General features: G+C 62.1%; 46 protein-coding genes, 1 tRNA gene and 2 rRNA genes (2 of these 49 only partly in view). 13 read left to right on the top strand and 36 right to left on the bottom strand.

Annotated elements, in window-relative coordinates:
* The 5 genes from AC0JZ4_RS08035 to AC0JZ4_RS08055 form a co-directional block, all read left to right on the top strand.
* Positions 1-2,173: ribosomal RNA gene (locus tag AC0JZ4_RS08035) — 23S ribosomal RNA — on the top strand (it extends 626 nt beyond the left edge of the window).
* A 111-nt stretch (positions 2,174-2,284) separates the two neighbouring features.
* Positions 2,285-2,399, top strand: a 5S ribosomal RNA gene (gene rrf / locus AC0JZ4_RS08040).
* 260 nt (positions 2,400-2,659) lie between these two features.
* Positions 2,660-2,736 (top strand) — tRNA-Met (locus AC0JZ4_RS08045).
* Positions 2,737-3,030: 294 nt separating this feature from the next.
* Positions 3,031-3,648 (top strand): RBBP9/YdeN family alpha/beta hydrolase, encoded by a 618-nt coding sequence (locus tag AC0JZ4_RS08050; protein ID WP_471885860.1) that lies wholly within the window; start codon positions 3,031-3,033, stop codon positions 3,646-3,648.
* A gap of 105 nt (positions 3,649-3,753) precedes the next feature.
* Positions 3,754-4,200 (top strand): RrF2 family transcriptional regulator, encoded by a 447-nt coding sequence (locus AC0JZ4_RS08055; RefSeq protein ID WP_471885861.1) that lies wholly within the window; start codon positions 3,754-3,756, stop codon positions 4,198-4,200.
* Here AC0JZ4_RS08055 and AC0JZ4_RS08060 read toward each other — a convergent pair whose 3' ends face one another.
* The 33 genes from AC0JZ4_RS08060 to AC0JZ4_RS08220 form a co-directional block, all read right to left on the bottom strand.
* On the bottom strand, positions 4,201-5,418 hold the full coding sequence (locus AC0JZ4_RS08060) for an SfnB family sulfur acquisition oxidoreductase (protein WP_471885862.1): 1,218 nt from the start codon (positions 5,416-5,418) through the stop codon (positions 4,201-4,203).
* A gap of 138 nt (positions 5,419-5,556) precedes the next feature.
* The gene (locus AC0JZ4_RS08065) at positions 5,557-6,648 is read right to left on the bottom strand and encodes an LLM class flavin-dependent oxidoreductase (protein ID WP_471885863.1); all 1,092 of its coding nucleotides are present in this window, start codon (positions 6,646-6,648) and stop codon (positions 5,557-5,559) included.
* Positions 6,645-7,655 (bottom strand): C-terminal binding protein, encoded by a 1,011-nt coding sequence (locus AC0JZ4_RS08070; protein WP_471885864.1) that lies wholly within the window; start codon positions 7,653-7,655, stop codon positions 6,645-6,647. The genes AC0JZ4_RS08065 and AC0JZ4_RS08070 overlap by 4 nt, the downstream gene beginning before the upstream one ends.
* A gap of 123 nt (positions 7,656-7,778) precedes the next feature.
* Positions 7,779-8,681 (bottom strand): ABC transporter permease, encoded by a 903-nt coding sequence (locus tag AC0JZ4_RS08075; protein ID WP_471885865.1) that lies wholly within the window; start codon positions 8,679-8,681, stop codon positions 7,779-7,781.
* Positions 8,674-9,504, bottom strand: a complete 831-nt coding sequence (locus AC0JZ4_RS08080) for an ABC transporter ATP-binding protein (protein WP_471885866.1) — start codon at positions 9,502-9,504, stop codon at positions 8,674-8,676. Before AC0JZ4_RS08080 ends, AC0JZ4_RS08075 begins: the two co-directional genes overlap by 8 nt.
* Positions 9,505-9,588: 84 nt before the next feature.
* On the bottom strand, positions 9,589-10,623 hold the full coding sequence (locus tag AC0JZ4_RS08085; RefSeq protein ID WP_471885867.1) for an ABC transporter substrate-binding protein: 1,035 nt from the start codon (positions 10,621-10,623) through the stop codon (positions 9,589-9,591).
* A 304-nt stretch (positions 10,624-10,927) separates the two neighbouring features.
* Positions 10,928-11,488: an NAD(P)H-dependent oxidoreductase gene (locus AC0JZ4_RS08090; protein ID WP_471885868.1), complete on the bottom strand. Its 561-nt coding sequence runs from the start codon at positions 11,486-11,488 to the stop codon at positions 10,928-10,930.
* A 65-nt stretch (positions 11,489-11,553) separates the two neighbouring features.
* Positions 11,554-12,735 carry an acyl-CoA dehydrogenase family protein gene (locus tag AC0JZ4_RS08095; protein ID WP_471885869.1) on the bottom strand — a complete coding sequence of 394 codons (1,182 nt, stop codon included), beginning with the start codon at positions 12,733-12,735 and terminating at the stop codon, positions 11,554-11,556.
* A gap of 81 nt (positions 12,736-12,816) precedes the next feature.
* Positions 12,817-13,920, bottom strand: a complete 1,104-nt coding sequence (locus AC0JZ4_RS08100; RefSeq protein ID WP_471885870.1) for an LLM class flavin-dependent oxidoreductase — start codon at positions 13,918-13,920, stop codon at positions 12,817-12,819.
* A 167-nt stretch (positions 13,921-14,087) separates the two neighbouring features.
* On the bottom strand, positions 14,088-15,176 hold the full coding sequence (locus tag AC0JZ4_RS08105; protein ID WP_471885871.1) for an LLM class flavin-dependent oxidoreductase: 1,089 nt from the start codon (positions 15,174-15,176) through the stop codon (positions 14,088-14,090).
* A complete protein-coding gene (locus tag AC0JZ4_RS08110) occupies positions 15,173-16,900 on the bottom strand; it encodes a dipeptide ABC transporter ATP-binding protein (RefSeq protein ID WP_471885872.1) in 1,728 nt (575 codons plus the stop codon). Before AC0JZ4_RS08110 ends, AC0JZ4_RS08105 begins: the two co-directional genes overlap by 4 nt.
* Positions 16,879-17,730 carry an ABC transporter permease gene (locus tag AC0JZ4_RS08115; protein ID WP_471885873.1) on the bottom strand — a complete coding sequence of 284 codons (852 nt, stop codon included), beginning with the start codon at positions 17,728-17,730 and terminating at the stop codon, positions 16,879-16,881. Before AC0JZ4_RS08115 ends, AC0JZ4_RS08110 begins: the two co-directional genes overlap by 22 nt.
* Positions 17,727-18,737: an ABC transporter permease gene (locus AC0JZ4_RS08120; RefSeq protein ID WP_471885874.1), complete on the bottom strand. Its 1,011-nt coding sequence runs from the start codon at positions 18,735-18,737 to the stop codon at positions 17,727-17,729. Before AC0JZ4_RS08120 ends, AC0JZ4_RS08115 begins: the two co-directional genes overlap by 4 nt.
* A gap of 38 nt (positions 18,738-18,775) precedes the next feature.
* A complete protein-coding gene (locus AC0JZ4_RS08125) occupies positions 18,776-20,428 on the bottom strand; it encodes an ABC transporter substrate-binding protein (protein ID WP_471885875.1) in 1,653 nt (550 codons plus the stop codon).
* A gap of 458 nt (positions 20,429-20,886) precedes the next feature.
* On the bottom strand, positions 20,887-23,175 hold the full coding sequence (locus tag AC0JZ4_RS08130) for a molybdopterin-dependent oxidoreductase (RefSeq protein ID WP_471885876.1): 2,289 nt from the start codon (positions 23,173-23,175) through the stop codon (positions 20,887-20,889).
* A 48-nt stretch (positions 23,176-23,223) separates the two neighbouring features.
* Positions 23,224-24,600 (bottom strand): FAD-binding oxidoreductase, encoded by a 1,377-nt coding sequence (locus tag AC0JZ4_RS08135; protein ID WP_471885877.1) that lies wholly within the window; start codon positions 24,598-24,600, stop codon positions 23,224-23,226.
* On the bottom strand, positions 24,597-25,475 hold the full coding sequence (gene sseA / locus AC0JZ4_RS08140; protein ID WP_471885878.1) for a 3-mercaptopyruvate sulfurtransferase: 879 nt from the start codon (positions 25,473-25,475) through the stop codon (positions 24,597-24,599). The genes AC0JZ4_RS08135 and sseA overlap by 4 nt, the downstream gene beginning before the upstream one ends.
* 65 nt (positions 25,476-25,540) lie before the next feature.
* Positions 25,541-26,143 (bottom strand): DsbA family protein, encoded by a 603-nt coding sequence (locus tag AC0JZ4_RS08145; RefSeq protein ID WP_471885879.1) that lies wholly within the window; start codon positions 26,141-26,143, stop codon positions 25,541-25,543.
* A gap of 13 nt (positions 26,144-26,156) precedes the next feature.
* Complete coding sequence (locus AC0JZ4_RS08150; RefSeq protein ID WP_471885880.1) at positions 26,157-26,726, bottom strand: TetR/AcrR family transcriptional regulator; 570 nt, start codon at positions 26,724-26,726, stop codon at positions 26,157-26,159.
* 49 nt (positions 26,727-26,775) lie between these two features.
* Positions 26,776-27,804: a ketopantoate reductase family protein gene (locus AC0JZ4_RS08155; protein WP_471885881.1), complete on the bottom strand. Its 1,029-nt coding sequence runs from the start codon at positions 27,802-27,804 to the stop codon at positions 26,776-26,778.
* 22 nt (positions 27,805-27,826) lie between these two features.
* On the bottom strand, positions 27,827-29,146 hold the full coding sequence (locus tag AC0JZ4_RS08160; RefSeq protein WP_471885882.1) for an NtaA/DmoA family FMN-dependent monooxygenase: 1,320 nt from the start codon (positions 29,144-29,146) through the stop codon (positions 27,827-27,829).
* Between the two features lie 21 nt (positions 29,147-29,167).
* Positions 29,168-30,025, bottom strand: coding sequence for an ABC transporter ATP-binding protein (locus tag AC0JZ4_RS08165; protein WP_471885883.1), 858 nt, complete (start codon positions 30,023-30,025; stop codon positions 29,168-29,170).
* Positions 30,022-31,119, bottom strand: coding sequence for a FecCD family ABC transporter permease (locus AC0JZ4_RS08170; RefSeq protein ID WP_471885884.1), 1,098 nt, complete (start codon positions 31,117-31,119; stop codon positions 30,022-30,024). Before AC0JZ4_RS08170 ends, AC0JZ4_RS08165 begins: the two co-directional genes overlap by 4 nt.
* A 44-nt stretch (positions 31,120-31,163) precedes the next feature.
* The gene (locus tag AC0JZ4_RS08175) at positions 31,164-32,297 is read right to left on the bottom strand and encodes an ABC transporter substrate-binding protein (protein WP_471885885.1); all 1,134 of its coding nucleotides are present in this window, start codon (positions 32,295-32,297) and stop codon (positions 31,164-31,166) included.
* Between the two features lie 464 nt (positions 32,298-32,761).
* On the bottom strand, positions 32,762-34,255 hold the full coding sequence (glpK, locus tag AC0JZ4_RS08180) for a glycerol kinase GlpK (RefSeq protein ID WP_471885886.1): 1,494 nt from the start codon (positions 34,253-34,255) through the stop codon (positions 32,762-32,764).
* A 185-nt stretch (positions 34,256-34,440) separates the two neighbouring features.
* A complete protein-coding gene (locus AC0JZ4_RS08185; protein ID WP_471885887.1) occupies positions 34,441-36,162 on the bottom strand; it encodes an ABC transporter substrate-binding protein in 1,722 nt (573 codons plus the stop codon).
* Between the two features lie 88 nt (positions 36,163-36,250).
* Complete coding sequence (locus AC0JZ4_RS08190) at positions 36,251-36,532, bottom strand: DUF2160 domain-containing protein (protein ID WP_471885888.1); 282 nt, start codon at positions 36,530-36,532, stop codon at positions 36,251-36,253.
* A gap of 13 nt (positions 36,533-36,545) precedes the next feature.
* A complete protein-coding gene (locus AC0JZ4_RS08195; protein ID WP_471885889.1) occupies positions 36,546-37,364 on the bottom strand; it encodes a carbohydrate ABC transporter permease in 819 nt (272 codons plus the stop codon).
* A 13-nt stretch (positions 37,365-37,377) separates the two neighbouring features.
* On the bottom strand, positions 37,378-38,247 hold the full coding sequence (locus AC0JZ4_RS08200) for a carbohydrate ABC transporter permease (protein WP_471885890.1): 870 nt from the start codon (positions 38,245-38,247) through the stop codon (positions 37,378-37,380).
* A 2-nt stretch (positions 38,248-38,249) separates the two neighbouring features.
* Entirely contained in the window at positions 38,250-39,335 is a 1,086-nt protein-coding gene (locus AC0JZ4_RS08205) for an ABC transporter ATP-binding protein (protein WP_471885891.1), read from the bottom strand.
* Positions 39,336-39,348: 13 nt separating this feature from the next.
* The gene (locus AC0JZ4_RS08210; protein ID WP_471885892.1) at positions 39,349-40,431 is read right to left on the bottom strand and encodes an ABC transporter ATP-binding protein; all 1,083 of its coding nucleotides are present in this window, start codon (positions 40,429-40,431) and stop codon (positions 39,349-39,351) included.
* Positions 40,432-40,483: 52 nt separating this feature from the next.
* Positions 40,484-41,995 (bottom strand): glycerol-3-phosphate dehydrogenase, encoded by a 1,512-nt coding sequence (glpD, locus tag AC0JZ4_RS08215; RefSeq protein ID WP_471885893.1) that lies wholly within the window; start codon positions 41,993-41,995, stop codon positions 40,484-40,486.
* Between the two features lie 142 nt (positions 41,996-42,137).
* Positions 42,138-42,899 carry a DeoR/GlpR family DNA-binding transcription regulator gene (locus AC0JZ4_RS08220; RefSeq protein ID WP_471885894.1) on the bottom strand — a complete coding sequence of 254 codons (762 nt, stop codon included), beginning with the start codon at positions 42,897-42,899 and terminating at the stop codon, positions 42,138-42,140.
* A gap of 202 nt (positions 42,900-43,101) precedes the next feature.
* Here AC0JZ4_RS08220 and AC0JZ4_RS08225 point away from each other — a divergent pair, with 202 nt between their 5' ends.
* The gene (locus tag AC0JZ4_RS08225) at positions 43,102-44,001 is read left to right on the top strand and encodes a LysR substrate-binding domain-containing protein (protein WP_471885895.1); all 900 of its coding nucleotides are present in this window, start codon (positions 43,102-43,104) and stop codon (positions 43,999-44,001) included.
* Here AC0JZ4_RS08225 and AC0JZ4_RS08230 read toward each other — a convergent pair.
* Positions 43,998-44,897, bottom strand: coding sequence for a LysR family transcriptional regulator (locus AC0JZ4_RS08230; protein WP_471885896.1), 900 nt, complete (start codon positions 44,895-44,897; stop codon positions 43,998-44,000). The genes AC0JZ4_RS08225 and AC0JZ4_RS08230 overlap by 4 nt on opposite strands.
* Positions 44,898-45,044: 147 nt before the next feature.
* On the opposite strand from AC0JZ4_RS08230, the gene AC0JZ4_RS08235 reads away from it, so the two are divergent.
* Positions 45,045-46,202, top strand: coding sequence for an L-talarate/galactarate dehydratase (locus tag AC0JZ4_RS08235; RefSeq protein WP_471887840.1), 1,158 nt, complete (start codon positions 45,045-45,047; stop codon positions 46,200-46,202).
* A gap of 49 nt (positions 46,203-46,251) precedes the next feature.
* On the opposite strand, the gene AC0JZ4_RS08240 is transcribed toward AC0JZ4_RS08235, so the two are convergent.
* Entirely contained in the window at positions 46,252-47,277 is a 1,026-nt protein-coding gene (locus AC0JZ4_RS08240) for a LacI family DNA-binding transcriptional regulator (RefSeq protein WP_471885897.1), read from the bottom strand.
* Positions 47,278-47,515: 238 nt separating this feature from the next.
* Here AC0JZ4_RS08240 and AC0JZ4_RS08245 point away from each other — a divergent pair, with 238 nt between their 5' ends.
* The 6 genes from AC0JZ4_RS08245 to AC0JZ4_RS08270 all read left to right on the top strand — a co-directional run bounded on the left by AC0JZ4_RS08245 (position 47,516) and on the right by AC0JZ4_RS08270 (position 54,014).
* The gene (locus AC0JZ4_RS08245; RefSeq protein WP_471885898.1) at positions 47,516-48,496 is read left to right on the top strand and encodes a Bug family tripartite tricarboxylate transporter substrate binding protein; all 981 of its coding nucleotides are present in this window, start codon (positions 47,516-47,518) and stop codon (positions 48,494-48,496) included.
* Positions 48,497-48,558: 62 nt separating this feature from the next.
* Positions 48,559-49,038: a tripartite tricarboxylate transporter TctB family protein gene (locus tag AC0JZ4_RS08250; RefSeq protein ID WP_471885899.1), complete on the top strand. Its 480-nt coding sequence runs from the start codon at positions 48,559-48,561 to the stop codon at positions 49,036-49,038.
* Between the two features lie 54 nt (positions 49,039-49,092).
* Positions 49,093-50,592 carry a tripartite tricarboxylate transporter permease gene (locus AC0JZ4_RS08255; protein ID WP_471885900.1) on the top strand — a complete coding sequence of 500 codons (1,500 nt, stop codon included), beginning with the start codon at positions 49,093-49,095 and terminating at the stop codon, positions 50,590-50,592.
* Positions 50,593-50,599: 7 nt separating this feature from the next.
* Entirely contained in the window at positions 50,600-51,502 is a 903-nt protein-coding gene (locus tag AC0JZ4_RS08260; protein ID WP_471885901.1) for a dihydrodipicolinate synthase family protein, read from the top strand.
* Positions 51,503-51,543: 41 nt separating this feature from the next.
* Positions 51,544-53,283 carry an L-arabinonate dehydratase gene (araD, locus tag AC0JZ4_RS08265; protein WP_471885902.1) on the top strand — a complete coding sequence of 580 codons (1,740 nt, stop codon included), beginning with the start codon at positions 51,544-51,546 and terminating at the stop codon, positions 53,281-53,283.
* Between the two features lie 20 nt (positions 53,284-53,303).
* Positions 53,304-54,014 (top strand): ribonuclease activity regulator RraA, encoded by a 711-nt coding sequence (locus AC0JZ4_RS08270; protein ID WP_471885903.1) that lies wholly within the window; start codon positions 53,304-53,306, stop codon positions 54,012-54,014.
* 180 nt (positions 54,015-54,194) lie between these two features.
* On the opposite strand, the gene AC0JZ4_RS08275 is transcribed toward AC0JZ4_RS08270, so the two are convergent.
* Positions 54,195-57,671 carry the 3' end of an Ig-like domain-containing protein gene (locus tag AC0JZ4_RS08275; protein WP_471885904.1) on the bottom strand. Its footprint extends 24,738 nt past the window's final position, so 3,477 of the gene's 28,215 nt are visible here — the last part of the coding sequence; its start codon lies off the right edge, out of view; the stop codon is at positions 54,195-54,197.

Below are 57,671 nucleotides of genomic sequence, written 5' to 3' on the forward strand. Positions count from 1 at the left end.
AGTGTAACTAGCAAGCTTAAGCCGGTAGGTGTAGGCGCAGCGAAAGCGAGTCTGAACAGGGCGTTCAGTTAGTTGCATTAGACCCGAAACCGAGTGATCTAGCCATGAGCAGGTTGAAGGTTGGGTAACACCAACTGGAGGACCGAACCCGCATCTGTTGCAATAGATTGGGATGACTTGTGGCTAGGGGTGAAAGGCCAATCAAACTCGGAGATAGCTGGTTCTCCGCGAAATCTATTTAGGTAGAGCGTCGATCGAATACCCCAGGGGGTAGAGCACTGGATGGGCTATGGGGACTCACCGTCTTACTGATCCTAACCAAACTCCGAATACCTGGGAGTACTAATCGGCAGACACACGGCGGGTGCTAACGTCCGTCGTGAAGAGGGCAACAACCCTGACCTCCAGCTAAGGTCCCCAAGTCATGGCTAAGTGGGAAAGGATGTGAGGATCCCAAAACAACCAGGATGTTGGCTTAGAAGCAGCCATCATTTAAAGAAAGCGTAACAGCTCACTGGTCTAAATAAGGGTCTTTGCGCCGAAAATGTAACGGGGCTAAAGCCATGCACCGAAGCTGAGGATACATCGTAAGATGTGTGGTAGCGGAGCGTTCCGTAAGTCTGTGAAGGGGGACCCGTGAGGGCCCCTGGAGATATCGGAAGTGCGAATGTTGACATGAGTAACGACAAAGGGGGTGAGAGACCCCCTCGCCGAAAGACCAAGGGTTCCTGCTTAAAGTTAATCTGAGCAGGGTTAGCCGGCCCCTAAGCTGAGGCAGAAATGCGTAGGTGATGGGAACCACGTTAATATTCGTGGGCCTGGTGGTAGTGACGGATTGCGTAACTTGTAAGGTCTTATTGGATTGATCTTGCAGGGAAGCGGTTCCAGGAAATAGCTCCACCGTATAGACCGTACCCGAAACCGACACAGGTGGTCAGGTAGAGTATACCAAGGCGCTTGAGAGAACTATGCTGAAGGAACTCGGCAAATTGCACGCGTAACTTCGGAAGAAGCGTGACCCTCTTTTACGCAAGTGGAAGAGGGTGGCACAGACCAGGGGGTAGCGACTGTTTATCAAAAACACAGGGCTCTGCGAAGTCGAAAGACGACGTATAGGGTCTGACGCCTGCCCGGTGCTGGAAGGTTAAAAGGAGAGGTGCAAGCTTTGAATTGAAGCCCCAGTAAACGGCGGCCGTAACTATAACGGTCCTAAGGTAGCGAAATTCCTTGTCGGGTAAGTTCCGACCTGCACGAATGGCGTAACGACTTCCCCGCTGTCTCCAGCATAGACTCAGTGAAATTGAATTCCCCGTGAAGATGCGGGGTTCCTGCGGTTAGACGGAAAGACCCCGTGCACCTTTACTATAGCTTTACACTGGCATTCGTGTCGGCATGTGTAGGATAGGTGGTAGGCTTTGAAGCGGGGACGCCAGTCTTCGTGGAGCCATCCTTGAAATACCACCCTTATCGTCATGGATGTCTAACCGCGGTCCGTCATCCGGATCCGGGACAGTGTATGGTGGGTAGTTTGACTGGGGCGGTCGCCTCCGAAAGAGTAACGGAGGCGCGCGATGGTGGGCTCAGACCGGTCGGAAATCGGTCGTCGAGTGCAATGGCATAAGCCCGCCTGACTGCGAGACTGACAAGTCGAGCAGAGACGAAAGTCGGTCATAGTGATCCGGTGGTCCCGCGTGGAAGGGCCATCGCTCAACGGATAAAAGGTACGCCGGGGATAACAGGCTGATGACCCCCAAGAGTCCATATCGACGGGGTTGTTTGGCACCTCGATGTCGGCTCATCGCATCCTGGGGCTGGAGCAGGTCCCAAGGGTTTGGCTGTTCGCCAATTAAAGCGGTACGTGAGCTGGGTTCAGAACGTCGTGAGACAGTTCGGTCCCTATCTGCCGTGGGTGTAGGAATATTGACAGGATCTGTCCCTAGTACGAGAGGACCGGGATGGACATATCTCTGGTGGACCTGTTGTCGTGCCAACGGCATAGCAGGGTAGCTATATATGGAATGGATAACCGCTGAAGGCATCTAAGCGGGAAACCAACCTGAAAACGAGTATTCCCTATCAGGGCCGTGGTAGACGACCACGTTGATAGGAGGCGTGTGGACGTGCAGTAATGCATGAAGCTTAGCCTTACTAATAGCCCGATTGGCTTAATCGTTCCCATTGATCAATGCTCATCCGCCTGCAAACGCAGGCCGTGAGACAAAGACGTGTTCAAATCAATCACTCAAAGAGTGAACCAGCTTCTCTTCACATTGCCCTTAGATGACCTGGTGGTCATGGCGGGGCGGCCGCACCCGTTCCCATTCCGAACACGGCCGTGAAACGCCCCAGCGCCAATGGTACTCCGTCTTAAGACGCGGGAGAGTAGGTCGCTGCCAGGTCTTCTAAAGGCAATGCATGCGAAAGCATGATACAATCTTCTCGACACAGCTCGGCCCAAGCCGAAACACCAGTTGGGCCGCTCATGCGGCCCTTCGTCGTTCAACGCCGAAAAACGCAGAACAAAAGAATGCAAGGGATAACACTCAGGTCTTGGCCGGTGCGTCCCTTACAGGAGACAAATTGCAAAGCAATTTGCTCCGGCACAAAGCGTCACAGCTGCGCTGTGACGCTACCGCGCAAGCAAAAGGCTTGCGCTCAACGCGGGGTGGAGCAGCCCGGTAGCTCGTCAGGCTCATAACCTGAAGGCCGCAGGTTCAAATCCTGCCCCCGCAACCAATAATCTCAGAAATCAACGAAGAAATGCTTCCCTGATCCAGATCGAGGCCGGATAGAGCCGTTTTGGAATCGGATCTGCCTGGAACCTGCCCGGTCGTTTCCCATCGGCCATCGCCGATGGGCGGTCATGATCGCTTTCAATTCGATTCCGATCTCGACCCGCCGTCGAGGCGGCAGGCGGCCAGTGGGGCAAAAATAATCTATCTTTATTGTAGCTTTTGGGCGTGCATTCGGCGACTGGGGCAGTCGCTCCGTCTATCGTCACCCTGCTTCGAAATGTCAGCGGGGTCGATCATGCTCCAGACACTTATAATTCCGGGTTTGAACGGATCTCCGGATGACCATTGGCAGCGGATATGGGCGCGGGACTATCCGGGTGCGCGGGTCGTCGAGCAGCGCAACTGGACCTGTCCGGTGCTGGAGGAATGGCAGGCGAAGCTCGATGAGGCGCTGTCGGAAACCGATGGCGCCTTTCTTGTTGCGCACAGTCTCGGCTGCCTTCTCGCGGCAAGCTATGCCGGTCGCGCAGAGGCCGGTCTGATCCGCGGCGCGCTTCTCGTTGCGCCATGTTCGCTGGAGACCACCATCGACCTGCACCCGTGCATGATCGATTTCGGTCCGAAGCCGCTGGACGGGGAGCCGCTGGACAGACTGCCGTTTCCAAGTCTTGTCGTCGGTAGCCTGAACGATCCCTATATGAGCGTTCAGCAACTCGAGCGGCATGTGAAGGCGTGGGGCAGTGAGCTGGTGACAATCGGCTTTGCCGGCCACATCAATATCGCGAGCGGCTTCGGTCACTGGCCTGAGGGGCACGGGTTCTTCGAACGGCTGGTCAGGCGCAGCGCGGGGATCAAGCAGTGGCAGCACGGCTCGGCATCCGGACAGGCTGCGGCATGTACCGCAGCATCGTGACCCGGTTTGCTCTCATGCCGGATTGAAGCATTCCCATACGTCCTGTATCGAATTCTTTCACTGGGAATTTGATCGCGGTCGATCTTTGGCCGATCTGGACATCCGATGCTGACCAAAAAGGGAAAATACGGTTTGAAGGCGCTGGTACATCTGGCGCAGCTCGAACCCGGCAAGACCGCTTTCGTGAGCGAGATTGCTGAGAAGAACAATATTTCCAAGAAGTTCCTCGACGCGATCCTGCTCGAACTGCGCAAGGGCGGCATTCTGCGATCCAAGAAGGGGCCCGGCGGCGGCTATGCCCTTTCCAAGCCGGCGGCGGAGATATCGATCGGTCAGGCCGTGCGTATCCTCGACGGCCCGCTGGCGCCGATTCGCTGTGCCAGCAAGACGGCCTTCGAAGCCTGTGACGATTGCGACGATCCGGAAGACTGTCAGGTCAGGCATTCCATGACCGAGGTCAGGGATGCCATTTCCGCCGTGCTCGACACGATGACGCTCGAACAGATGGTCGCCAAGCGCGGTCCGCTTTCGGTCGAAAAGTTGGCGCAGTAATCAGAACTGCCCGTTGGGCCTGGGCAGTCTGCCATTCAGGTGATAGTCGCCGATCGCGTGGTGCTTCCAGCGCACCGGATCGTGAACCGTATGGGTGCGGGCATTGCGCCAGTGACGATCGAGGTTGAAGCTTTCGTCGGTGGCCGATGTGCCGGCCAGCTCGAAAAGGGCATTCGTCGCCTCCAGTGCCGCCTCCGTCGTCAGGATCTTCGCCGTCGCGACCGCAAGCGATGCTTCGCTTGCGGCCTGCGAGGATGGCGAGACCTGCGCCATGTCGATCTTGCGTCCGGCCCGCTCGATAGTGGCCGAGGCAGCCTCGATCTTCACGGCAATCGACCCGGCCTTGGCGATCGCCAGCGGATCGTCGCTGGCGACTTCGATGGCGAGATTGCTGTTGCCGCGGGACTTCGTCTTGATGAAATCGATCATGTCGGCGAAGGCGGCGCGCGCGATACCGAGATCGACAGCTGCGTGCAGCAACTGGCCGAGCGAACCGAGCGGCGTCGGCTGTTCGAACGCCTTGTCATGGTCGATGACGGCATCGGCTGCGACATAGACATTCGAAAACGTCACCGTGCCGCTTGCCGTCGTCCGCTGGCCGAAGCCGGCCCAGTCGTCGGTGACGGTCAGGCCCTCGCTGTCACGGGGAATGATCGCCATGACGATCCGCTCTCGTGCGTCGAGCGCAAAGACAGCCACCCAGCCTGCGAACAGGGCGCCGGTCGAATAGTATTTCTGACCGGAGATGCGAAAGCCCGGCCCATCCGGCGTCAGGCGCGTGCTGATCACGCCCGCGGCATTGCCGTTACGCTCCGCCAGCGCATTGGCGAAGTGATCGCCGGCCAGCGCTCGGGTGAAGAAATAGCGTTTCTGCTCTTCCGTGCCGGCCAGCCGCAGCACTTCGAGAATGTAGAAATGGTTCTGCGGGATCTGGCCGATGGAGCTGTCGGCCTCCGAAAGTATCGCCAGGACTTCCGCCAGAAACGGGTTGGATATGTCGGCGCCACCATAATCCGCGGGTACCGTTACGCCGAGAAGCCCGGATTGGGCGACCAGCGCCATCTCGTCATGCGGCAGCAGTCGCTGTCGGTCGCGAAGGCCGGAGCCTGGACGCAGGTCGGCCGCCAACGCCTTGGCAAGCTCGATCGCTTCATCCTCGGTTCTGATATAAGGCGCGACCGCCCTGAGCTTGCCTGCCAGCTGTATGAGCTTGCTCATCGTAATCTCCTGCGCCAATGCGGATATTGAGCCACGTGAACGATCGTTGGAGAAGGAAGAAACCTTCAAATAGGGCGGCTGCCGGAGCGATATTTTGCTCTTCATGCCGATTGGAAAGATACCGGCGGACTTGCGTCCTTACGCGGGCGAGACCTCTGCCTGCTCTTTCAACAGCGGCAGGAGCTGGCTTCCCTGCCGCTTTATCTCCTGTAGATAGGGCGTGTCGGAAAGCACGAAATGCGTGATGCCGAGCTCCCGATACTTCCTCAGTGACCGGGCCACGTCCTCGGCCGAACCGACGAGCCAGGTCGTGGCGGCCCCGCCGCCGCCGAATTTGCCGGGTGCGGTGTAGAGATTGTCGTCGATCACGTCGCCCTTGGCGGCAAGATCCAGCAGCCGCTGCTGGCCGACTGCGACGCCGTGGCGGTGATCCTGCCAGCTGCCTGCCGATCCTTCTGCCATCCTTGCGACCTTGGCCTCGGCATCCGCCCATGCCTGTTCCGTCGTGTCGCGCACGAGTGTCGTGATCCGCAGCCCGAATTCCAGCGGCGGCAGATCGCGATCGAGCGCGGTGCTGAGGGAGCGCAGTCTTTCAATGCGTTGCCTGACGCCCTCAAGCGGCTCTCCCCAGAACAGTTGTACGTCGGCTTCGGTCGCGGAGACCCGTTCGGCCGCTTCCGAAGCGCCGCCGAAATAGAGTTTGGGATGCAGACGGTCGCCGTCGGCTGCAAGACGCGGCGCGACGGTGGAGCCCGTCACATGGAAATGCTCGCCTGAAAAGGTGACATTTTCCTCCGTCCAGAGCCTGCGGACCAGCCGCATGAACTCCTTCGTGCGGGCATAACGCTGTCGCTGGTCTCCCTCCTCGTCGCCATAGGCGGCAAGCTCGTCCGGTCCGGAGACGACGTTGACCCGCACGCGCCCGCCGCTCAGATGATCGAGCGTTGCGGCAGCGGCCGCGAAATTCGCCGGCCGCCAGTAGCCGGGGCGGACCGCAATCAGCGGCTCGAAAGTCGTCGTCCGCGCGACCAGCGCCGTGGCCAGCGTGAACGTATCCGGCCGACCCCAGCCCGTGCCGAGCAAGGCACCCTTCCAGCCATGTTCTTCCATGGCCTTCGCCTGGCCGGTCAGCGTATCGAGGCTGTTATGCGCCGGATCGGCCGCATCGCCGCGATGGCCGGCCTTCACGTCGTTGGGAATGTACCAGAGAAATTCGGATCGACTGCTCATGACCTGTCCGTGACCTGATTGCGAAGCCTGCCCTCGTCGAGCAGTATTCTCACCGTCTTCGCCGCGTTGCGGCGCATCTCGATTGCTGCGTGATCCGAATAGAAGGCGTTGTGCGGGGTGATCACCAGACGCCCGGCGAGCCATTCCTCGCGATTGCGCCATGCCGTCAGAAGCGGATGGTCGCCGGGTGGCTCCTTGACCAGCGTGTCGAGGGCCGCCGCCGCCAGATGTCCGCTTCGCAAGGCGGCCTCCAGCGCATCGAGATCCTCGATCAATTCGCCGCGGGCCGTATTGACGACGATGGTGCCGGGTTTCAGCCGCGCGAGGCCTTCAGCATCAAGAATGCCGCGTGTCTGGGCGTTTGCCGGGCAGTGAAGGGTGACGATATCCGACTGGGCGAAAAGGTCCTCAAGTCGCTCGGCGCGCTCGTAACCGATCGCCTTTTCGTGGCCCGGCGGCTGGCCGGGATCGTAGCCGAGGATACGATAGCCGAACGGTTTCAGTCGGTTTACCACCGCCGTGCCGATCCTGCCGACGCCGACGACGCCAACCGTTGCCCGGTTAGAACGCGAAAGCGGCTTCAGGCTGTGGACCTGCCAGCCGGACGTGTAGCCACGGGCACGCGCATCATGCTCGAAGATCCGCCGATGCAGGGAAAGGATCATTGCCAGCGCGTGGTCGGCAACTTCCTCCGTGCCGTAATCAGGATTGTTGGCGAAAGGAATTCCGGAGGCTTCCAGCGCGGCGAGATCGATCTTCTCGTAGCCGACGCCGTAGCGCACCACCCCCTTGCAGCGGGCAAGGTGCGCTATGCTTCCGGCCCCAAGCCGTGCCCCCCAGACCATCAGGGCATCCAGCCGCGCCAGGCGATCCGGCTCGAAGGATGTTTCGTCCGTGCTGGCGAAAAAGTCGATCTCGACATCGTCGCCCAGCACTTCCGCTTCCAGATCGGGCGCGCCGATCATGTGGTCGGTTATGCCGACGACGTATCTCTTGCCTGCTGCCATTGCTTGTTCCTTGCGGCACTCAAGCGTGTCGCGATCTTTCAGATTCGCTCCGCACGCTTCGGCTTCCTGTTTTTTGCGGACGTCTTCTGCTCGAAACCGGTGACCACGTTCGAGAGGCATGCGTCAGCGCGCCATTCCCCACTTCGCCACCGTCCGCTTCTCCAGTTCGCGGAACAGGACGTTCTCGACCAGAAGACCGAAGAGGATGACCATGATCAGGCCTGCAAAGACCCTGTCGGTATAAAGTTCGTTGCGGTTCTGGAAAATGTACCAGCCCAGCCCGCCGCGGCCGGAGGACGCGCCGAATACCAGTTCGGCTGCAATCAGCGTACGCCAAGCGAACGCCCAGCCGATCCTCAAGCCCGCGATGATCGACGGGAGTGCTGCGGGTACAAGGATCAGAAGCACGTAGCGCAGGCCGCGCAGGCCATAATTGCGTCCCGCCATGCGCAGTGTCTCCGGCACGCCGGTAAAGCCGGTATACATGTTGAGCGCCAGCGGCCAGAGGACCGAGTGGACCAACACGAAGACGAGGCTTCCCTGGCCGAGCCCGAACCAGAGCAGGGCGAGCGGCAGAAGCGCGATCGGCGGTAGCGGATTGAGCATGGAGGTGAGCGTCGACAAAAGGTCTCGCCCCAGCTGTGTCGATACGGCGAGCGATGTCAGCACGAATGCGAGGATGACACCGGCGACATAGCCCTTGAGGAGGACATCGAGCGAATTGATCGCCCTTTGCGGAATGACACCCGTCGAAATATCCTCCACCAGCGCCTTGAGCGCTGCTGAAAACGGCGGCAGTAGAAGTTCGTTTCCCTGCAGGCGGGCAACGACTTCCCAAAGCAGCGCGAGACAGATGAGGATCAGGCTTTTTCTTATCCATGCCTGCTGCCACAGTCTTCGATGGACGGGCAGGGCCTCCTGGCTTCTCGTCTCCGCAAGCGGCTCCAGCGGGCGCTCATATTCGGGGCGAACCGGCGGGATGCGTCGCGTCCTCGTGTCGAGGTCGTGGTTCAGGACGTCACTCATGGCCGCCTCCATTCGTGCGTTGCGGGTCTTCGAAAAGAAGCCGATGGATGCGGTTGGCTGCCGCCTGAAACTGTGGGCTTCCGCCGCTCGAAAGATCCCATTCATGGCTGTTGATTTCCGCGCGCATCCGTCCGGGATGCGGCGACAGGAGCGCGATGCGATTTCCGACCACCAGCGCTTCCTCGATGGAATGTGTGACGAAGAGGAGGGTGAAGCGGACATCCTCCCAGAGCGCCAGAAGCTCCTCCTGCATCTTGCGCCGCGTAAGCGCGTCGAGTGCCGCGAAAGGCTCGTCCATCAGGAGAACGCGCGGCTCCATGGCCAGCGCACGGGCAATGGCGACACGCTGCTTCATGCCGCCGGAAAGCGTGTTCGGATAGGCATCGGCAAAGCGTGAAAGGCCGACTTTTTCGATATAGTGCTCCGCCCGTTCCACCGCTTCCCGGCGACCGAGTTTTCCCGAGGCCTTGAGCGGGAAGGCGACATTGTCGCGGACGGTCTTCCACGGCGGCAGCTGATCGAATTCCTGGAACACGACGACCCGGTCGGGGCCTGGTCCATGCACCGGGCGTCCTTCGAGAAGAATGCGGCCCTCATGCGGTGCGATGAAGCCGCCAACCGCCTTCAGAAGCGTGGACTTGCCGCAACCCGACGCTCCCAGAAGAATGAAGCGGTCGGCTTCCCAAACGTCGAAGCTGACATTCTGCGTGGCGCGTACGACCCGGTCGGGCGCCTCGTATTGCAGCGTCACGCCTTCCACCTTGAGGAGCGGCTGGACGGCTGGAGCAGCGTTCTGCCGGTCGGGTGCGGTCATGACATCCATTCTCGATTCCATCTTGTCTGGTGGGTGAAGCCGGACACGCGCTTAGCGCACCGGCTTCCCTTGCAGAACAGCCAGAGCGGCCGTTCAGCCGCCGTTTTCGACGTGAGCCTCAGGGAAGAAGTAGTCCTTCCAGCTTGCCGCCTCGGTCTTCAGAACGCCGAGCTTGTAGAGTTCGCTCGCGTAGACGAAGGTATTCTGCGGCACGATGGTGAAGTCGTTCTCGGGGTCGTTGATGATCTCGAGCACGAGTTCGGGCGAAAGCTTCGAGCCCTGCTGGCGAATGAAGGTTTCGGCAGCCTTCTCCTTGTTGGCGTTGATCCATTTTGCCGCTTCGCCCAGCGCGGCATAAAAGGCCGCGTAAGTCTTCGGGCTTTCGTCATGGAAGGCCGTGCTGGTGTAGAGCACGTTGAAGGTGGCCGGTCCGCCCAGAATGTCATAGGAGCTGATGACCTTGTGGACCGCCTTGTTGCCCTGCAGTGCCTGATAATAGAAGGGCGCGGAGGAAAAATGCGAGTTCACCTCCGTCGCGCCCGAAATCAGCGCGGCCGTTGCATCGGGATGCGGGAGGCTGATGGAAATCTGGTCGAGCTTCTGGAAATTCTCCTGTCCGAACAGTTTCGCGGCCTCAATCTGCAACGTGCGCGACTGGAAGCCGACGCCTGCCGCAGGTACGGCGATCCGATCCTTCTCGCTGAAATCGTTCAGCGTCTTGACGTCCGGATTGGTGGTGATCAGATAGTTCGGCAGCGAGCCGAGCGCCGCCACCAGCTTCACGTCGCCCTTGGTGCGATCCCACATCGTCAATGCCGGCGGAACGCCTGCAGATACGATGTCGAGATTGTTGGCAAGCAGCGCCTCGTTCATCGCAGTGGCGCCCGAAATGCTCGCCCAGTCGACCTGGATGTCGACGCCGGCCTGCTTGCCATGCTTTTCGATCAGCTTCTGGTCGCGAACGACATCGAGAATGAGGTAGGATATGCCGAACTGCTGGGCGATCCGGATCTTGCCTTCCGCGGCTGCCTGGCCTGCAGCGAGCGTGGCGATGATCCCGATGAGGGAACCCGTTGCAAGACGGCGGGCGGATTTGAGCTTGAGAGCCGGAAGATGAAGTCGTGTCATGAATATTCTCACCAAAACAATTAAGCTGAAACAAGGAGAAGCGGGCGCTTCTCCGCGAGGCATTCCGCAGACCTGCATCTTCACCAGCGACATGTTTCGCCAGTTGCCAAAAGGCTAAGTATCTCGACCAAATCGATCAACATGGTCGTGTTCTATTCTGGCGGGAGAAATGAGAGCAGAATCCCTCGGTGTCGCCAAAACGTCGAATAATCTACTGACGCTCTGACGACAGGTTGGGATTGCGCCGAGGGCAGCCGAAGCTGGCTCACCTGACGCGCTGGCCGGATGCGGGGATGCGGTGGTCTTATTCCGCGGCTATCGCAGCGGAGATCGAGCGGGCGCTGATCAGCAGCGACGCTTCATTCAGCGCCTGGCTCACCCGTCCCTGAATGGCGGGAGACGGCGCGCCTTCGATAAAGTCGCGGCCCGAGGCATAGATGGCGGTCGGTGTCACGAAGGCCTCGAAGAAGGCGAAGAGAGGGCGGAGCTGATGCTCGACCACCAGGGAATGCCGGTCACCGCCGCCGGTCGCCGTCAGCACGAGCGGCTTGCCGCGCAGGTCCGCCGGGTCGAGCAGATCGAAGACATGCTTGAAAAGACCGGTATAGCTTCCCTTGTAGGTGGGGGAGCCAATGACGAGAGCCTCGGCCTCGATGATCGTCCGCACCACCTTGCGCGCGGCGGGATCGAGATCGGCCACCGACCGCGCGGCCGCAAGCGATGCGCCGAGATCCTCGATATCGAAAACGGCATGGCCGAGGCCCGACTGTTTTGCCAGGGATTCCGTTACCGTTTCGACAAAACGCCGCGTGCTGGAGGGGCGAGACAGATTGCCCGAGAAGCCGACGATCAGATTGTTGCTCATTTCAGTTCCTTTTTCTGAAGCTTTGCGGCCCGCGGGATGGGACGCCGTATCCGTCACGCGCCCGGTCAGGCCGTCTTGAGAATAGGCAGGTCGTCCCGATAGGCAGGTTGTTGCGGCTGAGCGCGGTTCCAGCGTTCGAAGGCGGCACGTCCGAGGATGGCGACGGAGGTGTCTTCCTGCGGCGCATGAACGAGCACCGACTGGATATCGCGGAAATGCCGTTCGAGCCCGAGATCGGCGTTGAGGCCGGGATTGCCGATGCCGCGCACGGCGATCTGTACCGCCTCACGGATCTGCCGCCCGGCGAGGAGTTTGGCCCTGATCAAGGCTTCCGCATCGCCCAGCTTGGTTTCCAGCGCGCCGAAAATGATCTGTCGGGCACCGCCGACAAGCAGATCGATTTCACCCGACAGCGTGATGAAACGCTCCGTCCTGGCAATCGAATGGCCGAGATTGGCGGGGAGCCGCTCATGGGCGAAGCGGGTGAAGACGTCCTGCGCGGCCTCGGCGGCTCCCAGATAGATCGAGGTAAGGGCCAGGGTTATCGCCGCATGGGCGCGGTTGTCCTGCTGGGCGACCGACGGATCGACCAGTTCCAGCACGTTCTCCGCCGGGATCTCCACATCGGCATATTCGACGTCATGGGAACCCGATGCCCGCATGCCGAGACTTTTCCAGTTCTCGATGATCTTGATACCGGGCAAGCCGTTGGGAACGACGAAGGTGCCGACGCGACTTGGTGCCTCATCGGTATGAGCCCAGACGAGAAAGTGCGTGAGGCCATGCGCGCCGGTTACGAACCGCTTTCGGCCGGTGATCGACCAGCCGGTCGCGGTGCGACGCGCGCGGGTGGCGGGCAGGCCGCCACGGGCGGGCGAGCCGAGTTCGGGCTCGACACGGGCAGCGTTGAGCAGCAACGGTTTCTGCTTCGCTTCATCGAGCAGGCGCCGGTAGAGGCCATCCGGCCAATGGTTTTTTGTCGCCTGACCGAGATGGTTGAAGATCGTCATCGCGCTGATCAGGGCAACGGACGGGTCTCCCCGGCCGAGTGCTGCCAGAATATGCGCCGCATCGGCGAGTGTCCCGCCTTTGCCTCCGTAGCGCGTTGCGACCGTGCTTTCGAGCAGCCCGCTCTCGTGAACCGCACGGATCCCTTCCCAGGGAAACGCGCCGGTCTGATCGGCCTCCGGTGCGGCTTCGGCAACCACGCGAACGGTCGCCTCGAGAATGGCTGGATCATAGGACATGCGGCTCAACGCTTTCTGACTGTCGACGAGAAGGTACGGTACGAAAGATGGAGGGATCCGGCATGTGCCGGATCATCCGTGTCATGCTGCGGTCTTGCGCCTGGCCTCTTCACGTTCGCGAATGCCTTCCCGAACCAGCGGCAGAACGTAGCGGCCATAGTCGACCGCATCGTTGTAATTGTCGTAACCGCGGATGGAGATCAGGTCGGCACCGAGATCGATGTAATCGAGAATGGAGTCGGCAATGGTGCGCGGAGACCCCACCAGCGCTGTCGTTGCGCCGCTGGCATTGGTGGCGGTCACGGTCGGATACCAGAGCGCTCGGTCGTGCACGTCGCCGCGCTTGGCGATATCGAGCAGCCGTTGCGAGCCGACATTGGCCGGCGATGCCGCATTGATGGGCGCGCGGGACAGGCCCTTCTGGCGGTTCGCATTGAGCTGGTCGAGAACCTTGTGCGCCTTTTGCCAGGCAAGCTCATCCGTTTCGGCGACGATCGGACGGAACGTCACCCAGATGCGCGGACGATCCGTGCGGCCGGCCTTTTCTGCCTCGGCATAGATGCGCTCGATCTGCTGCCTGGTTTCCGCCAGCGGCTCTCCCCAGAGGCCGAAGATGTCGCAGAGCGAGCCGCCGATCCGGTAGGCCGCATCGGAAGACCCGCCGAGCGAGATCGGGATAAGACCGTTCGTCGGGCGCACAGCGCTGCGGAACTGCTTGAACTGGTAATATTTGCCGTCGAAGTCGAAGGCTTCCTTCGAGGTCCAGGCGAGGCGCAGGATGCGGATATACTCTTCCTGGCGCTCGTAGCGCTCCTCCTTGTTGAGGAAATCGCCTTCGCGTGCCTGCTCCTCGTCGCTGCCGCCGGCGATGAAGTGGACAACGACCCGGCCGCCGCTCAGCTGGTCGAGCGTCGCGAGCGACTTGGCAGCGACCGTCGGATAGACCGTGTTCGGCCTCAGCGCCACGATGATCTTGATATTTTTGGTATGCGCCAGAATCGTCGCGCCGAGCGTGAAAGGATCGAAGGACGAGGAAGAATAGGGAATGAGGGTGTAATTGAAGCCGTAGTCATCGAGAGAGCGGGCGTAGCGCTCCAGAAAACGAGGATCGACAGGGGCGTCCGGAATGGGAGCCAGATCATTCGAGGCGTTGGGAAAGCTTACGCTGATAAATTCCGCGGTCATGGGAGCTCCTTGAAATTGCCGATCAATGCTTGGGAGGTTATTCGGGGGACATTCGATGAGGAAGACAGACCGTTCTTTTTCTATCGATTATGTAGAAAATATTCTCTGCCAGGATACGGGACGTAGATGCTCCGACCGCTATCGCGGCCTGTGCCCGCTCGATACGGTCAGCGCTGCGAGGCGGACTGCCATCCGAAGGCTGGTGCAACGGTCTGCGCGAGATCTGCGAGGAGACGCAGGTTTTCGGCAAGCCCGAATGCAGGCGGCAGGAACAGTACGATCTCGTCTGCGGCGGCCAGGCCCGGATCGTTGAAGACAGCCTCGATCACCTGATCGGGCGTGCCCTGAAAGACCGGCGAAATCTGTGCGCCGGCCGGGGTGCCGGGTGGTTCGAGCGCGCCCTTGGGACGGGAGGCCGCGATGCCTTTGGTGCGGCGCTCCAGATCATAAGCGGCATATTTTTCGCGCAGGTCGGGTGTTGTGCCGACAAGGATGGACGCGGCGACCGCAACCGGTGGCGGCTCCGTTGCCCAGATCCGCCGCCAGTTCGTCCGGTAGGTTTCGATGATGCGGGCCTGATACTGCCCGAACGTCTCGCCATCCGCCTGATCATGCTGAACGGTGCCGGAGATAAGCCCGATCCCGAGTTCGGCGGCCTGTAGCGCCGAACCCGTGCTGGCCGACCCCTGACGGATGCGGGAGCGAAGGGTGGGACTGTGCGGCGTGACACGCAGATCAGCACCCAGCGGTGCGCCCTGACCCTGCTCTGTGACGGTATGCAGGACCTCACCCGACAATGCGGAGAGAAACCGGGTCTGGCGGCGCTTTGCTTCGGTCCGCGCATCGCTGTCGACAGTGCCGAACACCGCATCGAATGCTCCGTTGGCGCCCGTCGAGATGGCAAGTTCGAGCCGGCCTCCGATCAGCAGATCCGTCGTCGCAGCCGCTTCGGCAAGCAGGATAGGATCCTGATAGCGCATGGGGATTACGGCGGAGCCGAGTGTGATGCGGCTGGTATGCTGACCGGCAGCGGCAAAGAACGGCAGCGGCGAGGAAAGATAGTGGTCGAAATGCCGTTGATAGGCCCAGCCGGATTGGTAGCCGAGCTGTTCTGCCTGCCTGAAGAGTTCGATACCCTCGCGCAGGCCTTGTGCCGGTCCTGCATCGTCGTTGAACGAGACCCTTGTGTTGAAGCCGAGGCGCTGTTTGGGACGAAACGCTGCGGACGGAGGGTCGAGCGGAAGAGCGATGGTCATGCGAACCGCTCCTCTCGCAGGATAGGCCGGGATTTCTGCGGCCGTGCCGGTGTGGAGGCTGAGATGCCCGAGGGGATGGATTGCAGCAGGGTGGCGGTGTAGGGGTGCTGCGGATTGCTGAATATGTCGGTGACCGCGCCATGTTCGACGATACTGCCGCGCTGCATGACCGACACCGTGTGTGCAAGCTGGCGAACGAGCGCCAGATCATGCGAGACGAAGATGTAGGTGAGCCCGAGCTTCGCCTGCAGCGACAGGAGGACCTCGACGATATCGGCCTGAACGCTGACATCGAGGGCGGATGTCGGTTCGTCGAGAACAATCACGTCCGGCTTCAGCACCAGCGAACGGGCGATCGCCACGCGTTGCCGCTGGCCGCCCGACAGCGCCGCCGGCCTGCGGGCGAGAAGGTGTTCCCCAAGCCCGACATTGGCAAGTGCTTCACGCACCTGCTGGGCTCTCTCCTTCGGACTGCCGATCTTGAACCGGTCGAGAGGTTCGCGCACCAGATTTTCGACGGTCCAGGTCGGGTCCAGAGAGGTGAACGGGTTCTGGTAGACCAGTTGCAGATGACGCCAGGCTGAGCGAAGCGATTGAGGCGAGCGACCGGACAACCGTTCTCCGGCTACCGAGATTTCGCCATGATCCGGTTCCTCCAGCCCAAGCAGAAGACGGATCGTCGTCGTCTTGCCCGAGCCGGATTCGCCGACCAGCGCATGCGTGGTGCCGGGCGGAACGGAGAAGGACACGTCGTCGACTGCGGTCAGAACCTTGCCATCGACCGCAAACGTCTTGGTGACCGCTTTGACGTCGATCTTCGGCGCCTCACCCGCATTGCGCAGCCGCAGAGCCGGATCTCGCAGCCTCGCATAGCGATCCGGGTTCAGCGCCGGGACATCGGCATGCAGCTTTCTGGCATAGGCCGAATTGGGCGACGAGAATACTGCGGCCGTTCTGCCGGATTCCTGAATGACCCCGTTCTTCAGAACGACGAGGCTATCGGTCCGTTCTGCCGCGATGGCAAGATCGTGGGTAATCAGCAGAAGGCTGATATCGAGATCGCTCTGCAGACGCGAAAGCAGATCGAGAATTCGCTTCTGGATCGTCACGTCGAGCGCCGATGTGGGTTCGTCGGCGACGAGCAGGGCCGGGCGCGGCAGCACGGCGAGGCCGATCAGGACACGCTGCAGCATGCCGCCGGACAATTGGTGCGGATAGGAATCGTAGACCCGCTGCGGATTGTCGAGCCCGACCTGCGCAAAGGTTTCAAGAACGAGCGCCTTGCGGATGGCTGCGTTCGGTTCCTCGGTCAAGGCGGCCGCTTCCATAGCCTGTGCGCCGATCGTACGCACGGGATTGAGCGCATTGCCCGGATCCTGCGGCACGAAGCCGATGGCCCGTCCCCGCAAGGGGCGGAAGCGGCGTTCCGGCAGCGCCAGCAGATCCTGCCCTTCGAACGTCAGTTGGCCAGCGGCTCTGGCGCCACCGGGAAGAAGCCGAAGCACGGCGCGGGCGATGGTCGATTTTCCGGAGCCGGATTCACCGATCAGCGCGAGGCTCTTTCCCCGCGCCAGATCGAACCCGACGCCGCGAACGACCTCCTGCCGGCCATAGGAAACCGACAGGCCGTCGACCTGCAGGAGCGGTGCAGCAACAGGCTGCGGCGCAGGCGGCACCGTGATGGCGTGAATGAGCGTGTTGGTCAGTCTGTTTTGCGAAGCCATCGGCTGATCCTGTTGACGGAGAGGACGGTGAGGATGGTGATGAAGGCCGGCGCGTAAACGAGCCAAGGCCATTTGAGGTAATCCTTGCCGATCGAGATCAGCAGGCCCCAGTCGGAGGCCGGTGGCGGATCGCCGTAGCCGAGGAAGGCGAGGCTGGCGATCACCAGGATAGACTCGCCGAACTGCAGGACCGCCAGCGGCAGGACCGAGCGGGAGGCATTCGGGAGGATGTGCCGCCAGAGGATGAAGGCGCGCGAGCCGCCCGAGAGGAATGCAGCCTCGACGAACGTGGCCTGCCGGGTCTTGATGACTTCAGCACGGGCGACACGGGCGAAGATCGCCACCGCCGACACGCCGGTCGCAATCGCCGCATTGATCGTCTCGAAGCCGATGGCGGTGACGACGATCACGGCCAGCAGGAATTTCGGGATGGACAGCAGTACATCGACCAGCCGGGCGAGAATGATGTCGACCCAGCCGCCGAGGAAACCGGCCAGAAGGCCGATCAGTCCGCCGGCAACGACGCCGATCACGACCGCCACCAGCGCGCTGGAGACGGAGGATGCGGTGCCGTAGACCACGCGGGCATAGACATCGCGCCCCAGATGATCGGTGCCGAACCAATGGCTCCAGCTTGGTCCAAGGAGCTTGTCCGCCGGTACACCGACGACAGGGCTGTACTGGGTGAACAGTCCCGGCGCCAGCGACCAGGCGATGACGATGGCGATCACCAGAAGCGAAGCTGCGACGCTCGGCGGCAGGCGAAGGGCCGACAGCCAGCTTCCCGGCCTTCGATTGGTGGAGATTGCGGAATTCGAAGCAAAACTCATGATGCCACCGCCTTGCTCGCGTCGATCCGCGTGTCGTCAGCTGTCGTCGGGTTGCGTTTCCTGCCGCCAAGGATTTTCACGCGCGGGTCAAGCAGCGGATAGAGAAGGTCGGCGACAAGGTTGGCGATGACGAAGACGACCGCTCCGAGCGAAACGATCGCCTGCAGCACCGGAAGGTCCTGCGTGCTGACCGAGCGCTGTACCAGGCTGCCGATGCCGGTTCGGCCGAACACGGTCTCGGTGATCAGCGAGCCGCCGAGAAGCTCGCCGATGGTCAATGCGATGACCGTGACGACGGGCAGTGATGCGGGTTTCAGCAGATGCGTGGCGAACAGTCTCGTGCGGCCGATGCCGCGGCTGCGGGCGACGGTTGCATATTCCTGCTCGGCTTCCCGGTCGAGATTGGCGATCAGAACCTCGGCGATCTGGGCCGATACGGGAATGCCGAGTGCGATCGCCGCAAACAGCGTCGCCCAGAAACTGTCCGGGTTGATGACGCGGAAGAGACCTATCTGGAAGCCGAACACGTGGATCAGCACCAGGCCGATGACGAAGTTCGGCACGGAGAGAAAGAGGGAGGGAAAGCCACGCAGCAATCCCTGGCCATAGCGCTTGGGCACGAACTGGGTGCCGTAGGCGACCGCCATCGCCAGAACGATGGCGACGGCAAGGCCGGTGGAAGCGAGGATCAGTGTGGAAGGGAGGACTTCCGCGATCAGCGTCGAGACGGGCCTGCCGGAACGCATCGATACGCCGAGATCGCCGGTCAGAAAGCCGGAAAGCGAGTTCCAGAGCTGCACGACGATCGGCTGGTCCAGCCCTTGCGCCGCAATGATCTCCGCTATCTCCTCTTCGCTGAACCCGTTCTGGGGATTGCGCAGAACGCTGGTGATCGGGTCGCCGGGCAGGATGCTGACGACGACGAAGGTGAAGACATAGGCCAGCAGGATCACGACGACCGCTTGCCCGAGCCGCTTTGCGGCATAGGTCAGGTAGGTATTGCTCACGCCGATACCCCTCTCACATTGATCGGTTCAAACAGGGGTCAGTCGGCGATGAAGGCCGTGTAATAGCTGGCATAGGCGACGCCGTTATAGACCTCGCCCTTCAGCGTCGGCGACTGGACATAGATGCGTTGGACAATCTGCGTGCGCGGCACGAAATAGCCCTGTTCGAGGACGTGTTTCTGGAGGTCGTCGAGAAGCGGGCTGCGTTCATCGAGGGTGCCGGCGCTGGCGATCCTGTCGCGCAGGTCATTGATCCGAGCATCACGCTCATCAAGCGCAAACCAGTTCTCGCCATTGTTGGCATTGGTGAGAATACCGGCAACAGTGCCGGCGTCGATGAAGCTGCGCGTCACCTCGTAGGTGGGCACGGCTGCGCCGCCGAACTTGACCTTCTCGCCATAGGTGACGACGTCGAAGGCGCGAATATCGACCTTCCAGCCGATTTTTCCGAGTTGCTGGGCAATCAGTTCATCCACCGATTTGGATGTCGCCAGATACGGATTGGAATGAAGCGTCAGCGTCAGCGGTTTTCCGTCCTTGGCGCGGATGCCGTTCGCAGCCTTCACCCAGCCGGCTTCGTCCAGCAGCTTTTCGGCCTTCGCCGGATCATAGGCCAGAAGGGTGCTCTGGTCGGTTGCGCCGGGGACATTGCTCTGGATGAAGGAGGTCGCGAGGTGCCAGTCCGGCGTATACACCGTATCGATGATCTCCTGCCGGTCGATGCCGGCCTGCAGCGCCTGACGAACCTTCACGTCGTCATAGGGCGGAAGCTTGGTGTTGACGGCCCAGCCATTGACGAAACCGAGATAACGCGGCGTCGCGATGCTGAAGCCTTCATCCTTGAGCGACTTCAGCTCCTGGGGGGAGGCGTTGTAGGCGACATCGGCCTGCCCTGACTGGACGGAGGCAACGCGCAGGGAGGGTTCGGAGACGAGCTTGTAGGTGATCGTATCGAGGAAGGCCGGTCCGGTATGGCCGACGGCCGCAGGCCCCCAGTTATAGTCCTTGCGCTTGACCAGCGTGACGTGATCGCCTTCCTTCCAGCTTTCGACCACGTAAGGCCCGCTGCCGGCGGTCTTGCTCAGATCTGCCTGATCGGAGGCCGGTTGGGCGATGCTCTTCGGCGAAATGAGGATCGAGCCGTGATAGCCGAGCGTGGGCAAGAAGCCGAGCGTCGGCTTCTTGAAGAAGACCTTGACGGTGGAGGCATCGACCGCCTCTGCGCGGTCATAGGTCTTGGGGAAGAGGCCGATCGGGTTGATCCCTTCGGCCTTGCGGCCGGCATACCAGATATCAAGATTGGCGACGACGGCAGCCGCATCGAGCGGGGAGCCGTCGGAGAAGGTCACGCCACTCTTCAGGTGAAGCGTGAATTCCGTGGCCTTGTCGTTCTGTTCCCAGCGCTCGGCCAGCCAGGGCGTCACCTTGCCGTCCGCATCGACATAGAGAAGCTTGTCCGTGACATGGCCCCAGATGTGGCCCTGGAAACTGGAGATCGCGCTGTTGTTGGGGATCCAGGTGTCACCGAGGGAGTCGATCAGGAAGGTGATGTCGCCGCCCTCGCGCGGGCTGTCGGCCGCCAGAACCGGATTTAAGCCGATCGTTGCGACGAGAGCGACGGCCGCCGCAACCGATGTGGTGATGAGAAGGCGCCGCCGGGAAAGGGAAAACAGGGAGGAACGTTCGGTCATTGGGATCTCCTGGAGAATTGGGGTATTGTTCTCGTGTTGCTCCAGCACGGTCCGGCATCGCGCAGCGACCCGATCTGCAAGCATTGCCAACCGGGCGCACGGAGCCGTATCCGCCCGGCACCATGCCGAGCAGCTGAAACAACTGATTGATATTTCGAAACTTCCTGGATCAGGCCGTCCGGCCGATCAGAGGCTGCGGGCCTCTACCGCGGTCGCGCAGCTACACATTGGCTGCACCGATCGAGGAGCGCGTTTAACGAAGCACATCCTGATGCTGATGCCGGTCATGGAGCAAGCCTCTCGTTCTTGATAACTATCACGAGGGACAGCCTAAGCAGGGGAGGGCCTCAGAGAAAGACTGGTTATTCTTTTTCTACCGAGTTTGTGGATTATTTTGCTGCGCCCTTTGCCGGGCTTTAGCATTCGCGTTTCCAAGGTGCTGCCTGTGCGGCTCGCGCCTATTGCGCGAAGGTCATCCGATCCAGGATACGAACCGGCGGAAGCTCGCCGGAAAATCGTTCAGCCTCCACCGTCGTGATCTGTCCGGTGCAGCCCTGGGCCAGTTTCGAGGTGCCGATGTCACGGGTGAGAATGTTCGGATTGCCATGGATGCACATGGCATTCTCCGCCGAGACCTCGTCCGGTTCGAACCATGCGCCCGTTGCAAGCTGCATCACGCCCTGGCGCACATCCGCGCTCAGCACGGCCGCGGCAAGGCAACTGCCGCGCTCGTTGAACAGCCGCACGATATCGCCATCCGCTATTCCTCGCGCCTGCGCGTCGGTGGGGTTGATACGGACAGGTTCACGACCGTTTATTTTCGTCGAGCGGCTGAAGGCACCGTAATCGAGCTGACTGTGCAGCCGCTGGTGCGGCTGGTTGCAGACGAGGTGCAGAGGATAATCGTACCCGGCCTGGGTTCGCGAGGGGTACCACCGCGGATGCCCCGCACAGTCGTCATAGCCGAAGCTCTCGATCGTCCGCGAAAAGATCTCGATCCTGCCGGATGGCGTTGGCAGGGGGGAGGCCGACGGATCTTCCCGGAAAGCACGCGCCGGACCGCCTTCGTCGGGCTTCAGCGGCAGCCGCAGCTCTCCCCGCTGCCAGAACGCCTCGAAATCGGGAGCATCGTGGCCACCGGCGTCGAGCGCTGCCCGCGTGGTCTCGAACAGGAAAGCCAGCCATTCGGCGCTCGTCCGGTTCTCGGTGAAGCTCTCCGCCTTTCCAAGACGATGCGCGATTTCGGAAAAGATATCATAGTCGTCGCGTGCCTCGCCGACCGGTTCGATCAGCTTCTTCATCGCGATCATCAGGTCGTCGCGGTCGGCTGCGCCGATGTCGTCGCGCTCCAGCGTGGTCGTCGCCGGCAACACGATGTCGGCATGCCGGGCGGTCGAGGTCCAGGCGGTCTCGTGGACGATGATCGTGTCCGGGCGGCGGAAGGCGGCGCGCAGCCTGTTCAGATCCTGATGGTGATGAAACGGGTTGCCGCCGGCCCAGTAGACGAGGCGGATATCCGGATAATGCAGCGACTGGCCGTTATAATGAAACGCGGCTCCGGGGTTGAGCAGCATGTCGGCGATGCGGGCGACCGGAATGAAATCCCCGACGGCATTTTTGAACTGGTTGAGGGTCGGCAGCGGCGCGGCCAGCTGGCTTTTGCCGATATTGCCGAGCGCGCCAAGCGAATAGGAATAACCGCCGCCATCCAGCCCCATCTGTCCAAGCATCGAGGCCAGAACGATGCCCATCCAGACCGGCTGCTCGCCGTAATCGGCGCGCTGCAGGGAATGACTGACGGTGATCAGCGTGCGCGAACGGGCCATCAGGCGGGCCATCTCGCGGATGGTCCCGGCTTCGATCGAGCATATTTTCGCCGCCCAATCCGCGTCTTTCGCCTCGCCATCGCTACGCCCGAGAAGGTAATCCTCGAAACGGTCGTAGCCGACCGTGTAGCGATCGAGAAAGCCGCGATCGTGCAGTCCCTCCGTCACCAGCACATGGGCAAGACCGAGCATCAGCGCCACATCGGTGCCCGGCGTGATCGGCAACCATTCGACGTTCAATCCGTGCGGAAAATCGTCCTTCAGCGGGCTGACGGAGATGAAGCGAGCGCCGCGTGCTGCCGCGCCTGCCAGTTTCTGCCGCACGACGTGCTTGCTGATGCCGCCGCCATGAACATCGGCATTCTTGATCGCCATGCCGCCAAAGGCCATGACCAGTTCCGTGCTGCGCTCGATCGCATCCCAGGTCACGCTCTTGCGGTCGAATGTGTCGTAAGGGCCGAGCACATGCGGGATGATGACGGATGCGGCGCCGGAACTATACGTGTTGACGGATCGCACATAGCCGCCCAGCACGTTGAGGAAGCGGTGGATCTGGCTCTGTGCGTGATGGAAGCGACCGGCGCTCGACCAGCCGTAGGAGCCGCCGAAGACGGCCTTTGCACCGTATTCGCCATATACCCGGCCGAGTTCCTGCGCCACGAGATCGAGCGCTTGCGGCCAGCTTACTTCCACATAGTCGTCCATGCCGCGCATCGCGGCATTGCCCGGCTTGCCTTCAAGCCAGCCGCGGCGTACCGCCGGTCGCCTGACGCGTACGGGGCTGTCGGCAACCGCCGGAATGTTGCCGAGCAGCGGTGACGGATCGGGATCGCCCGGATGTGGAAGGATCTCCAGCCTGCCGCCTTCATACCGCCCCGAAAAGGCGCCCCAGTGCGAACTGTGAGGTTTGAAAGCATTCATGGCAGTATCCCTGGTGATCGGCATGACGACGATAGTGGCCGGTTCGACCTAACCCGGCAAGACCTTGCCGGGGTTCATGATCCCGGCCGGATCGATCGCATTCTTGATCACGGCCATGAGGTCCACCGCATCACCATGCTCCGCCCGCAGATATTTGATCTTGCCGGTGCCGACACCATGCTCGCCTGTCGATGTGCCGCCGACCGAAATGGCATGTTCCACCATTTTGGAATTGATCGCGGCGACCTCATTGAGTTCCGTCTGGTTGGCCGGATCGACGGCGAAGACGACGTGGTAATTGCCGTCGCCGACATGGCCGAGGATGGCGGCCGGTACGGTGCAATCTTTGAGCAATTCGCGCGTCTTCAGGATGCAGCCGCTCAGTTGCGAGACGGGTACGCAGACGTCCGACGACCAGCCCTTGGCATTCTCGCGCTGGGACACGACGGCGTAGAAGGCGTTATGACGTGCTTTCCAGAGCCGGTTCCGGTCTTCGGGAGCATTGGCCCATTCGAAATCCCGGCCGCCGTTTTCTTCGACGATGGCCTCGACCATCTGCACCTGTTCCTCAACGCCGGCCGGCGAACCGTGGAATTCGAAGGCAAGCGTATCCTCGATCTTCAGCGACAGGTTGGAATAGGCGTTGACGGCCTTTATAAGACCCCGGTCCATCAGCTCCATCCTTGCGACCGGAATGCCGAGCTGCACGACCTGAATGGCGGCAGCAACCGCCTGCTCGACGCTTTCGAACGAGCAGACTGCGGCCGAGATGGTTTCCGGAATGCCGTAAAGTCGCAGCGTCACCTCGGTGATGATGCCGAGCGTGCCTTCCGAGCCGACGAAAAGCCGCGTCAGGTCATACCCTGCCGACGATTTGCGCGCCCGACCGCCGGTGCGGATGATGTTCCCGTTCGGCAGGACGACCGTCAGCCCCAGCACGTTTTCGCGCATGGTGCCGTAACGCACGGCATTGGTGCCGGATGCGCGGGTCGAGGCCATGCCGCCGATCGAGGCGTTGGCGCCGGGATCGATCGGGAAGAAGAGGCCGAGATCGCGCAGATGCACGTTCAGCTGTTCACGGGTCACACCCGCCTCGACCGTGCAGTCGAGATCTTCGGCGCTGATGCGGCGAATATTCGACATGCGGGACAGATCGATGGAAATCCCGCCACGCACCGCCGTCAGATGACCTTCGAGCGAGGTGCCGGCACCGAAGGCGATGACGGGCACGGATGCGGCAGCACACAGGCGGACGATTTCGGAGACTTCCTCCGTCGTTTCGGCAAAGATAACCGCATCCGGGATCGCCGGCGTATGGTGAGATTCTCCGCGTCCATGCTGTTCGCGCAGGGCCTGCGACACGGACAGGCGATCGGCGAAGCGATTGCTCAGCGTCTCGGCAAGCGAAGCGGGCAGGGTGCTCATTTTGCTTCTCCTCGTGATGCCGGACCGGTATCGACGGGCGTGTCGCCCGGCTGACCCCATTCCGTCCACGCGCCGTCATAGATGGCGACATCGTCCTTGCCGACGAGATGCAGGCCGAAGGCCAGCGCGCCGGCAGTCACGCCCGAACCGCAGCTGGCAATGACCGGCGCCGACAGATCCAGCCCGGCGTTCTCGAAGGCATCGCGGATGGCCTGGGTGTCGCGAATTTCGCCGGTTTCGGGATCGGTCAGCGCATTGAAAGGCAGGTTGAAGCTGCCGGGGATGTGACCCGAGCGAAGGCCCGGCCGTGCCTCCTTCTCTTCCGCCGTGAAGCGGGCGGCGGAACGGGCGTCGATGACCTGCTCGGCACCACTCGTCAGATTGGCGAGCACGTCGGCTTTCGAGCGGACGGCGGCAGCATCGAACGTCGCGTGAAAGTTCCCCTTGGTGACGAGGGCAACCGCATCCGTGACCGGGCGACCTTCCGCCAGCCATTTGCGCAGGCCACCGTCGAGAACCGCGACCTTGTCGTGACCGAAGGTCCGCAGCGTCCACCAGACCCGACCGGCCGACATCAGGCCGGGTGTGTCATAGACCACGACCACGCTGCTGTTCGACAGGCCGAGATCCGCCGCATGGGCCTCGAATGCTTCGGCGGACGGCAGCATATGGGGCAGGGCGGTGGTGTGATCGGCGATCGCGTCGATATCGAAGAACCGGGCATTGCGGATATGGCGCGCCTTGAAGTCGTCGGCCGCAATCGGCGTTACACCCGGCAGCTTGAAGGATCCGTCGAGGATGACGAGATCGGGATGATCGAGATGGGCAGCGAGCCAATCCGTGGAGACGAGCGGGCCCGGCAGGGAAAGTGACATGAAAAACTCCGGAAATATATCTGGAGAGACGGCATGCCTGAGAGATGCCGCTCCCCGCCATGATGTCAGGCGACCAGTTTCTCGCCCTTGAGGTGGCGCTCGAGGAACGGCAGGCTGTCCTGCCCCCAATAGAGTTCACCCTCGTAGAGGAAGGTCGGCAGTCCGAAGACACCGGCGGCCTTGGCGGTCTCGTAGCTGGCCTGACGGATGGCCTGGACCGCATCGCTCTGGCCCTTTTCATCGAGGGCCGCGCCATCGAAACCGGCCGCATCCGCGATGGCCCGGCGAATATCGGCATTTCCGATATCTTCGCCGCGACCCCAGAAGGCTTCCTGCAGCGCCAGTGCCAGCTTCAGCCAGTCCTGGCCCGCGTCACTGGCGGCAACGATCATGAAACCGGCCGGGCCAGGGTCGGACAGGGCGGCGCGGTTGTCGAAACTGAGTACGTTGCCACGCAGTGCCGCCCACCGCTTCAGGTCCGTCGTCCAATAGGCGCGGCGTGCTTCCGGCCTGTTGCGCGCGTAGATGCCGCCATTGTCCTCGATCAGAGGAATGACATGCGGGCGGATCGTCGCGCCGTACTCGGCTGCCAGCGCGGCAAAGGGTTTAAGGCCGATATAGGCCCAGGGTGAGCCGACGCTGAAGAAGTAGTCGATGGTCTTTGTCATGGTATGGATGCTTTCAGGAAGACTGATTTGCGGGTGCCGTGGCATCGAAGACGGCCAGAGCACAATCCCGTGCGACGAGTACGGCCGTCGGGTCGCGATTGACGGCGACGGTCGCGAGCGCGCCCTCGTACAGAAGCGACAGATGTGCGGCGGCCTGATCCGGCTGAACACCGGTCCTCGCGATGATGGCGGTGAATATGTCCTTCACCATCGTCTTGTGGGTTCTCGCGACGGTAACGACGCGTTCGGAATCGCCATGTTCGGCAACGGCAAGCGCGAAGGCACAGCCGCGAAATTCCGGGCTGTCGGCCTTTTCATGCAGACGCTCGAAGATCAGTTTTATCTGGTCCCGCGGCGCCATCACCGCGTCCTGCACCTCACGCAAGGCCCGGATGACCCGGTCGTGACGTGCCTGCAGATAGGCGGCGACGAGATGGTCCTTGGAGGGGAAATGCCGATAGAGAGTTGCCTTGGCAACATTGGCCTCCTCAATGATGCGATCTATCCCCACCGCCCTTATGCCTTCGCGATAAAAGAGCGCTCCGGCGGCGTTGAGGATCTGGTCTGATATGGCTTCTCTCATGGTTTCGCTTTGACTTGATCGTTTCGAAATCCGAGACCGGCGATGCAGATCACGTTACGGCAGCAAGACCGGTCTGTCTTGTTGGCTTTGTGTTGTCGACGAGCGAGAGGACCGCGTCAAGCGAAAGTGGGACGGAGAAGCTGCCTTTTTGCGCCAGCGCCCCCGCCAGTTGCTGGACGGCTTCGTTATAGGGCGTCGCGACGCCGTGAATGCGACCGAGCAGAACGATCTCGCCGTTGAGAAAATCCACCTCGCTCGAGGCGCCGCGCGTAAAGCTCTGCCAGGTCGATTGTTGGCCCGGCTGGATGCCGCTGTTCTGCGCCGTCCGCCAGTTCGAGATATCGATGGTTCGCTCGGAAGGGGTGGCAAGCTTGTAGCCCGCGGCCTGCAATGCACGCCGCGCCTCATCCACCAGGGCGCCGCCGACCTCGTCCTTGAGATTGGCTGTGCCGTCGAACAGTTCGAGAGCATTGCGGACATTGTGAAGAAGCTTGGCCGATTTCCAGCGGCGGATCTCGGCACTGGCCTCGGCGAGATATCCCGAACGATTGAGATCCGCGGCGATGCGGTCGCTCGTTTCATCCCGCCCTGACGGGAACCGGCCGACCGTGACGATGCCTGCCTGAGGATCGCCGCCAACGACGACCTTGCCGGTTTCAGTAAAGCGCGCGGGCGTGAGGATGCTGGCACCGTAGACATGCGAGAATGTCCGTAGTGCCGCCGCCTCGGTGGCAAGCCCGTTCTGGAAGGTGACAACGGGCAGGCTCGCCGCCACGGTCAAGGCGGGACCGGAGACGTCTCGCCATGACCAGAAGGCCAGGGCCGCGACCGCATCCTGCGCCTTTACCGTCAGAAGCAGGATGTCATCACGCGTCAGTTCCGGTGGCTCGGACAGGTCGAAGGCGTTGAGGTTGATCTGCCGCACGCCCGATGGCCGCTGATAGCTCAGCCCATGCTGCCTTATATGGCCGATCTGCGCGCCGCGGCCGACGAGAGCGTATTCGACGCCGGCAAGCTCGAACTGGGCCGCAAGGCTCGCGCCGACTGCGCCGGCGCCGATGATAACATAGCGTGTCATCTGTTTTTCCCTATCTTCCGGCTCACACGCCGAGGTTCTGTCTGAGCGTCTCGTGCTGATAGTCGTGATGGAATATGCCGCGGCGCTGCAGTTCGGGGATCAGGTGATCCGTGACGGCGGAAAGCCCGAGTTCGTATTTGAGGGTGAAGGCGAGGAAGTTGAAGCCATCCGTCGCGCCGCGCTCGTAGCGATCCTGCAATTGATCGGCGATGTTCTCGACCGAGCCGATCGGGAACCAGTGACCGGCGCCGCTGGAGTGATAGATGATGAGATCGCGTACGGTGCGCACCTTGCCGCTTGCGATGAGGTCTCGGAACACGCCGAAACGCGAGCGGCGGCCCTGGATATCGGCCGTCTGCGGCAGGTCGTTGACCGGAATTTCGTCATCGAGCTCAAGCTCGGCGAGATCGATGCCGCCGAACTGGCCGGCGAGCGATTTGCGTCCTTCCTCGAAATCGATGTCGTCAATGACCTTCTGCCAGAAGCGCTTGGCCTCCTCGTCGGTGGAGCCGATGACCGGGGCGACGCCGGGAAGGATCTTGATCGAATCCGGCGAGCGGCCATAGGCAGAGGCGCGCGCCTTGAAATCGCGATAAAGATCGATCGACGGCTCGGTTTCCGTCAGACCCGTGGTGAAGATCACGTCCGCCACCCGTGCGCCGAGCTGCCTGCCCTCGGTGGATGTTCCCGCCTGGGCGAGGATCGGCCGGTCCTGCGGGCTGCGGGAGACGTTGAGCGGACCCTGGACGGAAAAATGCCGGCTGTTCCAGTCGATACGGTGAACCTTGCCGGCATCGACGATCTGGCGACCGCGGTCGTCATAGCTGACCGCATCCGGCTCCCAGCTTTCCCAGAGCGCCTGCACCACGCCGGCAAACTCTTCGGCGACGGCATAGCGGTCGTCGTGGGCAGGAAGAGGCTTGCCGAAATTCCTCTCCCCCGCCGAAGACGTGACGAGATTCCAGCCGGCGCGCCCTCTGGAAATATGATCGAGCGAAAGCACCTGCCGCGCGAGATTGTAGGGTTCGGTGAACGACGTCGAGATCGAGCCGATCAGGCCGATGCGCGCGGTTTTCGCGGCCAGTGCACTCAACAGCGTAACCGGCTCCAGCCCCGGTTTCGGCGCGGTTTCGCTGGTAACCAGAGCGTCGGCCAGGAAGATCGTGTGGATCTTTCCGCGTTCGGCCTGCTGCGCCTGTTCGATATAGGCGTCGATGTCGAGCAGATTGTCGGTCGGGCCATCGCGCCCCTTTTTCTTGGCCTGTCCGGTTCCGCCCAGCAATAGTCCAAGCACCAGTCCCTGGCCGCGTTCGCTCCGGCGGCCCGCCCACTTGTTCGTCATCTCGGTTTCCTTAAAAGAGTGTCAGGCTGTCGCGTATTCGCGCTGTTCGGCCGGGCGATGTGCCCGAGAAGGTTCCAATGCCGCGGGGTGCAGCCCGAGCTTTGCATGACCATGCTCGGACAGCGGATGGACCTGAACGAAGCCCTTGTGGGTCGACAGTTCCACATCCACGCCGTAGACCCGCTTGATCAGTTCCGGCGAGTAGACGTCGGCCGGTCGTCCCTCGGCGATGACGATGCCATCCTGGAGAAACACCACGCGGTCGGTGAAGCGGGCGGCCTGATTAAGATCGTGGATGGCGATGACCGCAGCCACATTGTTTTTCCGCGTCACATCGCGCGCCACTTCCAGCGTCTGCCACTGATAGCGGATGTCGAGTGCACTGGTCGGTTCGTCGAGGAGCAGGATTTTCGGGTCCTGGGCCAGCGCCCGCGCGATCAGGACGCGCTGGCCCTGTCCGCCGGAAAGCTCGGTGACCGCCCGGTCCCCCAGTTCGTCGAGGCCCATCCTCAGCATGGCGGCATCGACATGCGCCCAGTCTTCGTCACGCGGGCGGGTTCCGAAATAGGGTGTGCGCCCGAGCAGGACCGCTTCGCGTATATCGAGCCCGAAGGAAAGCCCGATCGATTGCGGCACATAGGCGACGATTTTTGCCAGATCCTTGCGGGCAAGCCCTGTCAGGTCGGTATCGCCATTCCAGGTGATCGTACCCTTCGTCTGACTGTTGATCCCGGCAATGGTCTTTATCAGCGTCGACTTGCCGGAGCCGTTGGAGCCGAGAAGGCCGACGAGTTCGCCTTTTTCGACGGTCAGGTTGGCGCCTTTGACGACCTGTCGCTTGCCATAGCCGACTTCGAGTGAGGAAATCTGGAGGGTCATTCGATTGCCTTTTGTCGAGTGAGGATGAGGTAGAGGAAAATCGGCGCTCCCACCAAGGCATCGATGATGCCGACGGGGATGACGCCCGGATTGATAACCAGCCTGCCGACGGCATCGGCGATGACGAGGAGCAGGGCGCCGATGATGGCCGAGAATGCGATGAGGAAGCGATGGTTCGCGCCGACCACCAGCCTTGCGATATGCGGCGCTACCAGTCCGACGAAACCGATGATGCCGGTAAAGGCGATCGTCACGGCGGTGAGTGTCGCGGCGATGGCGATCGTCTGAAGCCGAACCTGCGAGACGGCGACACCGAGGCTCTTGGCGGAATCGTCGCCAGCGAAGGCGATGGCGTTCAAGGCGCTGCTGCGGAAGCGGATATAGGGGAAGGCGAGGGCGAGCAGCACGAACAGGGCGAGCACCTGGTACCAGGCCGAGTTGTTGACCGAGCCCCATGTCCAGCGGACGATGGCGGCGAGCACTTCATCCTCGGCGAAATACTGGATGCAGGCGGTCAGCGCTCCGAAAAGCTGAGACAGTGCGATGCCGACGAGAATGAGCGTCGTCGGGTGCAGCTGTCTGGCCGATGCAAGCGAAAGCACGAGCGCGGTATTGAGAAACGAGAAGAGAAGTGCGCCGATGACCAGTGAAATCGCCGCGCTGCCGGCCGTTGCGCCGAAGAGGACGATGGCGAGCGAGGCACCGAAGGCTGCGGCCGGCGCGATGCCGAGCGTATAGGGGCTGACCAGCGGGTTGCGCAGCAGTCCCTGGAACAGCACGCCCGCGACGGCCAGCGCCGCCCCGCCGAGAATTGCCAGAAGAACGCGCGGGAGGCGCAGCTCCCAGATGACATTGTGCTTGAGCAATGTCGCGCGGTCGGTCGGGGTGGTGCCGACGATCTTGGACCAGAACGTCTCCAGCACATCGAGAAGCGTGGCGCCCGATGTACCGATCCGGATACCGATCAGTGCGGTGATCACCACGGCAGCGAGGCCGAGCATTATTGCCAGCTTCTGGCTGGTATAGCGGTCCGCCGATCCTCGTGAACCGGGCGGGGCGATGGGGTGCAGGGTGGCCGAATGCACTGAACTCATGTTTTTTCTCGCAAGGCTTGGGATTTCGTGTCGACGCGGGCGGTCTAGCCGCCGAGCTTGTAGGCGTAGTCGGCGACCGGTCTTGCCTCGACGCCCTGTGCCTGAAGCCATCTGGCGAAATAGGCATCGACCTCGATGTCGGCGAAACGATCGGGGTGCAGCCACTTGGCCACCGCCAGCGCGCCAATCTGCTTGCCCAGTGCGGAGAAGAAGAAATTGTTGATGACGAAGACGTTCTTGTTCTCTACCGCCTTGATCGAATTCCAGCCCGGGCGATCGACGACCCGCTGTGCCTGTTCGGCGAGCAGTTCCTGATCCCAGGGGGCATAACCGGAGGCCTTTCCGTCCACGCCGTTGTGGATGATCACATCGGGGTTGCGATTGATGATCTCGACCGGATCGACCGTGTAGGTGTGGACCGATGCGCTGCCGGTATTGGCGATGGCGATGTCGCCGAAAATGTTCCTGCCGCCGCCGAGCACGATCGTGTCGTGCCAGCCGGAGCCGGGAAGGGAGGTGACAAAATCGGCATTGTTTTCGAAGAATACGTTCTTGGGCTCGACGCCTTTCAGTCGCTCGGCAAGCAGCTTGTCGATGTCGTCGTAAAGAGCCGCGAGATCGGCAGCGCCTTTCTCTTCGCCGAAAATCTTGCCGATGTTCGGCAACTGCGCCCTCAGGACCTTCGGGTCCCAGGTGCTGACGACAACGACCTCGATGCCGAACGGTTTCAGCTTCTCGACCGCATCCTGCCACGGCGCGTTGCGGCGGGTGAAAAAGACTTCCGCACCGGATGCGGCGATCGTTTCCCAGTTGGGGCTGTTGAAATTGCCGGCATCCGGAAGGTCGGCGAATTTGGCGAAATAGTCTTTGTTCGCCGTATTCTTGTTGGGATTGGACGTTTGATCGATGGAGACGATCGTATCCGCGGCACCGATCGCCCGTACGATTTCGGTCTGATACCAGAGGTCGGTATAGACAGCTTTTATCGGCGCCTTAAGGGTGACCTCGCGCCCAAGCTCATCCGTAATCGTTATCGCCTTCTGTTCGGCAGCTTCAGCGCTTGCGGCAGACGGAAGGCCTGCGCCGGCGAGTAAAACGCCACCTGCCACGGATGCTACGAGCGTAAGTGCGTGACGGCGGTTGATGTGATGCTTGGATGAGAAAATTGAGCTGGTCATTCGGGTCCCCTGGCGACGCTATGCGTGGGCAATCGGATCGACGTCCAACTGCATGAGGAAAGCCTAATCAGCATAATCAGATGCAGAAAGACTGGTCTTTCTAATTCTACTGAAATTGTAGAAAATATGTTTCGCCAAGAGCCTGTAAGTGGCCGTGATGGAATAAGGCAGGACGGCAGGGCGGCGATGAGGATTTGAGTGGGTGGCTCGCTATCATACAACGCCAGACGAAACTGGCGACGTGATGCCGGTATTGTCGACGGCCGGTGATGGAATTACCTGCCAGGCATCAGCGTCCAGACGGGGTTCAGAAAAGTCATTTTAAACAGAGGCTTATATGTGATCTGATGCTCCGCCGGCTCATATTCCAGCGGAGCGGGGACGTTACAGGTTCCCGTGTCATCGGGCCCCGCGGCCGGAAAAGCCAACCGACAATATAAAAAACCAGAAGTCTGTCGCCGCGCTCAGCGGTTACTCAGGCAACGTCTGACGCTGTCCTGCCAGCCAGCGATCGCAGTCTTGCGCTCCCCGTCAGCCATCTCCGGTTCAAATCGCGTGTCGCGTTTCCAGCGCGCGGCGAAGCCCTTTGCATCCGGCCAGACGCCGGCTCTGGAGCCGGCGAGCCATGCGGCGCCGAGTGCCGTCGTCTCCAGCAGTTCGGGGCGGTCGACGGGGGCGGCGAGGATGTCGGAGAGGCGTTGCATCGTCCAGTTGGAGGCGACCATGCCGCCATCGACGCGCAGCACGGTGGTGGCGCCATGGCCGGTCCAGTCCTTCTTCATCGCTTCGAGCAGATCATGGGTCTGGAAGGCGACGCTTTCGAGTGCTGCGCGGGCAAATTCCGCCGGGCCGCTGCTGCGGGTCAAACCGAAGATCGCACCGCGCGCCTCCGCATCCCAGTAAGGGGCGCCAAGCCCGGTGAAGGCGGGAACCATGTAGAGGCGCTGGTTGGGGTCGGCCTTTCGGGCAAGCGCGCCGACTTCGGATGCAACCTTGATGAAGCCGAGCTCGTCGCGCAGCCACTGGACGGCGGCGCCGGCGATGAAGATCGAGCCTTCGAGCGCGTAGGTCGTGACGCCGTCGAGGCGGTAGGCGATGGTGGTCAAGAGGCGGTTGGACGAGGTGACGCGGTCCGTACCGGTGTTCAACAGCGCGAAACAGCCGGTGCCGTAGGTGGATTTGAGCATGCCGGGTTCGAAGCAGGCATTGCCGATGACGGCGGCCTGCTGATCGCCGGCGACACCGAGGATCGGGATTTCTGCGCCAAAGAGCGAGGCGTCGGTGATGCCGAAATCGGCGGCGCAATCCTTGACCTGCGGCAGCATGGCTTTGGGGATGTCGAGAATGTTCAAAAGCTCGTCGTCCCAGGCGTTCTCGCCGATATTGTAGACCAATGTGCGCGAGGCGTTGGTAGCGTCGGTGACGTGTTCCATACCGCCGGTGAGCTTGTAGATCAGCCAGCTGTCGATCGTGCCGAAGCAGACTTCGCCCTGTTCGGCGCGGGCGCGAAGGCCCCCGACATGGTCGAGCAGCCACGCGAGCTTAGTGCCGGAAAAATAGGGGTCGAGGAGGAGGCCGGTCTTTGTCGTGAAGGTGGCTTCCAGGCCTTTTGCCTTCAGCTCCTCGCAGAGGCTCGACGTGCGGCGGTCCTGCCAGACGATCGCCGGGTGCAGTGGTTTGCCGGTCTTGCGATCCCAGACGACGACGGTTTCGCGCTGGTTGGTGATGCCGATGGCGGCGATATCGCTCGCGGTGACGCCCGCCTTGTCTATTGCCGTGCGGACCGTGGCGAGAACACTCTGCCAGATCTCATCCGGATCGTGTTCCACCCAGCCGGAAGCGGGGAAGAACTGGGTGAATTCCTGCTGGCCCAAGCCCCTGATCGCCATGTCGGCATCGAAGACGATTGCCCGGCTCGATGTCGTTCCCTGGTCGATGGCGAGGATCAAACCACCCATATGTCTTTTTCTCCCTGATGCAGTCCGATCGCGATTTTCCGCGTTTTCAGTATCGCGGTGTGACGCTATCTGTTTGTTTTGGCGCAATGAAGAGCGAAGAGGCGAATTTTTGCCCGTGGTCACTGCGAGACAGGACCGGGGCGTGACGGCACGCCCCGGCGTTTCTCATACAGGAACAGCAGTGCTTATTTCTGCCAGCTCTTCACCAGTTCGTCGTAGTTGACGGTGATCGGCTTTTCCTTCTCGTTCTCGATCTTCAGCTGCGGAGCAAGGTTGCCCTTGGAGACGGCATCCTTGTTCCAGTATTCGAGATCGTGTTCCTCGGCGAGCTTCGGTCCCATGTCGCCCTGAACGCCGGCGCGTTCGAGGCGCTGAAGCACCTTTTCCTGCTCGGCGCACAGCGAATCCATCGCTTCCTGCGCGGTCTTTGCGCCCGACGACGCGTCACCGATCGCCTGCCACCAGAGCTGCGCCAGCTTCGGATAGTCAGGGATGTTGGTGCCCGTCGGCGACCACTGGACGCGGGCCGGCGAACGGTAGAACTCGATCAGGCCGCCGAGGTTCGGGGCACGGTCGGTGAAGCTCTTGTGGTTGATCGAACTATCGCGGATGAGCGTCAGGCCGACATGGCTCTTCTTCACATCCACGGTCTTCGACACGACGAACTGCGCATAGAGCCATGCGGCCTTGGCGCGGTCGTCGGGCGTGGACTTCAGCAGCGTCCAGGAGCCGACGTCCTGATAACCGAGCTTCATGCCTTCCTTCCAGTAGACGCCGTGAGGCGACGGGGCGAAGCGCCATTTCGGCGTGCCGTCGTCGTTGACCACCGGCAGACCCTTCTTGACGAAGTCTGCCGTGAACGCCGTGTAGGTGAACATCTGCTGGGCGACCTCACCCTGGCCCGGAACCGGGCCGGATTCCGAGAAGGTCATGCCGTTGGCGGCGGCCGGCGCATAGGCCTTCATCCAGTCCAGATATTTCTGGATGGAGTAAACGGCGGCCGGGCCGTTCGTGTCACCGCCACGGGCGACGCAGGAGCCGACGGGCTGTGACTTTTCGTTGACCTTGATGCCCCATTCATCGACCGGAAGGCCGTTCGGCAGGCCCTTGTCGCCGTTGCCGGCCATGGAGAGCCAGGCATCGGTAAAGCGCCAGCCAAGCGACGGATCCTTCTTGCCATAGTCCATATGGCCATAGACCTTCTTGCCGTTCACTTCGCGGCCGGTAAAGAACTCGGCAATGTCTTCATAAGCAGACCAGTTCACCGGAACGCCGAGGTCGTAGCCGTACTTGGCCTTGAAGTCGGCCTTGTTCTTCTCGTCGTTGAACCAGTCGTAGCGGAACCAGTAGAGGTTGGCGAACTGCTGGTCGGGCAGCTGGTAGAGATCGCCATCCGGTGCGGTGGTGAATTTCAGGCCGATGAAATCCTCCAGGTCGAGGCCGGGATTGGTGACATCCTTGCCTTCGTTGGCCATCCACTTGGTCAGCGAGCGGGCCTGCTGGTAGCGCCAATGGGTGCCGATCAGGTCACTATCGTTGACGTAGGCGTCATAGACGTTCTCGCCCGACTGCATCTGCGTCTGCAGCTTTTCGACCACGTCGCCTTCGCCGATCAGGTCGTGCGTCAGCTTGATGCCGGTGATTTCGCTGAAGGCTTTTGCGAGAACCTTGGATTCATATTCATGCGTGGTGATGGTTTCCGAAACCACCTTGATATCCATGCCGGCAAAGGGTTTCGCCGCATCGATGAACCATTGCATTTCGGCTTCCTGCTCGGCGCGGGTGAGCGACGACTGGTCGCCGATTTCCGCATCGAGGAATTTCTTGGCTGCGTCCATGTCGGCCAGAGCCGAACCCGTCATTGCAAGCAGCATGACTGCCGTCGTCGTCATAAGATGCCGTCGCATATCTAGTCCTCCCGGTTGATGCGATTGCTATGCATTCGAAGTCTGTATTGGCGGCCGGACCTCCTCCCGCCGCCACATCGTCTTGGCCTCAGACGAAGCGGAATACGCCGATCGCGTAGACCACCGACAAGGCCAGAGCCCACCACAGGCTGGGGCCTCCAAGACCCAGCCATGCGAGATGAATGAAGGCGGCGCCGAGCAGCGAAACGAACAGGCGGTCGCCCCGTGTCGTCTCGAACCGCAGGATGCCGACCCGCGGGCCGCCGCCCGGCGAAAAGTATTCCCACGCACCCATCGCGGCGATGAGCGTGAAGATCACGATGAAGAAGATCGCTGTGGGCGGTGTCCAGGCCATCCATGAGAAGCTCATGTCTCTCTCCTTCTCAAACGCGGCCCAGGGCAAAGCCCTTGGCGATGTAGTTGCGGACGAAATAGATGACGAGAGCGCCCGGAATGATGGTCAGCACACCGGCCGCCGCCAGCACGCCCCAGTCCATGCCCGACGCCGAAACCGTGCGGGTCATCGTGGCTGCGATCGGCTTGGCGTCGGTCGTCGTCAAGGTGCGGGCGATCAGCAGTTCGACCCACGAGAACATGAAGCAGAAGAAGGCGGCGACGCCGATGCCCGACGCGATCAGCGGCATGAAGATCTTCACGAAGAAGCGGGGGAAGGAATAGCCGTCGATATAGGCGGTCTCGTCGATTTCCTTCGGCACTCCCGACATGAAGCCTTCGAGGATCCAGACCGCCAGCGGCACGTTGAACAGGCAGTGCGCGATGGCCACCGCGATATGGGTGTCGATCAGGCCGAAGGCGGAATAGAGCTGGAAGAAGGGCAGGGCGAAGACGGCAGGCGGCGCCATGCGGTTGGTCAAAAGCCAGAAGAACAGGTGCTTGTCGCCGAGGAACCGGTAGCGCGAGAAGGCATAGGCCGCCGGCAGCGCCACCAGAACCGAGATCACCGTGTTCATCACCACATAGAGGATCGAGTTGATATAGCCGTTATACCAGGCCGGATCGGTGAAGATGACGGTGTAGTTTCTGAGCGTCGGGTTGGTCGGCCAGAGGGTCAGCTGGCCCAAGATCTCGCTGTTGGTCTTGAAGCTCATGTTGACGAGCCAGTAGATCGGCAGGAGCAGGAAGATGATGTAGATCACCGGGATGAGGAAGCCGAAACGGGCGCCTGAGCTGTTGTTGGTCATGACGTTTTCCCCCTCACTTCTGTTCTGCATCGCTCTGCGTCATGACGGTGTAGAACACCCATGACAGCAGAAGGATGATCAGGAAGTAGATGATCGACATGGCCGCCGCCGGCCCCAGATCGAACTGGCCGATCGCCATCTTGACGAGATCGATCGACAGGAATGTCGTCGAATTGCCCGGCCCGCCGCCGGTGACGACGAAGGGTTCGGTATAGATCATGAAACTGTCCATGAACCGCAGGAGCACGGCGATCAGCAGGACGCGCTTCATCTTCGGCAGCTGGATGTAGCGGAAGACCGACCAGCGCGAGGCGCCGTCGATGCGGGCCGCCTGATAATAGGCATCGGGGATCGAGACGAGACCGGCATAGCAGAGGAGCACGACGAGGCTCGTCCAGTGCCAGACATCCATGACGATGACGGTCGCCCAGGCGTGGGTCGGGTTCTGGGTGTAGTTGTAGGAGATGCCGAGCGAGTTCAGCACATAGCCCAAGAGCCCGATATCGACGCGGCCGAAGACCTGCCAGATCGTGCCGACGACGTTCCACGGAATGAGCAGGGGCAGCGCCATCAGCACGAGGCAGACCGGCACGCCCGGTCCATGCTTGGGCATGTTGAGCGCGATCAGGATGCCGAGCGGCACTTCGATGGCAAGGATGACGGCGGAGAAGATCAGGTTGCGCCACAGCGCATCCCAGAAACGTGGCGAGGTGAGGATCTCCGTGAACCAGTCGGTGCCGGCCCAGAAGAACTGGTTGTTACCGAATGTGTCCTGAACCGAATAGTTGACCACCGTCATCAGCGGGATCACGGCGGAAAAGGCGACCAGTACGAGAACCGGCAGGACCAGAAACCAGGCTTTGTTGTTCAAGGTTTTGTCCATGGCTAAGCTCCCTGACGTCCGGTTTGACTGGCGACGCGCCAGCTATCGGCAAAGATGCCGATCGCCTGTTTTTCGAACGAGACTTTCGGATCGGCCGGGATCTCGTCATCCTCGGCGAGCACGATGGAAATCGGCTGGCCGCAGAAGGAGGCGCGGACGATCTTCTGGCGGCCTATGTCTTCCACCTTGCTGATGGTGATCGGCATGCCGTCGCGGCTCAGTCTGACGAATTCCGGGCGGATGCCGAGTTCGATACGGCCGCCGCCTTCAAGCGCCGGCGCCGTGGCGAGCGCGATCTGCTGGTCGCCGACCCGCGCCGTGGCCCCATCGATTGCGGCGGGCATGATGTTCATGCCCGGCGAGCCGATGAAATAGCCGACGAAGGTGTGGCTCGGGCGTTCGAACAGCTCGGCCGGCGTGCCGATCTGGACGATCTGGCCGTCATGCATGACGACGACCTTGTCGGCGAAGGTCAGCGCTTCCGTCTGGTCGTGAGTGACATAGACCATGGTGACGCGGGATTGCCGGTGCAAACGCTTCAGCTGCGAGCGCAGCACCCATTTCATATGCGGGTCGATGACCGTCAGCGGTTCGTCGAACAGGATGGCGTTGACGCTTGGGCGCACCAGCCCGCGGCCGAGCGAGATCTTCTGCTTCTGGTCGGCCGTCAGCCGCTGCGCCCGGCGCTTGGCCATGCCGGCGAGATCGGTCATTTCGAGGATCTCGTTGACGCGCTTTTCGACCTCGGCTTCCGGAACCTTCCGGTTGCGCAGGGGGAAGGCGAGATTGTCGAAGACGGTCATCGTGTCGTAGACGACAGGGAACTGGAAGACCTGGGCGATGTTGCGCTCCTCGGTCGAAAGCTGTGTCACGTCCTTGCCATCGAAGAGGATACGCCCGTCCGAAGGCGTGAGCAGGCCGGAGATGATGTTGAGCAGGGTGGTCTTGCCGCAGCCGGAGGGGCCGAGCAGCGCATAGGCGCCGCCATCCTCCCATTCGTGATGCACTTCCTTCAGGGCGTAATCGCCGGCGGCCTTTGCCTTGTCGCTATAGGCGTGGCGGATATGTTCGAGCGTGATGCGTGCCATGTCCCCGTCCTCCTCACGCCGCCAGCGGCGCGGCGACAAGCGCCTTGCCGGTGGATGGGTCGAATGCCATCAGGTGGCGGCTGTCGAGATGCACCTCGATCTGCCGGTCCTGCTCGATATCGTGAATGCCGTGGGCGAGCATCACCCAGCGGCGGCCGGCGAAATCGAGATGGATGAAACTTTCCGAGCCTGCGATTTCCGAGACCAGCGTGCGGGCCTTGAGCGGCGTGGTGTGACCGTTGGCAGGGTGTAGAAACAGGTGATGCGGCTGGAAAGCCAATGTTACCGGTCCATCCGGCATGGCAGCCAGATGCGCCGGCACGGGAATGACCGGTTCGCCGTCGATGAGGAAGGCATTGCCGGCGCGCGTGAGCGGGATCGTGTTGAGCGGCGGATCGGCGAAGATTTCGGCGGTAACGAGATCGGCAGGCTGACGATAGACGTCCACTGTCCTGCCGAACTGCGTCACGGCTCCCTCGTGCAGGGTTGCGGTATTGCCGCCGAGCAGCAGGGCCTCGGACGGTTCGGTCGTCGCGTAGACGAAGATCGCGCCCGACGCGGCAAAGAGTTTCGGCAGTTCCTCGCGCAATTCCTCGCGCAGCTTGTAGTCGAGGTTGGCCAGCGGCTCGTCGAGCAGGACGAGATTGGCGTTCTTGACGATGGCGCGCGCCAAGGCCGTGCGCTGCTGCTGCCCGCCCGACAGATTGAGCGGCGTGCGGTCGAGATAGGGCGAAAGCTTCAGGAGGTCGGCGGCTTTCCTGACCTCGCGGTCGATCGTGGCCTGATCCTTGCCGGCGATGCGCATCGGCGAGGCGATGTTCTCATAGACGGTCAACGCCGGGTAATTGATGAACTGCTGGTAGACCATGGCGACATTGCGCTTCTGCACCGGCACATTGGTCACGTCTTCGCCGTCGAAATGCACAGTGCCTTCGGTCGGCTTGTCGAGGCCGGCCATCAGCCGCATCAGCGACGTCTTGCCGGCGAGCGTCGGCCCGAGCAGGACGTTGAGCGTGCCCCGCCTTAATGTCAGGTCGGTCGGGCGAATATGGTACTCGCCCGCCACCGTCTTCGACACGTTGCGCAATTCCAGCATCTATACCTCGGGCCTCCCAACCCTTTGGTACCAAGCGGTTCTGTTCCAGGCCTCAGGCGGCCCGGCGAACTCCCGCCATGTACTCCTCCAGTCCTGAGGCCTCCCCGGCCGTCAGGAACAATCCCTGTTTGGTGCGGCGCCACAGCACATCCTCTGCCGTGACCGCCCATTCCTTCTCGATAAGCCAGCGGACTTCCGCTTCGTAAAGCGTGCCGCCGAAATGCCGGCCAAGACCCTCCACGGTCCCGGCCTCTCCCAGTATCGTCCTCGCATCGGTGCCATAGCACTTGATCAGCCGTGATGCGTGGCGCTGGCTGATGAACGGGCAGGCCGTCAGCAGCTTGCGTTCTTCCTCGACCGTACCCGTTGCCGGGAAATCACCGCCGGGAAGGTGGCTTTTGCCGGTCCAGGGCGCACCCTTATTGCCGATAGCCTCGCCGATCTTTTCCAGCGCATGTTCGGACAGGCGGCGATAGGTCGTCAGCTTGCCGCCGAAGACGTTGAGCAGCGGCGCGCCATCGGCTTCGTCCAGCTTCAGCACGTAATCGCGGGTCGCTTCCTGCGCTTTCGATGCACCATCGTCATAAAGCGGGCGGACGGCCGAATAGGTCCAGACGATGTCGTCCGACGTCACCGGTTCGGCGAAATACTCGCTTGCCGCCTTGCAAAGATAATCGATTTCCTCCGCGCTGATCTTAACGTCCTTCGGGTCGCCCGGATAGTCACGATCGGTGGTGCCGATCAGGGTAAAATCGGTTTCATAAGGGATGGCGAAGAAGATGCGGTTATCCGGGTTCTGGAAGAAATAGGCGCGGGCATCGTCGAACTTCTTGCGCACGATGATGTGGCTGCCCTGGACGAGGCGGACATTGTGGACGTTGTTGCGGCCGATCGCGCCGGCGAGAACCTGATCGACCCATGGGCCGCCGGCATTGACCAGCATTTTCGCACGATGGGTGATGGTGGCGCCGGACATTTCGTTGCGGGTCTCGATCAGCCATGCGCCGTTTTCGCGGCGGGCGGAGGTGACGCGTGCGCGGCTCATGATGGTCGCGCCCTTGGCTGCGGCATCGCGGGCGTTGAGGACGACCATGCGGGCGTCATCGACCCAGCCGTCGGAATATTCGAAGGCCTTGCCGAAGACGGGTTTGAGCGGCTTGCCGGCGGGGTCGGTCCTGAGATCCAACGTTTTCGTGGCAGGCAGGAGCTTGCGGCCGCCGAGATTGTCATAGAGGAACAGGCCAAGCCGGATCAGCCAGGCGGGGCGCACGCCACCCTTCTGGTAGGGCAGGACGAAGCGCAGCGGCCAGATGACATGCGGGGCCATCGCCCAGAGCACTTCACGCTCCATCAGCGCCTCGCGCACGAGGCGAAATTCGTAGTGCTCCAGATAGCGCAGGCCGCCATGGATGAGCTTGGTGGCGCCCGACGAGGTGCCGGAGGCGAAATCGTTCATCTCCGCAAGCGCGACCGAATAGCCCCGGCCCGCAGCATCGCGCGCGATGCCGCATCCGTTGATGCCGCCGCCAATCACGAAGAGATCGAAAACCGTATCGCTCGACATTGCCCCACTCACTTGCCCCGTCCGATATCCCCGGAGCTTTCGCATTGCACAATTTTACGCAGTTGCGAAACCGATATAAGTGTAATGTGAAAGAAAAACGAATGTCAAATGAAGATTGATGGAAAGCAAATTCAAGCTTGGATCAGCCGGTCTCGATCAGCCGCACTTCGCGTTCGGCGCAAATTCTTCTGATCTCTTCCGACGGACAGCGGTCGGTGATGAAGGTGTGGACCTGGCTGACATGCCCCATGCGCACGGGTGCGGTGCGCTCGAATTTCGACGCGTCGGAGACAAGGATGACATGGCGGGCATTGGCGATGATGGCCTGCGCCACCTTCACCTCGCGAAAATCGAAGTCGAGAAGCGCGCCGTCGGCATCGATTGCGGAAACGCCGATCACGGCATAATCGACCTTGAACTGACGGATGAAATCGACCGCCGCCTCGCCGACGATGCCGCCATCAGAGCCACGCACGACACCGCCGGCGATGACGACCTCGATCGATGGAAATATGCGTAACCTGTTGGCCACGTTGATGTTGTTTGTGATCACCATCAGCTCTCGGTGATCAGTCAGGGCCTCGCCGACCGCTTCCGTCGTGGTGCCGATATTGATGAAGAGCGAGGAATTGTCCGGGATAATTTCGGCCGCCGCGCGACCGATCGCCTGCTTTTCCGCCGCCGCCATGGAGCGGCGGGCCTCGTATTTGACATTCTCGTTGCCGCTCGGAAAGACCGCGCCGCCATGGATGCGGTTCAGCGCCTTGGCGTCGCAGAGGTCGTTCAGGTCCTTGCGGATGGTTTGCGGGGTGACCTGGAAATGGCTGGCGAGATCTTCCACCAGCACCCGTCCTTGCGTCTTGGCGAGCGCCAGGATCTCTTCCTGTCGACTGGTCAGGTGCATTGAACTCCCCGATTTTCGTTTTTTTGCTATTCTAGGCGAAAACGAAAATGCGGCAAGGGGCATTGAAGGCAGAGCGAAACGCCAATCGCAGCAGGCGGTGGACAAGTCAAATTTTGATGGGTATGACGAAAACGACTAGATCGATATTCAGGTCGCGCACTGTACCCGATGCCTGCTGCGCGCTCAGAAACGGCGAAGACCCATGTCCAGCAACAGGCAACTGCCTTCCACCACGGCGCTTCGGGTGCTGCTTGCGATTGCCGAGCGCGGCTCGACCAGTGCCGCTGCCGACAGCACAAATCTGACGCAGAGCGCGGTCAGCAAGCAGTTGCGGACGCTGGAGGAGCTGATCGGCAGCCCGGCCTTCGTGCGCACGCCGCGCGGGATGATCCCGACCGAGGTTGGAACCATCTATATCGAGCAGGCGCGGATCGCCCTCAAGGCGATGGAGGATGCGGCGCTTCGGGTGGCACGGCTGAAGCCCGGGCCGCGGGTGCTGCGGCTGCAGGTGCCGCCGATATTCGGCGATCGCTGGCTTTTGCCGCGCTTTGCCGAATTCACCGAGGCGCATCCCGATATCGAGGTTCAGTTTACAACCTTTGTGTCGCCCACCCAATCGGAAGTGCCGGACGGGATGTTTCGGTTCATCACCGAGCCGAAGCCTGACGAAGTGACGAATTACCTGTTCGGCCGCGATGTGCTTTTGGTCAGCGCGCCGTCCTACTGGCAGAAGCTCGGCATGCCGGAGACGATCGAGGATGTGGCGGCGGGCGTGATGCTGGAGCACCCGCAGACGGAATTTCACTGGCAGCACTTTGCCGCTGCCGGCGGCCGCGCCGATCTTTCGGTGCGCCATATCACCCGGTTCGGCTATTATACGATGGTGATCCGTGCCGCCCTTGCGGGGCAGGGGATGGCTCTCATTCCTCGCGGGCTGATGCTGGAGGATCTGGCGGCGGGGCGTCTCGTCAATCCGAACGGGCTCGGTTATCGCAGCGACTACGGGTACTGGTTCGCCCGGCCGGAAAGCTCGGCCGTCAGCCAGTCGATGCGCACTTTCGAGGCCTGGCTTCTGTCGATCGCGGCGGAAATGCGGGATTAGGCCGAGGCATCGCGGGAGGCGAGCGCGGCAATCACAGTGCGGATGTCGGCGAGAAGCGGATTGCGGTTCTGCGGGCTCCAGACGGCGTGAAGCTCAGCGATGCATTGCTCGGCAAGATCGAGCGTGCGGAAGACGACATCGTCGAAACAGGCATTGCGGGTGGCGCCCGGCACAATGGCAAGGCCGATACCGGCGCTGACCAGCGACAGGATGGCCTGCGAGTGGGTCATGTTCTGGACGATGCGCGGCGTGATGCGGCTCTCGGCCATCAGTGCCGTCAGCTTCTCATGCAGGTAACGGGCCTGGGGCGAAAACATGATGAAAGGTTCGCCGTTCAGCGTGTCGAGTGCCGGCCGGCGCCTTGACGCCAGCGGGTGCGAGCGCGGGATGGCGAGCATCATCGGCTCGCGGGCAACGCCGAGGCTCTCGAGATGATGCGGGCCGGTGAGGGGGCGTGACAGGCCAAGGTCGATATCGCCGGCATTGATAGCTTGCAGCTGTTCGGCGGTTTCCATCTGTACCAGTTCCAGCTCGATCTGCGGCGCCTGTGCCCTTGCTGCACCAATGAAGGCGGGCAGGAAGCCGTAGGTCGCGGCACCGACGAAGGCGATGCGGATCGAGCCGGCGCTGCCGCGGGCGGCCCTGCGGGTGGCCGTAACGGCGGCATCGCTTTGCGCCAGGAGTTTTTGCGCCTCGGCGAGGAAGGCGAGGCCTGCAGGGGTGAGCGTGACGCGCCGGCTGCTGCGTTCGAAAAGCGTGACGTCGAGTGTCTGTTCGAGCAGCCTGATCTGGCGGCTGAGCGGCGGCTGCGTCATGTTCAGGCGTCGCGCGGCGCGGCTGAAATTCAGCTCGGAAGCGACCGCGACGAATGATCTCACCTGTCCCAGATCCAGCATTTAGTCAATTCCAGTATCGATCTGCGTCAATAAACGATTTGGACTTAAATGGATCAGGCGCGTATTGGTCAAGCCGAGAGGGCCCTTTCTTGAGGGCGGAGAAGATGGAGGGTGGTGCCTATGGATACGCAGACCAAGACGAATGTTATGCAGAACGAGGCCGTGCAAACGGTGGTCGAGGCCGACAGCATTGCATGGATCAAGCTTTCGTCGATCTTCCTGCCTTTGAAGACGCCGATCAGCGATGCCAAGGTGCTGACCGGGCGGCAGAAGCCGTTGACGGAAGTGGCTTTCCTGTTTGCCGAGATCGAGACGAAGAACGGTCATAGCGGTATCGGCTTCAGCTATTCCAAGCGCGCCGGCGGCCCGGGGCAGTACGAGCATGCCAGGGAAATCGCGCATGTGCTGATCGGCGAGGACCCGAACGATATCGGCAAATTGTGGAACAAGCTGTGCTGGGCGGGTGCTTCGGTCGGGCGTAGCGGGCTTGCGGTGCAGGCGATCGCCGCCTTCGACGTGGCGCTGTGGGACCTGAAGGCGAAGCGGGCCGGTCTGCCACTGGCAAAGCTGCTCGGCGCGCATCGCGACAGCGTGCAGTGCTACAACACGTCCGGGGGCTTCCTGTCATCGCCTATCGAGGAAGTGCTCGACAATGTCGAAGCATCGATCGCGGCCGGCATCGGCGGTATCAAGATCAAGGTCGGGCAGCCGGACATGGCGGTCGACTTGAAACGCGTCGCGGCCGTTCATGAAAAGATCGGCGGCCGGGCGGCGATGATGGTCGACGCCAACCAGCAATGGGACCGCCCGAGCGCCATGCGTTTCGGCCGGATGATGGAACCCTATCATCTAACCTGGATCGAAGAGCCGCTCGATGCCTATGACGTCGAGGGCCATGCGGCGCTCGCCGCCCAACTCGACACGCCGATCGCGACGGGCGAGATGCTGGCGAGCGTATTGGAGCATATCGCGCTGATCCAGAACAACTCGGTCGACTTCATCCAGCCGGATGCGCCGCGGGTCGGTGGCATCACGCAGTTCCTGAAGATCTGCGCGCTGGCGGAGGCGAAGAAGCTGCAGCTTGCGCCGCATTTCGCCATGGAAATCCACCTGCATCTGGCGGCGGCCTATGAGCTGGAGCCATGGGTGGAGCATTTCGACTGGCTGGACCCGCTGTTCAACGAACGGCTCGAGATCAAGGGCGGCCGAATGCTGGTGCCGAACCGGCCGGGACTCGGGTTCACGCTGTCCGAGCAGGCCGGGCACTGGGTAAGGGGCACGGCGGAGTTCGGCAAGCGGCCCTGACATTCGGGCGTGAGCCGGTTCTGTTCGGCTCAACGTGACTTGGCTCGCCTCAGGCGGTGCCGCGGGCGACGATGTGGAATTCGATGTCGATCATCGCTTCCACATTTCCGTCGCCCTCGATCTTCCTGAGGATCGAGCGGGCGGCCTTGGTGCCGATGTCACGGCGGTCGATGCGCACCGTCGTCAGCGGCGGATGGGTGTGCGGGGCGAAATCGAAATCGCCGAAGCCGATGATGGCGAGGTCCTCCGGCATCTTGCTGCCGCGTGCGTGGGCCTCGGCCAGCGCGCCATGGGCGACGACATCCGACGAGCAGAAGACGCCGAGCGAGCCGCCTCCCTTGTCGAGAAGCTGCGCCATCGCCAGCCTTCCGTCCTTGAAGGTGGAGGGCGAATTCATTTCCAGGTCCGGCAGTTCCACCTCGGCAATCCCCTTCAACCGGTCGACGAAACCGTCGCGGCGCTGGACGGCGCGCGGGTCGTTGGCGCCGACCTGGGCGTAACGGTCGTAACCGCGGATGAGAAGATGCGAGGCCACGAGCGCGCCGACCGCCGCATGGGAAAAGCCGACGGCGGTATCGAGCGGCGAGGGGGTGGAATCCCAGATCTCGACGATCGGCAGGCCGGCGCCGGTCAGCATGGCGCGGGTTTCCTTCATATGGGTGATGCCGGTGAGGATGATGCCGTCCGGTCGGCGGGCGAGGATGGCGCGGGTCAGCTCCAGCTCGCGGCCGGCATCATAGCCCGAAAGGCCGAGCAGCAGCTGGTAACCGGCGGAAACCAGTTCGGCATTGAGGCCCTCGATGGTTTCGGCAAAGATCGTGCTGGCGACCGAGGGGACGATGGCGGCGATCAGCCGTGTGCGACGTGAAGCCAGGCCGCCGGCGAGCAGGTTCGGCACATAGCCGGTGCGGGCAATGACCTTTTCGATCGCCTCCAGCGTGCGAGGCTTGACCAGCGCCGGGGTGTTGATGGCGCGCGAGACGGTGACCGGCGAGACGCCTGCGAGCTTGGCGATATCGGCCAGCGTCACCGGGCCGCCAGTCATGATATGCTTGCTCTTGTCGTAATCGGCCATGATCACCATTCCTGTCGAAATGAGTTACGCTTTCATTTTGTGTATTATCAAGTGCCGAACTGCTAAATTTAGCACTGTACATATTAATCTATTGAATTTTATGAATTAAAATTTTGCCCGCCGCAGTTGCAGGCGAGAATTTTGAAGTTACAATGAAAGCGCTTTCATTTCTTCGTCGGAGGGTCGATGAGGTGGAGGATCTGGACCGGCAGGAGGCCGGACAAGTGGAGGAAGTATTATGAAGCTCAAGCGTTTCATGACGTTTGCGGCCGTTACGGCTGCGATCTGCGCGACCGGCATGCAGGCTGCCCATGCGCAGGATTATCCGAACAAGACAGTGACGGTTGTGGTGCCGTTCGCCGCCGGCGGAAATACAGACACGTTCGGCCGTCTGGTGGCGGAAGAGCTGGACAAGCGGCTCGGCCAGCGGTTCATCGTCGAGAACAAGCCCGGTGCCGGCGGTAATATCGGTCTCGGCGATCTCGCTCGCTCGAAGCCGGACGGCTATACGATCGGCATGGGCACGGTCAGCTCGAACGCCATCAACCAGACGCTCTACAAGACCCTGCCCTACGACAAGGAAAAGGGTTTCGCGCCGATCTCGCTGATCGCCAGCCTGCCGAACGTGCTGGTCGTCAACCCGGACAAGATCAAGGCCAACAATGTCGAGGAACTGATCGCCTTCCTGAAGACCGAGCCGGGCAAGCATACCTATGCGTCCTCGGGCGTCGGCACTTCGATCCATCTGGCGGGCGAGCTTCTGGCGACCAAGGCCGGCATCAAGATCACCCATGTACCCTACAAGGGCAGCAGCCAGGCGATCCTCGATGTCGTGGCCGGTCACGTGGACATGATGTTCGACAACATTCCGACCGCCGCCCAGCAGGTAAAGGCCGGCAAGGTGAAGGCGCTTGCGGTGACGAGCTTGGAGACGGCAGCACTCCTGCCGGACGTACCGACGATGGCGGCAACCATTCCGGGTTTCGAGGCAACCTCGTGGCACGGTCTCTTCGCCCCTCCCGGCACGCCGCCGGAAATCGTCGAGAAGCTTTCCAAGGAAGTGCAGGCGATCATTGCCGAGCCGGCAATGCAGGAAAAGCTGAAGGCGATGGGCGTGACGCCGGTCGGCAATACATCGGCCGAATTCCAGGCGTTCATCGACAAGGAAACAGCCAAGTGGGCCGACGTCATCAAGGCCGCCAACGTGCCGCTGCAGTAAGGCACCCTGCCGGCCGGGCGCGAGCTTCGGCCGGCATATCTTTCCCAAGCGAGTGACATGCCATGCTGAAAATTAGAAACGGCCGCGACTTCGTCGGCGGCGTGACGATGATCTGTGTCGGCCTCATGTTCATCTGGTTCGGCCGCGAACTCCAGGTCGGCAATTCCTTCCAGATGGGGCCGGGCTATTTCCCGACCATGCTGAGCCTGCTTCTTATGGCGATCGGTGCACTGATCATCGTCCAGTCGCTGATCGTGGAGGGTGAGGCGGGCGAGCCTGAGGCCTGGAACTGGAAGGCGTATTTCCTTGTGATCCTCGGACCGGTCGGCTTCGGTCTGCTGCTTTCCGGGCTTGGGCTGGCACCCACGATGCTGCTGCTGATCGTCGGCGTGGCAACCGCCAGCCGCTATGCCAACTGGCGGCATTCGATCCTGCTCGGGCTGTTTCTCTCGATCTGTTCGGTCGTTCTTTTCACCAAGCTTCTGGCACTTCCGGTGCAGGCCTTCGGGCCGTGGATCCCCTTTATCGGCGAGCTTTTCTAGCGGGTCATATCTCGCGCTCCTCTGCTCGACCGACGAAAACGGATTGGATTTTCTATGGATCTCTTCTCGAACCTCTGGCTCGGTGCCTCGACCGCCTTCATGCCGATGAACCTGTTTTACGGCTTCGTCGGCTGTCTGCTCGGCACCGCGATCGGTGTTCTGCCGGGGCTTGGGCCGACGGCGACGATCGCCATGCTTTTGCCGATCACCTTCGGCCTTCCGCCGGAATCGGCGCTGATCATGCTGGCCGGCATCTTTTACGGCGCGCAATACGGCGGCTCGACCACGGCGGTTCTCATCAATCTTCCGGGCGAAAGCTCTTCGGTCGTCACCGCGATCGACGGGTATCAGATGGCGCGCAACGGCCGGGCCGGGGCGGCACTTGCGACGGCGGCGCTCGGCTCGTTCTTTGCCGGCACGGTGGCGACGATCCTGCTGGCCGTTGCCGCCCCGCCGCTTGCCGCCGTGGCGCTCAATTTCGGGCCGGCGGAGTATTTTTCGCTGATGGTGCTAGGTCTCGTGGCTTCGGTGGCGCTGGCCAGCGGCTCGCTACTGAAGGCTTTCGCGATGATTGTCTTCGGGCTGATCCTCGGCACGGTGGGTACCGATGTGGAGAGCGGCACGCCGCGTTATGTCTTCGATATTCCGGAGCTCTATGACGGGCTGAATTTCGTTGCCGTCAGCATGGGCATTTTCGGGATCTGCGAAATCCTGCGCAATCTGGAAGGCGAGCATCAGCGTTCGGTCGGCGTCAAGCGCGTCACCGGGCTGATGCTGACGCGAGAGGATTTCAAGCGGATCATCGCCCCGGTGCTGCGCGGTACGGCGCTCGGCTCCTTCCTCGGTGTATTGCCGGGTGGCGGGGCGATGCTGGCCTCGTTTGCTGCCTATGCTGTCGAGAAGCGCGTTTCACCCAACCGCGCCGAATTCGGCAAAGGCGCGATCGAGGGCGTGGCAGCGCCGGAAAGCGCCAACAATGCCGGCGCACAGACCTCGTTCATTCCGATGCTGACGCTCGGCATTCCCGGCAATCCTGTCATGGCGCTGATGGTGGGGGCGATGATCATCCAGGGCATCACGCCCGGACCGAATGTGATTTCCGACGAACCGGCCCTGTTCTGGGGCATGATCGTGTCGATGTGGTCGGGCAACCTGATGCTCGTCATCCTCAACCTGCCGCTGATCGGGCTCTGGGTGCGGATGCTGACGGTGCCCTATCATCTGCTCTTCCCGGCGATCATCGGCTTCTGCTGCATCGGCGCCTACAGCATCAACAACAGCGTTTTCGACGTGTTCGTCATGGCCGGCTTCAGCGTCATCGGCTTTGCGCTTTCCAAGATGCGCTTCGAGCCGGCGCCGCTTCTGCTGGGCTTCATTCTCGGGCCGATGCTGGAGGAGAACCTTCGTCGGGCGATGCTGATCAGTCAGGGCGATCCGTCGATCTTCGTGCGCAGCCCGCTCAGCCTTTCGCTGCTGATCTTCGCGGTCGTGGTTCTGGCGCTCGTGCTGTCGCCGAGCATCAGCCGCAAGCGCGAAGAAGCGTTTACGGAATGAGGAGGCGATGATGCAGGATCTGAAAACAGCGCTGACGGGCATATCCGGCATTCTGGTGACGCCCTACGACCAGAACGGCGATATCCTGCCGCAAAGGCAGAAACCGGTCGTCGAGCGGGCGATCGCCGCCGGCGTCCATGTCATGGTCGCCAACGGGAATACCGGCGAGTTCTACGCGCTGACGCTCGACGAGGCGGAGGCCATGGTGGAGGCCTCGACCGAGCATGTGGGCGACCGGGTGCCGCTGGTGGCCGGCGTCGGGCGGGGTGTCCGCGATGCCTGCCGGCTGGCGTCGGTCTCGCGCCGGGCTGGCGCCTCGGCATTGATGATCCACCAGCCGCCGGATCCGTTTTCCTCACCGCGCGGGCTTGTCGATTACGTGCGGGCGGTGGCCGATGCGGCCGACGGACTGCCGGTCGTGCTCTATCTGCGCAACGATGCGATCGGCGTGAAGGCGATTGCCGATCTCTGCGCGATCCCTTCCGTCATCGGCGTCAAATGGGCGACGCCCAATCCTTTGAAACTGTCGGAAGCGATGTCCGCCTGCGATGCTGGGATCGTCTGGGTGGGCGGGCTTGCGGAGGTCTGGGCGCCGGCATTCTATGCGGTCGGTGCGCAAGGGTTTACCTCCGGGCTGATCAATGTCTGGCCGCAGCGATCCGTCGAGATCCACGCGGCGCTTGAGGCGGGCGACTATGCGGGCGCCAACCGGTTGATCGAGGGGATGAAGGCTTTCGAGGCGGTGCGGGCGGAGGAGATGAACGGTACGAACGTGACCGGGGTGAAGGCGGCGTTGGCGCTGATCGGCCACGATTGCGGCCCGACGCGGCCACCGTCGGCCTGGCCGCTGACGGCACCTCAGCAGGCGGCACTTTCGACTTTCATTGCAGACAACGGGATCAGCTTCTGAGGAGCCGATCGGCTGCGCCCTGCGGCGCGAGGAGTTAAGGAATGACGACGAAGAAAAAGACTTACGAGGAGCTGCGCTCGGCGCGCTGGATGATGCCGGACGACCAGCGGTCGTTCGGGCATCGGTCGCGCACCATGCAGATGGGCTATGCGCCGGAAGACTGGGAGGGCCGACCGATCATCGCGATCATCAACACATGGTCGGATGCCCAGCCCTGTCACATGCACTTTCGCGAGCGGGCGGAATGGGTTAAGCGCGGCATCCTGCAGGCGGGCGGCTTTCCGATGGAACTGCCGGCGCTGTCGCTGTCGGAAAACTTCGTCAAGCCGACGACCATGCTCTATCGCAACATGCTGGCGATGGAGACGGAGGAACTCTTGCGCTCGCACCCGATCGACGGCGCGGTGCTGATGGGCGGCTGCGACAAGACCACGCCGGGGCTGGTGATGGGTGCGGTATCGATGGGACTTCCCTTCATCTACCTGCCGGCCGGGCCGATGCTGCGTGGCAATTATGCCGGCAAGGCGCTCGGGTCGGGCACAGACGGGTTCAAATACTGGGACGAGCGGCGGGCCGGGACGATTTCCAAGGAGGAATGGCAGGGGATCGAGGGCGGTATCGCCCGCAGCTATGGCCACTGCATGACCATGGGCACGGCCTCGACCATGACGGCGATTGCCGAGGCGATGGGGCTGACGCTGCCGAATGCCTCGTCCATTCCGGCCGCCGACGCCAACCACCAGCGCATGTCGGCATCCTGTGGGCGGCGGATCGTCGAGATGGTCTGGGAAGACCTGACGCCGGACAAGGTGATCACGCCGGCTGCCGTCAACAATGCGGTGACGGTGGCCATGGCGACGGGCTGTTCGACCAATGCGATCATCCACCTGATCGCCATGGCGCGCCGCGCCGGCGTGCCGCTTGAGCTCGACGATCTCGACCGGATCGGCCGCACGACGCCGGTGATCGCCAATATTCGTCCCTCCGGCACGACATACCTGATGGAGGATTTCTTCTATGCGGGCGGGCTGCGCGCGCTGATGAAGCAGCTCGGCGACAAGCTGGATCAGAGCGCCATCACCGTGACCGGCAGGCCGCTGACGGACGGGCTGGCGGAGGTGAAGATCTACAACGAGGATGTCATCCGGCCGCTTTCCAACCCCGTCTATCACGAGGGGTCGCTGGCGGTGCTGAAGGGCAATCTCTGCCCGGATGGGGCGGTGATCAAGCCGGCAGCCTGCGATCCGAAGTTTCACAGGCATAAGGGGCCGGCGCTGGTGGCGGACAGCTATGCCGAAATGAAGACGATCATCGACGACCCGGACTATCCGCTGACGCCGGAGACGGTGCTTGTGTTGCGCAATGCCGGGCCGCAGGGCGGGCCGGGCATGCCGGAATGGGGGATGATCCCGATGCCGAAGGCGCTCTTGAAGCTGGGCCTGCGCGACATGGTGCGGATTTCCGATGCGCGCATGTCCGGCACCAGCTTCGGTGCCTGCGTGCTGCATGCCTCACCGGAAGCCTTTGTCGGCGGGCCGCTGGCGCTGTTGAAGACCGGCGACATGGTGGAGCTGGATATTCCGGCGCGCAGCCTCAACATGCTGGTTCCCGAAGAGGAGATTGCGGCGCGCAAGGCGGCATGGGTGGCGCCCGCGCCGCGCTATGAGCGCGGCTACGGCTTCATGTTCTCAAAGCATATCGAGCAGGCCGACAAGGGCTGTGATTTCGATTTCCTGAAGACCGAGTTCGGCGCCAAGGTGGCCGAGCCGGCGATCAACTGATTATGCATCTAGGAGGAACCATGAACCCCGCTACCCGTGACAAATTGATGGGCGTTTCCGTCGCGACGCTCTGCTCGGCGCTCTACAAGCGCGGCCTCAGGAACCAGACGATCCAGGACGTGCGGCCGGTTCGGCCGAAGGGCCGCAACATGGTAGGCCCGGCATTCACGCTGCGTTACATGCCGGCGCGCGAGGATCGCAATCCGATGACGGTGTTCCGCGATCCCAAACACCCGCAACGCCATGCGATCGAGACGTGCCCGGAAGGGGCGGTTCTCGTCATGGACAGCCGCAAGGATGCGCGCGCGGCATCTGCCGGCGACATCCTGATCACCCGGCTGATGGTGCGCGGCGGGGCCGGCGTGGTGACCGATGGCGGGTTTCGCGATGCGATGACGATCGGCGAGCTGGATATTCCCGCCTATCACCATCGGCCTTCCAGCCCGACCAACCTGACCCTGCACGAGGCGATCGATATCAACGTGCCGATCGGCTGCGGCGACGTGGCGGTGTTTCCGGGCGACATCATGGTGGGCGACGACGACAGCGTCATCGTCATCCCGGCGGAGATTGCCGACGAGATCGCCGATGAGGCGGTCGAGATGACGGCCTACGAGGACTTTGCCGTCGAGCGCGTGAAGGCGGGGCATACGATCATCGGGCTTTATCCGGCCACCGACGAGAACAATCTGACGCTGTTTGCCGAATGGCGTGCGGTGAACGGGCGGTAAGGGGGGCTTGCCTCGTCATCCTCAGGCTTGTCCCGAGGATCCGTAACGACCTGATCCGGTTGACTTGGTCAGATCTTCGGAGCAGCCCGAGGATGATGTCGGGTTTCGGGCCGTAGCAGCAAATATCACCCGCCGCGCTTCCGGCGGGTGTTTTCGTTTCCGGTGGGCGGCCTGCGCAGATCACGAGCGGTCGGGCAACTCGCTCCATTGTTCCAGCGCGTTTCCGAGCAGCGAGACGTCCTCGCTCGCCATCATGTCGGAGGCGGCCAGCAAATGATCGGAGAACATGCCGGGGCCAAGGTCGGTGCGGCGGTCGCTGACATGATCGAGGATCGCGCCGGTATGCAGGTCGATGCGGATCGTGTCGGAGATGACGCCATCCGACGAGGTGCCGTGGATGCGCAGGTCGATGAACTGCAGGCCGGCCGGCGGGCGACCGACGACGAGGCCCTGGCGGGTGGGTTTCAGCCAGTCCGGCAGCGGGCGGCCATCAGCGAGCGTGACGCCGAATGCGGCATTTTCCACGTCACCTTCCGACGACGGCATGATGTAGAGATAGTCCTTGTAGACCATCGTATCGATCTGGAACCAGGTGCTTTCGGCCCCTTCGCGTTCCAGATGGATGTTGGAGCCGCCCTTGAAGAAGCCGGCCGTCAGTTCGTCGATGATCCGGCCGCTTTCGACCCAGTCGCCGATCTGGCCGGCGGCATAGGTGACCGGCGCTTCGTCCGGCAGCGAGCCCATGCTGTTGAGCGAGCGGATCGAGTTGACGGCCGCGATGATCGGGCCCTGAACGCTGAGGTTCGTGGTGCCGTTCAGATCGTCCATCAGTGAGGAGATCGGCAGGGGCGATCCGACTGAGCTGCTATCGGAGACGGATGGAGGCTGCCAGGGATCGGTCGGAGCGTTGACGACCGGGGCCGGCGGATCGATTTCGAGCGGCGGGCGCGGCGGTTCCGGCGGCTGGGTGCCGCCTGCCGGTTCGACGGTGATGCTGACGGTGTAGGTGACCGTGTTGGCACCATCGCTGACGGTGAAGGTGAAGCTGTCGGCACCGCTGTAACCGGCGGCCGGGGTGTAGGTATAGGTGCCGTCCGGGTTGATCGCCACGGTGCCGTGGCGCGGGCCGGTGCCCAGACCATAGGTCAGCGGCTGGCCTTCGGGATCGATTGCCGGCGGCAGGGTGCCGCTGACCGAATTGCCTTCTCTCACGGAGACGGACGTATCGGAGGAGACCGGTGGATCGTTGACCGGATCGACGGTGATGGTGACTGTGTAGGTGGAGGTCGAGCGGCCGTCCGAGACCGTATAGGTGAAGGTGTCGGTGCCGTTGTAGTTGAGCGCCGGGATGTATGTGTAGGTGCCGTCCGGGTTGACGGTGACGGAGCCGTGCACCGGCGCTGCACCGAGGCCATAGGTCAGCGTGTCGCCATCCGCATCGGTTGCCACCGGCAGGCGGCCATTGAGGGCCGTGTCCTCGAAGGCGATGACATTGGCATCCGCACCCACCGGCGGCTGGTTGGCGGCGCCGACCGAGACGGTGACCGTGTAGGCCGAGATGCCGCCCTGGCCATCCGAGACCGTGTAGGTGAACGTGTCGGTGCCGGAGAAGCCGGCGGCCGGGATGTAGGTATAGGTGCCGTCCGGGTTGATCGTCACCGTGCCGTTGCCCGCCTGCGTTCCGAGGCCATAGGTGACCGGGCTGCCTTCCGGGTCGGTTGCCGGCGGCAGGGTGCCGCTGGCGCTTTCGCCCGCCGTCACCGAGATCGCCGTATCGGAGCCGATCGGCGCATCGTTGACCGGGGTGACGGAGACGGTGACCGTGTAGGTATTCACCGCGGTGCCGTCGCTCACCGTATAAGTGAATGTGTCGGTGCCGTTGAAATTGCGGTTCGGCGTGTAGGTATAGGTGCCGTCGGCATTGATGGTGACGGTGCCGCGGGTGGGGGCAGCCCCCAGCGCATAGGCGACCGGGCTTCCTTCGGGGTCTACGGCGACCGGCAGGCGATCGCTGATCGCCGTGTCTTCCGGCGTCGTGACCGTGACGTTTTCGCCGATCGGCGCATCGTTGACCGGCGTGACGGTGATCGTGATCGTGTAGGTGAGCGTCGTCGTGCCGTCCGAGACCGTGTAGTCGAAGCTGTCGGTGCCGGAGAAGTTTGCGGCCGGCACATAGCGATAGGTGCCGTTGGCATTGATGACGACGGTGCCGTTCTCAGCCTGGGCGCCCAGACCATAGGTCAGCGTGTCGTTGTCTGCATCGGTTGCGACAGGAAGCGTGCCGTTGAACGGCGTGTCCTCGATCACGGTTGCCGTGCCGTCGGCGCCGACCGGCGGATCTTCCACCGGATCGATGGTGATTGTGACCGTGTAGGTGACGGTCTCTTCGCCATCCGTCACTGTGTAGCTGAACGTGTCGGTGCCGTTGAAATTCGGGTTCGGCACGTAGCGGTAGCTGCCATCGGCATTGACCGTGGCGGTGCCGTGCTCTGCCTGGTCTTCGAGCGCGTAGATCAGCGCATCGCCGTCCGGGTCTGTCGCCTGCGGCAGCTGGCCGGTGGCGGTCTGGTCCTCGTCGATGGTGATGTCGAGGTCATCGCCGACCGGCGCGTCGTTGCTGTTGGCGACGATGATGGTGACTGTGTAGGTGCGGGTCGCGGTGCCATCGGTGACGGTGTAGGTGAAGGCGTCGCGGCCCGAGAAATTCGGGTTCGGGACGTATTCGTAGCTGCCGTCCGGGTTGAGCGTCAGCGTGCCGTTCGTCGTCGGGTTCTGGACTGCGAAGGTCAGGGTGTCGTTGTCGGCATCGGTGACTTCGAGCTGGCCTTCCAGCGTCTGGTCTTCGACGGCCGGCACCTCTTCGTCGCTGCCGACAGGGGCATCGTTGACTGCATTTATGGTGACGCTGACGGTATATTCGCTCGTCTCGCCGCGCTCGTCGGTGACGATGAAGGAGAAGCTGTCGGTGCCGTTGGCGTTTTCATTCGGCGTATAAGTATAGGTGCCGCCCTGGTTGATCACCACCGTGCCGCGTTGCGGCTGTGTGGTGCCGAGAGAATAGGTGACCTCCTCGCCTTCGGGGTCGGTTGCCGGCGGCAGGGTGCCGGTGGCTGCGACATCCTCTGTGACCGAGATGCTGGTGTTGGAACTGACCGGCGGATCGTTGATGTCGTTGACGTTGATCGTGACAGTGAAGATCGACGAGACGGCGCCATCGCTGACGACATAGGTGAAGCTATCGGTGCCGAAGAAGTTCGGGTTCGGCGTGTAGGTGTAAGTGCGGTCCTGGTTGAAGACGAGGGTGCCGTTGACCGGTTCGCGGCCGAGCGCATAGGTCAGCGGCAGGCCTTCCGGGTCGGTCGCCTCGGGCACGATGCCGTTGAGCACCGTGTCTTCATCGATCGTCTCGGTGGTGTTCTCGCTTTCCGGCGCTTCGTTCGGCGGGCCGATGGTGACGGTGACCGTATAGGTGTTGATCGGCGTACCGGAGCCGTCCCTGACCGTGTAGGTGAACGTGTCGGTGCCGGTTTCGTCGGGGTTGGGCGTGTAGGTGTAGGTGCCGTCGGCGTTGATCGCGACCGTTCCCTTGGTCGCCTGGGTGTCGAGGGCATAAGTGACGGCGTCGCCTTCCGGGTCGACCGCCTGCGGCAGGGTGCC

It is taken from the genome of [Rhizobium] kunmingense, from assembly GCF_977018605.1.

Coding starts and splice junctions, on each gene's coding strand:
- AC0JZ4_RS08050 (WP_471885860.1), top strand. CDS start 3,031: ATGCTCCAGACACTTATAATTCCGGGTTTGAACGGATCTCCGGATGAC.
- AC0JZ4_RS08055 (WP_471885861.1), top strand. CDS start 3,754: ATGCTGACCAAAAAGGGAAAATACGGTTTGAAGGCGCTGGTACATCTG.
- AC0JZ4_RS08060 (WP_471885862.1), bottom strand. CDS start 5,418: ATGAGCAAGCTCATACAGCTGGCAGGCAAGCTCAGGGCGGTCGCGCCT.
- AC0JZ4_RS08065 (WP_471885863.1), bottom strand. CDS start 6,648: ATGAGCAGTCGATCCGAATTTCTCTGGTACATTCCCAACGACGTGAAG.
- AC0JZ4_RS08070 (WP_471885864.1), bottom strand. CDS start 7,655: ATGGCAGCAGGCAAGAGATACGTCGTCGGCATAACCGACCACATGATC.
- AC0JZ4_RS08075 (WP_471885865.1), bottom strand. CDS start 8,681: ATGAGTGACGTCCTGAACCACGACCTCGACACGAGGACGCGACGCATC.
- AC0JZ4_RS08080 (WP_471885866.1), bottom strand. CDS start 9,504: ATGGATGTCATGACCGCACCCGACCGGCAGAACGCTGCTCCAGCCGTC.
- AC0JZ4_RS08085 (WP_471885867.1), bottom strand. CDS start 10,623: ATGACACGACTTCATCTTCCGGCTCTCAAGCTCAAATCCGCCCGCCGT.
- AC0JZ4_RS08090 (WP_471885868.1), bottom strand. CDS start 11,488: ATGAGCAACAATCTGATCGTCGGCTTCTCGGGCAATCTGTCTCGCCCC.
- AC0JZ4_RS08095 (WP_471885869.1), bottom strand. CDS start 12,735: ATGTCCTATGATCCAGCCATTCTCGAGGCGACCGTTCGCGTGGTTGCC.
- AC0JZ4_RS08100 (WP_471885870.1), bottom strand. CDS start 13,920: ATGACCGCGGAATTTATCAGCGTAAGCTTTCCCAACGCCTCGAATGAT.
- AC0JZ4_RS08105 (WP_471885871.1), bottom strand. CDS start 15,176: ATGACCATCGCTCTTCCGCTCGACCCTCCGTCCGCAGCGTTTCGTCCC.
- AC0JZ4_RS08110 (WP_471885872.1), bottom strand. CDS start 16,900: ATGGCTTCGCAAAACAGACTGACCAACACGCTCATTCACGCCATCACG.
- AC0JZ4_RS08115 (WP_471885873.1), bottom strand. CDS start 17,730: ATGAGTTTTGCTTCGAATTCCGCAATCTCCACCAATCGAAGGCCGGGA.
- AC0JZ4_RS08125 (WP_471885875.1), bottom strand. CDS start 20,428: ATGACCGAACGTTCCTCCCTGTTTTCCCTTTCCCGGCGGCGCCTTCTC.
- AC0JZ4_RS08130 (WP_471885876.1), bottom strand. CDS start 23,175: ATGAATGCTTTCAAACCTCACAGTTCGCACTGGGGCGCCTTTTCGGGG.
- AC0JZ4_RS08135 (WP_471885877.1), bottom strand. CDS start 24,600: ATGAGCACCCTGCCCGCTTCGCTTGCCGAGACGCTGAGCAATCGCTTC.
- sseA (WP_471885878.1), bottom strand. CDS start 25,475: ATGTCACTTTCCCTGCCGGGCCCGCTCGTCTCCACGGATTGGCTCGCT.
- AC0JZ4_RS08145 (WP_471885879.1), bottom strand. CDS start 26,143: ATGACAAAGACCATCGACTACTTCTTCAGCGTCGGCTCACCCTGGGCC.
- AC0JZ4_RS08150 (WP_471885880.1), bottom strand. CDS start 26,726: ATGAGAGAAGCCATATCAGACCAGATCCTCAACGCCGCCGGAGCGCTC.
- AC0JZ4_RS08155 (WP_471885881.1), bottom strand. CDS start 27,804: ATGACACGCTATGTTATCATCGGCGCCGGCGCAGTCGGCGCGAGCCTT.
- AC0JZ4_RS08160 (WP_471885882.1), bottom strand. CDS start 29,146: ATGACGAACAAGTGGGCGGGCCGCCGGAGCGAACGCGGCCAGGGACTG.
- AC0JZ4_RS08165 (WP_471885883.1), bottom strand. CDS start 30,025: ATGACCCTCCAGATTTCCTCACTCGAAGTCGGCTATGGCAAGCGACAG.
- AC0JZ4_RS08170 (WP_471885884.1), bottom strand. CDS start 31,119: ATGAGTTCAGTGCATTCGGCCACCCTGCACCCCATCGCCCCGCCCGGT.
- AC0JZ4_RS08175 (WP_471885885.1), bottom strand. CDS start 32,297: ATGACCAGCTCAATTTTCTCATCCAAGCATCACATCAACCGCCGTCAC.
- glpK (WP_471885886.1), bottom strand. CDS start 34,255: ATGGGTGGTTTGATCCTCGCCATCGACCAGGGAACGACATCGAGCCGG.
- AC0JZ4_RS08185 (WP_471885887.1), bottom strand. CDS start 36,162: ATGCGACGGCATCTTATGACGACGACGGCAGTCATGCTGCTTGCAATG.
- AC0JZ4_RS08190 (WP_471885888.1), bottom strand. CDS start 36,532: ATGAGCTTCTCATGGATGGCCTGGACACCGCCCACAGCGATCTTCTTC.
- AC0JZ4_RS08195 (WP_471885889.1), bottom strand. CDS start 37,364: ATGACCAACAACAGCTCAGGCGCCCGTTTCGGCTTCCTCATCCCGGTG.
- AC0JZ4_RS08200 (WP_471885890.1), bottom strand. CDS start 38,247: ATGGACAAAACCTTGAACAACAAAGCCTGGTTTCTGGTCCTGCCGGTT.
- AC0JZ4_RS08205 (WP_471885891.1), bottom strand. CDS start 39,335: ATGGCACGCATCACGCTCGAACATATCCGCCACGCCTATAGCGACAAG.
- AC0JZ4_RS08210 (WP_471885892.1), bottom strand. CDS start 40,431: ATGCTGGAATTGCGCAACGTGTCGAAGACGGTGGCGGGCGAGTACCAT.
- glpD (WP_471885893.1), bottom strand. CDS start 41,995: ATGTCGAGCGATACGGTTTTCGATCTCTTCGTGATTGGCGGCGGCATC.
- AC0JZ4_RS08220 (WP_471885894.1), bottom strand. CDS start 42,899: ATGCACCTGACCAGTCGACAGGAAGAGATCCTGGCGCTCGCCAAGACG.
- AC0JZ4_RS08225 (WP_471885895.1), top strand. CDS start 43,102: ATGTCCAGCAACAGGCAACTGCCTTCCACCACGGCGCTTCGGGTGCTG.
- AC0JZ4_RS08230 (WP_471885896.1), bottom strand. CDS start 44,897: ATGCTGGATCTGGGACAGGTGAGATCATTCGTCGCGGTCGCTTCCGAG.
- AC0JZ4_RS08235 (WP_471887840.1), top strand. CDS start 45,045: ATGCAGAACGAGGCCGTGCAAACGGTGGTCGAGGCCGACAGCATTGCA.
- AC0JZ4_RS08240 (WP_471885897.1), bottom strand. CDS start 47,277: ATGGCCGATTACGACAAGAGCAAGCATATCATGACTGGCGGCCCGGTG.
- AC0JZ4_RS08245 (WP_471885898.1), top strand. CDS start 47,516: ATGAAGCTCAAGCGTTTCATGACGTTTGCGGCCGTTACGGCTGCGATC.
- AC0JZ4_RS08250 (WP_471885899.1), top strand. CDS start 48,559: ATGCTGAAAATTAGAAACGGCCGCGACTTCGTCGGCGGCGTGACGATG.
- AC0JZ4_RS08255 (WP_471885900.1), top strand. CDS start 49,093: ATGGATCTCTTCTCGAACCTCTGGCTCGGTGCCTCGACCGCCTTCATG.
- AC0JZ4_RS08260 (WP_471885901.1), top strand. CDS start 50,600: ATGATGCAGGATCTGAAAACAGCGCTGACGGGCATATCCGGCATTCTG.
- araD (WP_471885902.1), top strand. CDS start 51,544: ATGACGACGAAGAAAAAGACTTACGAGGAGCTGCGCTCGGCGCGCTGG.
- AC0JZ4_RS08270 (WP_471885903.1), top strand. CDS start 53,304: ATGAACCCCGCTACCCGTGACAAATTGATGGGCGTTTCCGTCGCGACG.